Origin of the sequence: Candidatus Skiveiella danica (assembly GCF_022705245.1) — a bacterium.
GTDB lineage: Bacteria > Pseudomonadota > Gammaproteobacteria > Burkholderiales > Burkholderiaceae_C > Skiveiella > Skiveiella danica.
On sequence record NZ_JAKJEW010000001.1, the window covers coordinates 55,459 to 110,572 of the forward strand.

General features: G+C 64.7%; 57 protein-coding genes and 1 pseudogene (1 of these 58 cut by a window edge). 32 read left to right on the top strand and 26 right to left on the bottom strand.

The annotated features are described in order from the left end of the window. Positions 1–95 precede the first annotated feature (95 nt). From ACMUOY_RS00275 to ACMUOY_RS00295, 5 genes are all read right to left on the bottom strand, one after another. Positions 96–755, bottom strand: coding sequence for a uracil-DNA glycosylase (locus ACMUOY_RS00275; protein WP_413889883.1), 660 nt, complete (start codon positions 753–755; stop codon positions 96–98). 96 nt (positions 756–851) lie between these two features. Continuing rightward, on the bottom strand, positions 852–1,364 hold the full coding sequence (locus ACMUOY_RS00280; protein ID WP_413889885.1) for a hypothetical protein: 513 nt from the start codon (positions 1,362–1,364) through the stop codon (positions 852–854). A 162-nt stretch (positions 1,365–1,526) separates the two neighbouring features. Then, positions 1,527–1,961, bottom strand: a complete 435-nt coding sequence (locus ACMUOY_RS00285) for a cupin domain-containing protein (RefSeq protein ID WP_413889887.1) — start codon at positions 1,959–1,961, stop codon at positions 1,527–1,529. A gap of 249 nt (positions 1,962–2,210) precedes the next feature. Then, on the bottom strand, positions 2,211–2,429 hold the full coding sequence (locus ACMUOY_RS00290) for a DUF6500 family protein (RefSeq protein WP_413889889.1): 219 nt from the start codon (positions 2,427–2,429) through the stop codon (positions 2,211–2,213). 237 nt (positions 2,430–2,666) lie between these two features. Next, positions 2,667–3,071, bottom strand: coding sequence for a hypothetical protein (locus tag ACMUOY_RS00295; protein ID WP_413889891.1), 405 nt, complete (start codon positions 3,069–3,071; stop codon positions 2,667–2,669). A 104-nt stretch (positions 3,072–3,175) separates the two neighbouring features. On the opposite strand from ACMUOY_RS00295, the gene ACMUOY_RS00300 reads away from it, so the two are divergent. The 13 genes from ACMUOY_RS00300 to ACMUOY_RS00360 all read left to right on the top strand — a co-directional run bounded on the left by ACMUOY_RS00300 (position 3,176) and on the right by ACMUOY_RS00360 (position 13,118). After that, the gene (locus ACMUOY_RS00300; RefSeq protein WP_413889893.1) at positions 3,176–3,955 is read left to right on the top strand and encodes a DNA-methyltransferase; all 780 of its coding nucleotides are present in this window, start codon (positions 3,176–3,178) and stop codon (positions 3,953–3,955) included. 67 nt (positions 3,956–4,022) lie between these two features. Next, positions 4,023–4,319 (top strand): hypothetical protein, encoded by a 297-nt coding sequence (locus ACMUOY_RS00305; protein ID WP_413889895.1) that lies wholly within the window; start codon positions 4,023–4,025, stop codon positions 4,317–4,319. Continuing rightward, complete coding sequence (locus tag ACMUOY_RS00310; protein WP_413889897.1) at positions 4,316–4,792, top strand: DNA-directed RNA polymerase subunit alpha C-terminal domain-containing protein; 477 nt, start codon at positions 4,316–4,318, stop codon at positions 4,790–4,792. The genes ACMUOY_RS00305 and ACMUOY_RS00310 overlap by 4 nt, the downstream gene beginning before the upstream one ends. Beyond that, on the top strand, positions 4,789–4,995 hold the full coding sequence (locus tag ACMUOY_RS00315; protein ID WP_413889899.1) for a hypothetical protein: 207 nt from the start codon (positions 4,789–4,791) through the stop codon (positions 4,993–4,995). Before ACMUOY_RS00310 ends, ACMUOY_RS00315 begins: the two co-directional genes overlap by 4 nt. A gap of 159 nt (positions 4,996–5,154) precedes the next feature. Then, on the top strand, positions 5,155–6,159 hold the full coding sequence (locus tag ACMUOY_RS00320; RefSeq protein ID WP_413889901.1) for an integron integrase: 1,005 nt from the start codon (positions 5,155–5,157) through the stop codon (positions 6,157–6,159). 209 nt (positions 6,160–6,368) lie between these two features. After that, positions 6,369–7,286, top strand: coding sequence for a crotonase/enoyl-CoA hydratase family protein (locus tag ACMUOY_RS00325; RefSeq protein ID WP_413889903.1), 918 nt, complete (start codon positions 6,369–6,371; stop codon positions 7,284–7,286). A gap of 43 nt (positions 7,287–7,329) precedes the next feature. Next, positions 7,330–7,608 (top strand): type II toxin-antitoxin system Phd/YefM family antitoxin, encoded by a 279-nt coding sequence (locus ACMUOY_RS00330; protein ID WP_413889905.1) that lies wholly within the window; start codon positions 7,330–7,332, stop codon positions 7,606–7,608. Further along, entirely contained in the window at positions 7,595–8,011 is a 417-nt protein-coding gene (locus ACMUOY_RS00335; RefSeq protein WP_413889907.1) for a putative toxin-antitoxin system toxin component, PIN family, read from the top strand. The genes ACMUOY_RS00330 and ACMUOY_RS00335 overlap by 14 nt, the downstream gene beginning before the upstream one ends. Before the next feature lie 134 nt (positions 8,012–8,145). Continuing rightward, positions 8,146–9,510: a serine hydrolase domain-containing protein gene (locus tag ACMUOY_RS00340; RefSeq protein WP_413889909.1), complete on the top strand. Its 1,365-nt coding sequence runs from the start codon at positions 8,146–8,148 to the stop codon at positions 9,508–9,510. 163 nt (positions 9,511–9,673) lie between these two features. Further along, positions 9,674–11,404, top strand: coding sequence for an ExeA family protein (locus tag ACMUOY_RS00345; protein ID WP_413889911.1), 1,731 nt, complete (start codon positions 9,674–9,676; stop codon positions 11,402–11,404). 4 nt (positions 11,405–11,408) lie between these two features. After that, positions 11,409–12,203 (top strand): general secretion pathway protein GspB, encoded by a 795-nt coding sequence (locus ACMUOY_RS00350; protein WP_413889913.1) that lies wholly within the window; start codon positions 11,409–11,411, stop codon positions 12,201–12,203. Positions 12,204–12,216: 13 nt separating this feature from the next. After that, entirely contained in the window at positions 12,217–12,489 is a 273-nt protein-coding gene (locus ACMUOY_RS00355) for a DUF2164 domain-containing protein (RefSeq protein WP_413889915.1), read from the top strand. After that, positions 12,486–13,118 carry an ABC transporter ATP-binding protein gene (locus tag ACMUOY_RS00360; protein ID WP_413889916.1) on the top strand — a complete coding sequence of 211 codons (633 nt, stop codon included), beginning with the start codon at positions 12,486–12,488 and terminating at the stop codon, positions 13,116–13,118. Before ACMUOY_RS00355 ends, ACMUOY_RS00360 begins: the two co-directional genes overlap by 4 nt. A gap of 21 nt (positions 13,119–13,139) precedes the next feature. Here ACMUOY_RS00360 and galE read toward each other — a convergent pair whose 3' ends face one another. Next, positions 13,140–14,168 carry an NAD-dependent epimerase/dehydratase family protein gene (gene galE, locus ACMUOY_RS00365; RefSeq protein ID WP_413889918.1) on the bottom strand — a complete coding sequence of 343 codons (1,029 nt, stop codon included), beginning with the start codon at positions 14,166–14,168 and terminating at the stop codon, positions 13,140–13,142. A 176-nt stretch (positions 14,169–14,344) separates the two neighbouring features. Between galE and ACMUOY_RS00370 the strand changes: the two genes are divergently transcribed. From ACMUOY_RS00370 to ACMUOY_RS00380, 3 genes are all read left to right on the top strand, one after another. After that, on the top strand, positions 14,345–15,835 hold the full coding sequence (locus ACMUOY_RS00370; protein ID WP_413889920.1) for a mannose-1-phosphate guanylyltransferase/mannose-6-phosphate isomerase: 1,491 nt from the start codon (positions 14,345–14,347) through the stop codon (positions 15,833–15,835). 162 nt (positions 15,836–15,997) lie between these two features. Then, entirely contained in the window at positions 15,998–18,388 is a 2,391-nt protein-coding gene (locus ACMUOY_RS00375; protein WP_413889922.1) for an alpha/beta hydrolase fold domain-containing protein, read from the top strand. A 39-nt stretch (positions 18,389–18,427) separates the two neighbouring features. Beyond that, on the top strand, positions 18,428–19,327 hold the full coding sequence (locus ACMUOY_RS00380; RefSeq protein ID WP_413889924.1) for a TlpA family protein disulfide reductase: 900 nt from the start codon (positions 18,428–18,430) through the stop codon (positions 19,325–19,327). A 121-nt stretch (positions 19,328–19,448) separates the two neighbouring features. Here the strand turns inward: ACMUOY_RS00380 and ACMUOY_RS00385 are convergent, their stop codons facing one another. The 3 genes from ACMUOY_RS00385 to ACMUOY_RS00395 are packed head-to-tail and all read right to left on the bottom strand — an operon-like array spanning position 19,449 to position 22,501. Beyond that, positions 19,449–20,612: an acyl-CoA dehydrogenase family protein gene (locus ACMUOY_RS00385; protein ID WP_413889926.1), complete on the bottom strand. Its 1,164-nt coding sequence runs from the start codon at positions 20,610–20,612 to the stop codon at positions 19,449–19,451. A gap of 39 nt (positions 20,613–20,651) precedes the next feature. Beyond that, a complete protein-coding gene (locus tag ACMUOY_RS00390; protein ID WP_413889928.1) occupies positions 20,652–21,404 on the bottom strand; it encodes a metallophosphoesterase family protein in 753 nt (250 codons plus the stop codon). An 8-nt stretch (positions 21,405–21,412) separates the two neighbouring features. Further along, on the bottom strand, positions 21,413–22,501 hold the full coding sequence (locus tag ACMUOY_RS00395) for a dipeptidase (protein WP_413889930.1): 1,089 nt from the start codon (positions 22,499–22,501) through the stop codon (positions 21,413–21,415). 88 nt (positions 22,502–22,589) lie between these two features. Here ACMUOY_RS00395 and ACMUOY_RS00400 point away from each other — a divergent pair, with 88 nt between their 5' ends. The 12 genes and pseudogenes from ACMUOY_RS00400 (at position 22,590) to ACMUOY_RS00455 (ending at position 34,601) form a co-directional block, all read left to right on the top strand. After that, the gene (locus ACMUOY_RS00400) at positions 22,590–23,537 is read left to right on the top strand and encodes an acyl-CoA dehydrogenase family protein (RefSeq protein WP_413889932.1); all 948 of its coding nucleotides are present in this window, start codon (positions 22,590–22,592) and stop codon (positions 23,535–23,537) included. Positions 23,538–23,673: 136 nt separating this feature from the next. After that, positions 23,674–24,879: an acetyl-CoA acetyltransferase gene (locus ACMUOY_RS00405; RefSeq protein ID WP_413889934.1), complete on the top strand. Its 1,206-nt coding sequence runs from the start codon at positions 23,674–23,676 to the stop codon at positions 24,877–24,879. Between the two features lie 20 nt (positions 24,880–24,899). After that, positions 24,900–27,059: a 3-hydroxyacyl-CoA dehydrogenase NAD-binding domain-containing protein gene (locus ACMUOY_RS00410; protein ID WP_413889936.1), complete on the top strand. Its 2,160-nt coding sequence runs from the start codon at positions 24,900–24,902 to the stop codon at positions 27,057–27,059. A 200-nt stretch (positions 27,060–27,259) separates the two neighbouring features. Further along, positions 27,260–27,898 (top strand): TetR/AcrR family transcriptional regulator, encoded by a 639-nt coding sequence (locus ACMUOY_RS00415; protein ID WP_413889938.1) that lies wholly within the window; start codon positions 27,260–27,262, stop codon positions 27,896–27,898. Then, positions 27,895–29,085 carry an efflux RND transporter periplasmic adaptor subunit gene (locus ACMUOY_RS00420; RefSeq protein WP_413889940.1) on the top strand — a complete coding sequence of 397 codons (1,191 nt, stop codon included), beginning with the start codon at positions 27,895–27,897 and terminating at the stop codon, positions 29,083–29,085. Before ACMUOY_RS00415 ends, ACMUOY_RS00420 begins: the two co-directional genes overlap by 4 nt. Continuing rightward, positions 29,082–30,272, top strand: a complete 1,191-nt coding sequence (locus ACMUOY_RS00425; protein ID WP_413889942.1) for an ABC transporter permease — start codon at positions 29,082–29,084, stop codon at positions 30,270–30,272. Before ACMUOY_RS00420 ends, ACMUOY_RS00425 begins: the two co-directional genes overlap by 4 nt. Further along, entirely contained in the window at positions 30,269–30,997 is a 729-nt protein-coding gene (locus tag ACMUOY_RS00430; protein WP_413889944.1) for an ABC transporter ATP-binding protein, read from the top strand. Before ACMUOY_RS00425 ends, ACMUOY_RS00430 begins: the two co-directional genes overlap by 4 nt. Positions 30,998–31,134: 137 nt before the next feature. Next, entirely contained in the window at positions 31,135–31,878 is a 744-nt protein-coding gene (gene fabG / locus ACMUOY_RS00435; protein ID WP_413889946.1) for a 3-oxoacyl-ACP reductase FabG, read from the top strand. A 111-nt stretch (positions 31,879–31,989) separates the two neighbouring features. Continuing rightward, a pseudogene (locus ACMUOY_RS00440) lies at positions 31,990–32,457 on the top strand (GNAT family N-acetyltransferase); the annotation flags it as partial. After that, positions 32,454–33,374 (top strand): DMT family transporter, encoded by a 921-nt coding sequence (locus ACMUOY_RS00445; protein WP_413889948.1) that lies wholly within the window; start codon positions 32,454–32,456, stop codon positions 33,372–33,374. The pseudogene ACMUOY_RS00440 and the gene ACMUOY_RS00445, both read left to right, overlap by 4 nt. A gap of 7 nt (positions 33,375–33,381) precedes the next feature. Then, the gene (locus ACMUOY_RS00450; RefSeq protein ID WP_413889950.1) at positions 33,382–34,008 is read left to right on the top strand and encodes a chromate transporter; all 627 of its coding nucleotides are present in this window, start codon (positions 33,382–33,384) and stop codon (positions 34,006–34,008) included. Further along, on the top strand, positions 34,005–34,601 hold the full coding sequence (locus ACMUOY_RS00455; RefSeq protein WP_413889952.1) for a chromate transporter: 597 nt from the start codon (positions 34,005–34,007) through the stop codon (positions 34,599–34,601). Before ACMUOY_RS00450 ends, ACMUOY_RS00455 begins: the two co-directional genes overlap by 4 nt. A gap of 44 nt (positions 34,602–34,645) precedes the next feature. On the opposite strand, the gene ACMUOY_RS00460 is transcribed toward ACMUOY_RS00455, so the two are convergent. From ACMUOY_RS00460 to ACMUOY_RS00500, 9 genes are all read right to left on the bottom strand, one after another. Further along, positions 34,646–35,638 carry a DHH family phosphoesterase gene (locus ACMUOY_RS00460; RefSeq protein WP_413889954.1) on the bottom strand — a complete coding sequence of 331 codons (993 nt, stop codon included), beginning with the start codon at positions 35,636–35,638 and terminating at the stop codon, positions 34,646–34,648. A 105-nt stretch (positions 35,639–35,743) separates the two neighbouring features. Then, positions 35,744–36,517, bottom strand: coding sequence for an inorganic diphosphatase (locus ACMUOY_RS00465; RefSeq protein ID WP_413889956.1), 774 nt, complete (start codon positions 36,515–36,517; stop codon positions 35,744–35,746). Positions 36,518–36,556: 39 nt separating this feature from the next. After that, complete coding sequence (locus ACMUOY_RS00470; protein ID WP_413889958.1) at positions 36,557–38,383, bottom strand: hypothetical protein; 1,827 nt, start codon at positions 38,381–38,383, stop codon at positions 36,557–36,559. Between the two features lie 204 nt (positions 38,384–38,587). Next, positions 38,588–39,556, bottom strand: coding sequence for a metallophosphoesterase (locus ACMUOY_RS00475; protein ID WP_413889960.1), 969 nt, complete (start codon positions 39,554–39,556; stop codon positions 38,588–38,590). 3 nt (positions 39,557–39,559) lie between these two features. After that, a complete protein-coding gene (locus tag ACMUOY_RS00480) occupies positions 39,560–41,800 on the bottom strand; it encodes a SulP family inorganic anion transporter (protein ID WP_413889962.1) in 2,241 nt (746 codons plus the stop codon). Between the two features lie 25 nt (positions 41,801–41,825). Then, positions 41,826–42,464: a hypothetical protein gene (locus ACMUOY_RS00485; RefSeq protein WP_413889964.1), complete on the bottom strand. Its 639-nt coding sequence runs from the start codon at positions 42,462–42,464 to the stop codon at positions 41,826–41,828. A 39-nt stretch (positions 42,465–42,503) separates the two neighbouring features. After that, a complete protein-coding gene (locus ACMUOY_RS00490) occupies positions 42,504–43,247 on the bottom strand; it encodes a hypothetical protein (RefSeq protein ID WP_413889966.1) in 744 nt (247 codons plus the stop codon). Beyond that, positions 43,244–44,812, bottom strand: coding sequence for an SLC13 family permease (locus tag ACMUOY_RS00495; RefSeq protein ID WP_413889968.1), 1,569 nt, complete (start codon positions 44,810–44,812; stop codon positions 43,244–43,246). The genes ACMUOY_RS00490 and ACMUOY_RS00495 overlap by 4 nt, the downstream gene beginning before the upstream one ends. 18 nt (positions 44,813–44,830) lie before the next feature. Further along, positions 44,831–45,298 carry a CYTH domain-containing protein gene (locus ACMUOY_RS00500; RefSeq protein ID WP_413889970.1) on the bottom strand — a complete coding sequence of 156 codons (468 nt, stop codon included), beginning with the start codon at positions 45,296–45,298 and terminating at the stop codon, positions 44,831–44,833. A gap of 249 nt (positions 45,299–45,547) precedes the next feature. On the opposite strand from ACMUOY_RS00500, the gene ACMUOY_RS00505 reads away from it, so the two are divergent. Next, positions 45,548–46,468 (top strand): LysR substrate-binding domain-containing protein, encoded by a 921-nt coding sequence (locus tag ACMUOY_RS00505; protein ID WP_413889972.1) that lies wholly within the window; start codon positions 45,548–45,550, stop codon positions 46,466–46,468. 85 nt (positions 46,469–46,553) lie between these two features. On the opposite strand, the gene ACMUOY_RS00510 is transcribed toward ACMUOY_RS00505, so the two are convergent. From ACMUOY_RS00510 to rlmB, 4 genes are all read right to left on the bottom strand, one after another. After that, positions 46,554–47,717 carry a porin gene (locus ACMUOY_RS00510; RefSeq protein ID WP_413889974.1) on the bottom strand — a complete coding sequence of 388 codons (1,164 nt, stop codon included), beginning with the start codon at positions 47,715–47,717 and terminating at the stop codon, positions 46,554–46,556. 347 nt (positions 47,718–48,064) lie between these two features. After that, positions 48,065–48,412, bottom strand: coding sequence for a hypothetical protein (locus ACMUOY_RS00515; protein WP_413889976.1), 348 nt, complete (start codon positions 48,410–48,412; stop codon positions 48,065–48,067). A gap of 21 nt (positions 48,413–48,433) precedes the next feature. After that, positions 48,434–49,192: an SIR2 family NAD-dependent protein deacylase gene (locus tag ACMUOY_RS00520; protein ID WP_413889978.1), complete on the bottom strand. Its 759-nt coding sequence runs from the start codon at positions 49,190–49,192 to the stop codon at positions 48,434–48,436. A gap of 19 nt (positions 49,193–49,211) precedes the next feature. Then, entirely contained in the window at positions 49,212–49,955 is a 744-nt protein-coding gene (rlmB, locus tag ACMUOY_RS00525; RefSeq protein ID WP_413889980.1) for a 23S rRNA (guanosine(2251)-2'-O)-methyltransferase RlmB, read from the bottom strand. A 102-nt stretch (positions 49,956–50,057) separates the two neighbouring features. Between rlmB and ACMUOY_RS00530 the strand changes: the two genes are divergently transcribed. Beyond that, a complete protein-coding gene (locus tag ACMUOY_RS00530; protein ID WP_413889982.1) occupies positions 50,058–50,273 on the top strand; it encodes a hypothetical protein in 216 nt (71 codons plus the stop codon). Between the two features lie 65 nt (positions 50,274–50,338). On the opposite strand, the gene ACMUOY_RS00535 is transcribed toward ACMUOY_RS00530, so the two are convergent. Further along, complete coding sequence (locus tag ACMUOY_RS00535) at positions 50,339–51,025, bottom strand: ABC transporter ATP-binding protein (protein WP_413889984.1); 687 nt, start codon at positions 51,023–51,025, stop codon at positions 50,339–50,341. A 60-nt stretch (positions 51,026–51,085) separates the two neighbouring features. Here ACMUOY_RS00535 and ACMUOY_RS00540 point away from each other — a divergent pair, with 60 nt between their 5' ends. Both ACMUOY_RS00540 and mnmH read left to right on the top strand, forming a co-directional pair. Beyond that, entirely contained in the window at positions 51,086–51,721 is a 636-nt protein-coding gene (locus ACMUOY_RS00540; RefSeq protein WP_413889986.1) for an arylesterase, read from the top strand. After that, positions 51,718–52,779 carry a tRNA 2-selenouridine(34) synthase MnmH gene (gene mnmH / locus ACMUOY_RS00545; RefSeq protein ID WP_413889988.1) on the top strand — a complete coding sequence of 354 codons (1,062 nt, stop codon included), beginning with the start codon at positions 51,718–51,720 and terminating at the stop codon, positions 52,777–52,779. The genes ACMUOY_RS00540 and mnmH overlap by 4 nt, the downstream gene beginning before the upstream one ends. 51 nt (positions 52,780–52,830) lie before the next feature. On the opposite strand, the gene ACMUOY_RS00550 is transcribed toward mnmH, so the two are convergent. The 3 genes from ACMUOY_RS00550 to ACMUOY_RS00560 form a co-directional block, all read right to left on the bottom strand. Then, complete coding sequence (locus tag ACMUOY_RS00550) at positions 52,831–53,025, bottom strand: hypothetical protein (protein WP_413889990.1); 195 nt, start codon at positions 53,023–53,025, stop codon at positions 52,831–52,833. Between the two features lie 76 nt (positions 53,026–53,101). Then, the gene (locus ACMUOY_RS00555) at positions 53,102–53,956 is read right to left on the bottom strand and encodes a DUF2189 domain-containing protein (protein WP_413889992.1); all 855 of its coding nucleotides are present in this window, start codon (positions 53,954–53,956) and stop codon (positions 53,102–53,104) included. An 86-nt stretch (positions 53,957–54,042) separates the two neighbouring features. After that, positions 54,043–55,114 carry the 3' portion of a PLP-dependent transferase gene (locus tag ACMUOY_RS00560; RefSeq protein WP_413889994.1) on the bottom strand. The gene runs 155 nt beyond the window's last position, so only the last 1,072 of its 1,227 coding nucleotides appear in the window; its start codon lies beyond the right edge, outside the window; its stop codon occupies positions 54,043–54,045.

The window sequence follows — 55,114 nt, forward strand, 5'->3', positions numbered from 1 at the left end:
TCTGTCAAGTGCAGACACCGGGACTTTGTGACGCCCAACGTTTGAGATGTGAGGCAAACACCGGCTTGCCGGTGTCTATCCTCTCGATCGAAGGGTTAGAGATCACGCAGCCCGAGCTCGGAGATTGACTGTGCCAAGAGGGCCTTTGACTCTCGATCGTGATCTGGATACTGCGAACGTGCTCCGTTTGCACTTCCTGCGGGATGAATCATTGGCAGCACAAACGTAGAGCGCCACCGAAAGCGCTGCCCAACCATGTGAGGCACTTTCACGCTGCTTGGGCGAGCAATGCCGATCACACGCGAGCAAAAGCCCGGTTCGGCGGCTTCCTGCATAGACAGAAATGCCTTCCATGAAAGACCACCTAGGCAAACGAGCAGCTTGGGTTTGACGAGTTCAAGTTGTCGCTCCAGAAACGGCAGGCAGTTCTTGACTTCGCCTGCGCTCGGCATGCGGTCTGTTGACGCGCCCGGACGACGACCTGGGAAGCACTTTGTGACTGATGTTTGATAGACGGTGCGCTCAAAGTTTGAAAGACCTGATGCAGCGAACTGCGCTTTGATGGACTTGCCGGCGTCGCCTTGAAAGGGAGCCCTTTTGTCGTATTCGGTCTTTCCAGGAGCTTGACCCAACAAAAAGATGGGATAGCCAACTCCACCACTAAAGATTGGTCGTGGCTCGACGCCGTACTTGCATAGAGTGCTTTCGCACCTGCGGCAGATCTGAATGCTTTCTTCCAACGTTGAAAGAGTCACTGTGGTTTTCCTGATCTCTAACGTGAAGATGACCGGACCACAACCGTTTGCGGCGAAGCCGCCTCCTGCAGGTTTGGGTCCGTGTCGATTGACATGTTATGCCGCGGCCAAGTATGGCTGGAAGAGTGTCTTGAGTTCACGATTCTCCTTACCGAACCAGTCTATGAGGCCTTCCACATTTTCTTCGGCCGTCGCGTAGTCTCGATCATGCGGGTTGTTTTGCCCGCCCGCAATCCGGTCAATCAGCCGCTGGAGCTTCCACGCACCGTTTACGAAGGCCTTCGCTTTCTCTTCAACATCCGGCATGTCAAGGTGACCCTGTTGCTCGATCTCCCACTTGAATGTGTCAATGCGCTCCGTGAGCTCCCGACTTCGGGTCACTTCACCCATGTGATACAGAGTCCAGTAAGTCGAGCAGTACTTCGAGAAATGATGCATGGACTGGAATACCTGCAAGCGCAACGGGCGACGGCTTTCGCGAACTGCAATGGCGTTGGCACGATCTGCAGCCGCTCTTTGCCCGCGCGCGTAAATCGCAGAGAGCACAGAAATCAGCAATGCGATGGTCGCAATGACGTCGGAGACCTTGATGTCTGGATCAAGCGGCATAACGTTCGAGCTAAGCTGGCACCGACGGCATGGCGCGCTGGACAGCAAGCGCAAAATGGGCCGAAGGCCCAGCGCTTGATGGCCGGCGCGCCATGCCGTTGGGGCTCAGCTTGAGCGAGGGGTTAGGCATCACTTGGCATACGCGCGAATGGAGACATTGAACTACACAACCACATGAATGCCGTACTTCTCTACAAATCGGGCCCGATCCGCTTCTGATGGCAGATGGTCAAGGCTCAGGAGGTCTCGCAGAAATCCTTCCGATGGACCTCCTGGCGCATTGATCACTAGCAAGTGGCTGTCGGAGAGGGCTTGGAACCTGCGATGTACGTTAGGCCCAGCGATGACGAGATCTCCTGGCTTGGCAACGACAACTTCTTTGTCAATGCCGAACTCGACCTCTCCAGTGATGACGTAGAAGATCTCGTCGTCTTCTTCATGGAAATGCCAAGGCGCACCGTTCCCTTGCTTCAAGTAGCTATCAAAAATTGAAACCCGGCCATCTGTGTCTGAACCGGTTGCTAGAAATGTTGTTAAGTCGCCAGTTGACTGAGAATGTTTTTCAGCCTTCTCGCCGCATACAAATTTGTACCGCATTGACTAGATCCTCGGTAAGTGAGTGGAGTTGGTTGTGATGCCTAACGCCGAGTTCAGCGGCAGTTTTTAAGTTGTGGTTTTATGGAATACTTTTGCGCAGCAAAACCATAAAACCGCGACTTAAAAACTGTCCAGCACCGAAGGTGCGATGCTGGAACGACTTGTTAGTGCAGGAATTCACTGCATACTAACCTTAAACAAAGAATAATTAATATTGATAATTTTTAGGTTTAAGAAAATTAAAATATTCTAATAGCTACTTTCTACGATTTGTTTGATTTTTACAGCTTTTTCAAAATGGTCTAACTTATGCGTCTCTATCCACCATTTTGCAGCCTCCATAAGCAACTCTGGATTGTCATTTTTATTTGCGAAAAAAGCATAAAAAGACACCCCAACAGAGTTACCTTTTGATGATATTTTTTTGTTACAAACCTCAATAATTTTGTTTTTTAGCTCGGCTCTCATTTTTCACCATTAAATAGTAAAATTCTTTATATTCTAAAGCTTTACGAATTGCACAAGCCTAAACGGCACTTGTGCACTAACGCCTTGCTAACCGGCGGATGTGACTTTGCAAATGTGTGGTAAGGTTTTGCGAAGCAAAACCACACATTTGCAAAGGCGCAGCCGTCCAGCGAACGCAGTGAGCGAGGTTGAGCAACTTGTTAGGCGAAATGCTCACACTCATTTATATCTTATTTCTCAATGTATCTGGTCAATTGAATCTTTAGTTTCGCGTAAGGTTTTAATCTTTATATCAGACATAGAGGAGTTTCTTGTCTCAAACCAGTTATTTAGTTGAGATACTTCATTCCGTGTCAATTTTTTATAAGAAGTTATCATCAAATTTCTCTTCTCTGGTACTTGCCACCAGGCAACGATAGAATTTTGCCAGTCAGAAATGTTGTCATCAGTAGCATCAGGAAATCGAGAAGGAACTTTCAAAAGTTCGATCATAGAATCTTGAGAGCCTTCGATGATGCGATTATGGACCAGTGACATTTCAGATGGCCGACCTTCAAAAAAATCTTCAGCCCCACCTTTGCACCCGACTAAAAACAGTAATGCACATAATGAATAGGTGATTATGGTTAAGTATTTAGCCATCAAGATCTCTCATCATAATCTTCGCCTAACGCAGAAGTCAGCGGCGCCGGAACGGCGTCCGCTGGACTGCCGGGTTATACGGCTGGCGGTAATACGGAGTGACCATGCTTGAACTAGACAAGATTCACTGTGGCGATAACTGCGACCTACTTGGGCAACTGCCGAGGGAGTGCATTGATTTGGTGGTGACAAGCCCGCCATACGATGACCTGCGCACCTACGGCGGACACTCTTGGGACTTCTACGGAGTGGCGTGGCAACTGAAGCGCGTGCTGAAGCCGGGAGGCGTGATTGTGTGGGTGGTTGCCGATGCTACGAAGGACGGCAGCGAGACCGGCACAAGCATGGAGCAGGCGCTGCACTTCAAGCGGTTGGGACTGAACCTGCACGACACGATGATTTACCAGAAGCTGAATTACCTCCCGCAAAACGCGGCGACACGCTATGACCAGTGCTACGAATTTGTTTTTGTCTTTTCGGCTGGCACGCCGAAGACCGGCAACATGCTGCGCGACCGAAAGAACGCCAAGGCAGGGCAAACACTCCTGACCGGAGGCAGAAAGAATGCGGATGGCGTTCTGCACGATAAGCGCGTGCTGACGTGCGCGGAAGCGGGAATGCGCAGCAATGTGTGGCCCATTGCGGTAGGAGGAGAGGCAAGCGACCACCCGGCACCAATGCCTGAATCTCTGGCGCGTGACGTGGTGGCGACGTGGAGCAATGCGGGTGATTTGATTTGCGATCCATTCAGCGGCAGCGGCACCACAGCAAAGGCAGCGAAGGAGTTGGGGCGTAGGTTCTTGGGCTTTGAGATCAACCCGGAATACTGCGCGATTGCAGAGCGGCGGATAGCACAGCAGGTGCTGGAACTTGAAGCCGTATAACGCCTGAATTAAGCCGCGCCTTGGCGTCGGCTTGAATGAAATGTTGGGCCGCTGGCCCGGAGGAACCATGAAAAATCTACATGTGGCAAAGAGCCCGATCACGAACAGGATTTTCTGCGGAAGCGTGTTGAAGGACGGGATGACGTGGGCAAGCAATAAGACTGACGTTACCGGCGAAGCCTGTGCTGCTGTTGCGCAGCATGTGCTTGAACGAGGGGAGCCAGTCGTAGTTACAGCGAACGGTGAGCCTGAGTACGAAATCACGGTGCGAAGCCTGCGGCCCAACGCAAAAGTCAGCGGCGCCGGCACGGCGTCCGCTGGACTGCCGGGTTATGCCGCTGGTGGAAACGGAGAACGGGAATGACAGACTACAAGAGCATGTTTGAGCAGGCATTACGGACGCTGGCCGCGATTGATGATGCGCTTGGCATAGGCGATGACGGATGCGGAGACCCTGACCAGACGCTTACCGCGATTGAGGAACTGAAGGCTATCCAAAAAATGGAACCCCCACAACTACGCAAGATTCACCCGCTAGATTTTCCGATTGAGGTTTTTCTCGCTGACCTGACAACACGACCGGCAAACATCATCCGTGCGGAACTGGCGGGGTTCGCCTCATACGCCGGAACTGGAACATTCGACATTGAGCCCCCATTTACCGTGCGCCACTTGTGCATGTTCAGCCGCAGCGAAATGCGGAAATGGCCGAACTTCGGGCGCAAGTGCCTAAACGAAGTGGAGGAAACGCTGCGGGCCAGAGGGTTGCAGTTGTGGGAAAACCACGACGAAAGATCGCTCCGCCTGCTGCGTGAGCATAAGGAGTATTTCAAATGACGACAGTAACCCGAGAAATGATTGGCGCTGCCCATGACGTGACACTGGCGAAAGGCGACTTCGTTCTTTCCGCCGCGCTGCTGGAGCGCATCTATCTGGCGATGGAGCAGGCAGCGCCACCGCCACAAACGCCGTTTGACACCTGCCCAACGTGTGAGGCGCTGGCCCGCACGGTGATGATGGATCAGACGGGTGCGGCATAACGTAATGTAGTTCGTCGGATAAACCGGCCAGCCCAGGATATCCGACGGGATAAGCACAACGACCCACCCGGATGCGACTTGCACCACAGGCCGGCAATCCGCTTGACAACAGGCTTTCGCGGCGAAATACTGTATACATTCACAGTTTTCGGTGACATCATGAACCCTGTCATCTATGTTCCCCAATCGAAGCGCCTGCTGGAGCAGTTGTGCGAGGTATTGCGCTACAAGCACTATAGCTTCAAGACCGAGCAGGCCTACTGCTATTGGGTCCGGTTTTTCGTCCGTTGGTGCGGGCGCGTCGGGCCAATGCGGCATCCGCGCGACATGGGAGCGGCGGAGGTGACGCAGTTCCTGACCATGCTCGCCAATGAGCGCCGGGTGTCGGTGTCCACGCACAACCAGGCGCTCAGCGCCTTGCTCTTCTTGTACCGGGATGTGCTCGGCATCGATCTGCCCTGGCTTGCCGAGGTGCAGCGCCCGACCCGGCCCAGGCGCATTCCATCGGTCTTGACGAAGGCCGAGGTGGCGGCCCTCTTGGGCACCATGGAGGGCGAGACGGCTTTGCTGGGCAAGCTCCTGTATGGCACGGGCATGCGCTTGATGGAGGGCTTGCGCCTGCGCGTCAAGGATGTGGATTTTGACCGCCAGGTGCTGGTGGTGCGTCAGGCCAAGGGCGGGAAGGACCGAGTGGTGATGCTGCCGAAGTCCCTGCAAGAAGCCCTCAAGGCGCAGATGGCGCGCGCGCGTGCCGTCTGGTCGCATGATCGCGTGGTGGGAACTGCAGGTGTGGAGGTGCCCGACGCGCTGGCGGTCAAATACCCCGATCTGGGCTGTCGGTGGGGCTGGTTCTGGGTGTTTCCTTCGCCCAGGTTGTCGGTTGATCCCCGCTCTGAGGTCGAGCGCCGGCATCATTTGTACGAGGAGCGTTTGCAGCGTGCCATCAAGTTGGCCAGCGCCGCGGCGCGAATTGCCAAACCGGTCTCGGTGCACACTCTGCGCCATTCCTTCGCCACGCATCTGCTGCAGGCGGGCACCGACATTCGCACGGTGCAGGAACTGCTGGGCCATTCAGACGTGTCCACCACCATGATCTACACCCACGTGCTGAAGGTAGCGGCGGGCGGCACGGCCAGCCCGCTGGATGCATTGATGGCGGCTTGATGGCCTATCTTCAGCCAAGCGAAAGCCCAGACGAGCATCAAAAACAATAGCTGCTCGTGGCCATTTGACGCTGGGAAGGCCCTGTTTTCATCGGAGTTTTCGGTTTGGAAACGCTCCCGGACGCCTTTCAGACGGCTATGTGCCCTCCCGGCGACAGCGCCCAACCTCCTCCCGTCCTAGACTCCGCCCAAACCACCGAGGAGCCCCCCATGCCCACCTTTTCCACCCTCCAAATCGCCCCCGACCCCGCCAACCCCCGCATCGCCCGCCTGCTGCTGAACCGTCCCGAGCGGCTCAACGCGATCAACGACGCCACGCCGCGCGAGATTCGCTCCGCCGTGGAATGGGCCAATGCCGAGCCGGGCATCCATGTCATCGTGGTCGAGGGCGCGGGCAAGGGCTTTTGCGGCGGCTACGACCTCACCCAGTTTGGCGAGGGCGAGATCGACCACCCCTGCCAGCAGGAGCGCGCCCCGTGGGACCCGATGGTCGATTACGCCTTCATGAAGCGCAACACCGAAGACTTCATGACGCTGTGGAAGAGCGCCAAGCCCACCATTGCCAAGGTGCACGGCGCGGCGGTGGCCGGTGGCAGCGACATTGCCCTGTGTTGCGACCTGCTGGTGATGGCCGAGGACGCGCGCATCGGCTACATGCCCACGCGCGTCTGGGGCTGCCCCACCACCGCGATGTGGACCTATCGCCTGGGCCCCACGCGCGCCAAGCAGCTGATGTTCACCGGCGACGTGATCGACGGCCGCACCGCCGCCGCCTGGGGCCTGGCCAACGAGGCGGTGCCGGCCGACCAGCTGGAGGCCACCGTGATGAAGCTGGCCACCCGCATCGCCGCCGTGCCGGCCAGCCACCTGGCCATGCACAAGCTGGTGGTCAACCAGGTGATGCTGACCATGGGGCTGGAGCAGTCGCAGCAGATGGCCACGGTGTTCGACGGCATCACGCGCCACAACCCCGAGGGCGTGTGGTTTCGCCGCTATGCGCAGGAAAACGGCTTCAAGGCGGCGGTGCAGTGGCGCGACGGCGGCCAGCCGATCCCCGAGGGCGACGAGGCCCGCGCGCTGATCCGCGAGATGGAGGCGCGCAAAGGCACGGGGGGACAAACCCCTTGAATCGCCCTAAAATACGTGGAATAGCCATTTCAGAGGTTTTCTAATGTTGTCTGTCACCTCCGTGGAAGCCCAGAGCCGTTTTGGCGAGTTGATCGACCGCTCGCAGCGCGAACCCATCGCCGTCACGCGCCGGGGGCGCACGGTGGCTTACGTCGTGTCCGGGCACGACATGGAGGAGCTGTCCAACGTCAAGCAACGGCGGCAAGAGGCCGCCCTTTGGTACGCGCAATACCGTGCGCAAGCACTGCCGGCGGACATGGCCCAGGCCGCCGCCGTCTTGACCGACGACGACATCACCCAATTGGTCAATGAGCTTCGATAGACGGGTCGTGGTCGATACGGGGGTCTTGATCAGCGCCGCGATCCGCCCGCAGTCGATTCCCGCGCTGGCCCTGGAAAAGGCCTTGCTGCTGTTCGAAGTGTGCGCGTCCCGCTCGACGCTGGCGGAGCTGCAGCGTGTGCTGATGGCCGAGCGCTTCGAGCGCTACCGCCACCTGGCCAGCCGGGAGCAATTCCTGGAAGGTTTTGTGCAGCGGGCCCGCCGCTTCGAGGTGAGCCTCACGGTCACCGACTGCCGCGATCCGGGCGACAACCAGTTTCTGGAACTGGCTGAAACCGCCGAGGCGGAACTGATCGTCTCCAGCGATGCCGATCTGCAGGTTCTGCACCCCTGGCGCGGCATCCCGATCCTGCCGCCATCGGCGTTTCTTCTGGGCGTTCGCTGATCGCGGCCAGGCGGGGCGGCGCGCTCCCACCCGGCCTGTCCCCAAGGCGTCAAACGCATGGTTTGCGAGCATGGCGCCTGCCGGCACGTGCGGCCTACGATGACCGGGCAAACTACAACATCCGGAGACGCCCCATGAAGAAGACCACACACGCCCGCCGGGCCTTGTCCTGCATGACCACGGCCTTGATCACCGGCCTGGCGGCCACCGGCGCACTGGCCCAGACGCCCGCCCCCGCGCCGACCTTTGCCACGCCGCCGGCCCCGCCCACCGCCGAGAGCACCGACCCGGTCAAGCTGGGCTGGATGGTGGGCTCGCCGCCGCCGCCGGACCGCATCATCCGCTGGGCCGACGGCTCGTTCTACACCTTCCCCAAGTTCCGCTGGTCCTTCTCCAACTTCCGCCAGCTCGGCCCGACGACCAATGTCTCGCGCGGCCTGGGCGCGCCGGTGCCGCTGCCGCGCGCCGAGCGCGACGACCTCGACGCGGTGACCTTCACCCCCCTGGGCAAGACCGACCCCATGACCTGGGGCCAGGCCTTCAACGCCAACTTCACCGATGGCGTGGTGGTGCTGCACAAGGGCCGCGTGGTGTACGAGCGCTACGGCGGCGCGCTGCGGGTGGACGGCCAGCACATCGCGCAATCGGTCACCAAATCCTTCTTCGGCCTGATCGGGCAGATCCTGGTGGCCGAGGGCAAGCTCGACGAAAACGCAAAGGTGGCGCAGTACGTGCCCGAGCTGAAAGACAGCGCCTTCGGTGACGCCACCATCCGCCAGGTGCTGGACATGCGCACCGGCCTCAAGTACAGCGAGAACTACGCCGACCCCAAGGCCGAGATCTGGGACCACGTGCGCGCCGGCGGCGTGCTGCCGCGCCCCCCGGGCTACGCGGGGCCGCAGAGCTTCTACGACTTCCTGAAGACCGTGCAGAAGGAAGGCGAACATGGCGGCCCCTTCGCCTACAAGACGGTGAACAGCGACACCATCGGCTGGGTGATCCGCCGCGTGACGGGCAAGTCGGCCGGCGAGAACCTGTCGGACCGGGTCTGGCGCAAGCTGGGCATGGAGCAGGACGCCTACATCGCGGTGGACAGCGTGGGCACCGAGTTCGCGGGCGGCGGCCTGAACACCGGCCTGCGCGACCTGGCGCGCTTCGGCGAGATGATGCGCAACGACGGCCAGTTCGCCGGCCAGCAGATCATCCCCAAGGCGGTGGTGGACGACATCCGCAAAGGCGGCGACAAGGCGGCCTTCCCCGCCAGCTACACCACCCTGCCCGGCTGGAGCTACCGCAACATGTGGTGGGTGTCGCACAACGAGCATGGCGCCTATGCCGCACGGGGCATCCACGGCCAGACGGTCTACGTCGACCCGAAGGCGGAGATGGTGATTGCGCGTTATGCGTCGTTCCCGCAGGCGGCGAATGCCTTCAACGACCCGACGTCGCTGCCCGCCTACCATGCCATCGCCAAACACCTGATGGCGAACCCACGCTGAACGCTCCTGTTTATGTAGCATCTACTGACCATTCGACGCTGGGATCAGGCCATTTTTGTCATATTTTTGCTAAAAAAGGCCCTCCAGGGCTGCCGGACGGCTCCTCGGACGCCGCAGGAGCTGTCCCGGAGGTGGCCCGGGCGATGGCGCTATGCTCGCGCCCATGTACGCGCACCACTTCGGCCTGACGCAGGACCCTTTCTCCATCGCGCCTGACCCGCGGTACCTCTTCATGAGCGAGCGCCACCGCGAGGCGCTGGCGCACCTGTTGTACGGCGTGGCGGCCCCCGGCAGCGCGATGGGCGGCGCGGGCGGCGGCTTCGTCCTGCTGACCGGCGACATCGGCACCGGCAAGACCACGGTGTGCCGCTGCTTCCTGGAGCAGATCCCCGAAGGCTGCCATGTGGCCTACATCTTCAACCCCAAGCTGACGGTGACGGAGCTGCTGCAGTCGGTCTGCGAGGAGTTCCACATCCCCGTGCCGCCGGCCGACGGCGGCGTGGTCACGGTCAAGAACTACATCGACGCGCTGAACGCCTTCCTGCTGCAGTGCCACGCGGCCGGCCAGAGCAGCGTGCTCATCATCGACGAGGCACAGAACCTCAGCGCCGACGTGCTGGAGCAGCTGCGCCTGCTGACCAACCTGGAAACCAGCGAGCGCAAACTGCTGCAGATCGTGCTGATCGGCCAGCCCGAGTTGCGCGGCATGCTGGCGCGCCCGGAGCTGGAGCAGCTGGCGCAGCGCGTGATTGCACGTTTTCATCTGGACGCGCTGAGCGATCCCGAGTCCATCCAGTACATCGAGCACCGGCTGGCCGTGGCCGGGCACACCGGGCCGCTGCCCTTCGATGCGGCCGCGCTCAAGCGCATCCACCGCCTGTCGCGCGGCGTGCCGCGGCGCATCAACCTGCTGGCCGGCCGCGCGCTGCTGGGCGCCTGGGCCACCGGGCAACACCAGGTGAACCTCGCCGTGGTAGACAAGGCCGCGGCCGAGGTGTTCGGGCCGGACGTGGTGGCCGCACCGGCGGCCCGTGCGCGGCCCAAGCCGTGGCTGGCCGTGTCACTGGGGCTGCTGGCCGGCGCCGGGCTGACTGGCCTGCTGGTGTGGGGGGTGCGCGCCCCGGCCACGGGCCCGGCCACACCCCTGCCCGCCTCGGCCGCCAGCGCCGCGCCGCCGATGGCGCGGCCTGCCAGCACCGCGCCCACCGTGGCACCGGTGGCATCGGCGTCCAGTGCCGCGTCGGCCGCCTTGCCGGCGATGGCGGCCTCATCGCCCGTCAGCGCAGGCAGCGAATGGCTGGCTGCCCTGCCCCGCGACATCCAGACCGCCTGGCGCCAGCTGGCCTCGGCCTGGCAGCTGCCCGCCACGGCCGGCGATCCCTGCCAGGCGGCGGCCGCCCAGCAGCTGCTGTGCTACCGCGCGGTGAACCTGAGCCTGCCGCTGATCCGCCAGCTGGGCCGCCCCGGCATCCTGACGCTGCAGCGCGGCGACGAGCCGCCGGTCCATGCGGTGCTGAGCGGCCTGAACGAGCAGACGGCCACTTTCCAGGTGGACGGCCAGGCGCGCACCGTGCCCCTGCTGGCACTGGGCACGCTGTGGCGCGGCGATTTCGCCACCTTCTGGCGCCCGCCACCCGGCTACACCGGCGAGCTGGCCGACCGCGCCGGTGGCCCGACGGTGGACTGGATCGCCCGGCGCCTGTCGCGCATCGACGGCGCGCCGCTGCCCCCGGCTTCGGGCGTGGTTCTGGACCTGGCGCTGAAGGCGCGGCTCCAGGCCTTCCAGCGCGCCCACGGCCTGCGCGCCGACGGGCGCCCCGGCCCGCTGACCCTGATGCAGCTCAGCCACGCCACCGGCGGGGACGAACCCCGCCTGGCCACCGAATCCCGATAAGCCCATGTCCTACATCCTCGATGCCCTCAAGCGCGCCGATGCCGAGCGCGGCCGCGGCCAGGTGCCCGGCCTGAATGCGCAACCGCTGGGCGCCAGCCCGGAGCCGTCCGGGTCACGCCGGCCCCGTTCAGCCGGCCCTTGGCTGGCCTTGTTGGCGGTGGGCGTGCTGGCCGCGGCGGCTGCCGGGTTCTGGTTCTGGCGGGCACCCGCCCCGGTGGCGGCTCCGCCTGCGCCCGTGATCGCGGTCGCCCCAACCGCGCCGGTCACGGCCCCCCCTGTGATCAGCGTGCCGCCGGAAGCGGCCCCCGTGGCCTCGCCGGAGGTGCCCCCCGCGCCCGCGCCGCGGCCCGCTGTTGCACCACCCCCTGCGGCATCGGCGGTCGCGCGCCCGCCCGTGGCCCGCGCGGCCTCCGCACCCGCCGTGGCCGTGTCTGCCGCCCAAGCGGCGTCCGCTGCCCCCTCGGCCGAGGCCGCCGCGCCTGCGCAGCCGGCCCCCGCTGCCGCACCCCAAGCCCGTGCGGCGGCGAGCAAGGCGCGTGGGGCTGCCAGCGCCGCTGCAGAAGCCCTGCCCACGGCGCCGATGCTGGCGGAGGTGCCCGAATCCGCCCGGCGCGGCCTGCCAACGCTGAACGTGACCGGCGCGGTGTACTCGGAAAACCCCGCCCAGCGGCTGCTGCTGGTCAACGGCCTGGTGTTGCCGCAGGGCGCGACGGCCGCGCCCGAGGTGGTGATCGAAGAAATCCGTGCCCGCAGCGCCACCTTCAACTTCCGCGGCACCCGCTTCCGCGTCGGCTTCTGAGGAGCGCCCACCCATGGCGATTGAACTCAGCAAACAAGCCCGCGCTGACGCCATCGTGTCCATCGAGCGCTGGTTCCGCGAAGAGCGCGACGAGAAGATCGGCAACATCGCCGCGGGCGCGCTGCTCGGCTTCTTTCTGGAGGAGCTGGGCCCGGTGGTCTTCAACCAGGCCGTGGCGCAGGTGCAGGAACGGCTGCAGATGCGCATCATGGAGCTCGACATCGAGATCCATGAGGACGAGTTCCAATACTGGCGCCGGCGCGAGCGCGCCGCCCGTGGCCGGTGAGCACCCCGGTCGAGCCCGTTCTGCGGGCCGAGGGCCTGTCCGCCGCGTTTGGCCCGCGTGAGCTGTTCAGCGGCCTCTCGCTGCAACTGCCGCCGGGCGTGACGTTGGTGCGCGGCGGCGATGGCCGCGGCAAGACCACCTTGCTGGAGCTGCTGGCCGGGCTCACACCGGCCCGCACCGGCACCCTGCACATCGGAAGCCTGGATCTGGCCACGCACGCCGACGCCTACCGCGCCCAGGTCTTCCTCACGCGGCCGGCCACCGCGGCGCTCGACCAGACCACACCGGCCGACTGGTTCGATGCCATGGGACAGCGCTATGAAGGGTTCAACGTCGCGGCGATCGACGAACTGGCCGAGGGCCTGGGCCTGGGCCCGCATCTGGCCAAGCCCGGCACCATGCTGTCGGCCGGCACGAAGCGCAAGGTCTGGCTGGCTGGCGCCTTTGCCAGTGGTGCGGCCGTGACCCTGCTGGACGAGCCCTTTGCCGCGCTGGACAAGGCGTCGATCGGCTTCGTGCTGGAGCTGCTGGACGACGCGGCCGCCGGTTCGGCGCGCGCCTGGGTGGTGGCCGACTACGAAGCGCCACGCGGCGTGCCGCTGGCGGCCGAGGTGGACCTGGGCGACTGAGCCAAGTCCCGACGCCAGGGCTCAGCCGGCTTCGGCTGACTGCGTCTGGAAACGCCAGGTGTCCTCGCACATCTGCAGCAGGCTGCAACGTGCCTCCCAGCCCAGGATGCGCCGCGCCTCGTCGGCATTGGCCCAGAACGCGGGCAGATCCCCCGCGCGCCGGGGCGCAAAGCGGTGGGCAATCGTGCGACCGCTGGCCTGCTCGAAGGCCCGGACCATCTCCAGCACACTGTGGCCCTGGCCCGAGCCCAGGTTCAGCGTCAGGCAGCCGGGGGTCTTCTCCAGGTGCTGCAAGGCGCTGACGTGGCCAGCCGCCAGATCGGTGACGTGGATGTAGTCGCGCACGCCGGTGCCGTCAGGGGTGTCGTAGTCGTTGCCCCAGACATTCAGAAACTCCCGCCGTCCGGTGGCGACCTGCGCGATGAAGGGCATCAGATTGTTCGGAATGCCGCGAGGGTCTTCCCCGATCAGGCCGCTGGCGTCCGCCCCCACCGGGTTGAAGTAGCGCAGGATGCCCACGCGCCAGTCGGCATCGGACTGGTGCAGGTCGCGCAGCATGTCTTCGACCATCAGCTTGGTGCGGCCATAGGGGTTGACCGGCGCCAGCGGATGCGCCTCGGTGTAGGGCAGAAACTGCGGTGTGCCGTAGACGGTGGCCGAGGAGCTGAAGACGAGGGTCTTCACCCCGGCTGCCTGCATGGCCTGCATCAGGACCAGGCTGCCGGCAACGTTGTTGCTGTAGTACTCCAGCGGTTTCTCCGACGACTCGCCGACGGCCTTCAGCCCGGCAAAGTGCAGCACGCCCTGGATGGCCTGCGACTGGAACAGGCGATCGAGCAGCGCACGGTCGCGCACGTCGCCCTGCACGCCCTCCAGCGGCTGCCCGGTGATGCGCTCGATGCGCGCCAGCGCCTGCGGGCTGCTGTTGCAGAAGTTGTCGAGCACCACGAGGCGGTAGCCCGCGCGCTGGAGCGCCACACAGGTGTGGGCACCGATGTAGCCGGCGCCGCCGGTGATGAGCAGGGTGGCGGGTTCAGGGCGTGCAGACATGGAACAGTGTGGTTTGGCGCTTGGGTTGCTGATTGTCGCCCGGTGGCAGGCCCGACGGTTCGCGGCGGCGGCGCATTTCACGATGTCCTGACAATCTGCACAGGTGCCCGCGTAAACTTGCCCCAATCCCGGGACCGACCGGCCCCTGTTTGATCCCCGCCTCAGGCGACCTTTCCATGACCGACCGAAACGCCGTGAACGACCTCATCCCTGTCATCCTGTCCGGTGGCGCCGGCACCCGCCTGTGGCCGATCAGCCGCGAGTCCAGCCCGAAGCCCTTCATAAAGCTGCCCGACGGCCAGAGCCTGATCGAGAAGACCTACGAACGGGCGCTGTCGCCCTTGGGCGTCGCCGAGGTGCTGACGGTGACCAACCGTGATTACTACTTCCGCTGCAAGGACGAATACCAGCTGGCCGGAGAAGCCGCTTCGTCCGGCGTGCCGGCCGGTTTTCTGCTGGAGCCGTTGGGCCGCAACACGGCGCCCGCCATCGCGCTGGCCGCGCTGTATGTGCGCTGGCAGCACGGGCCGGACGCGGTGATGCTGGTGCTGCCCTCCGACCACCTCATCGCCGACCTGGCTGGCTTCAGCGAGAACGTGGCCCAGGCCGCGGCCCTGGCGAACGCAGGGTGGCTGGTGACCTTCGGCATCCGCCCGACCGCCCCGGAGACCGGCTTCGGCTACCTCCAGGCCGGCGAGGCCATCACAGCCGGCGACAGCACTGCCGGCCTGAAAGCCCTGCGCTTTGTGGAGAAGCCCGATCTGGCCACGGCCCGCGCCTACGTGGCGGACGGCAGCTACTACTGGAACGGTGGCATGTTCTGCTTCACCGCCGGTGCCTTCCTGGACGCGCTGGCCAAGGTGGCGCCCGAACTGTCGCAGGCTGTGAATGCGTGCTGGGACGCCTCGCGGGGGGGCTGGGACGCCGAGCGCCGCCTGATGGAACTGCCGCTGGCGGCCTTCTCGACTTTGCCCGACATCTCGGTGGACTACGCGGTGATGGAAAAAGCCGAGCGCGTGGCCATCGTGCCCGCGCGCTTCGACTGGAACGACATCGGCTCCTGGAATTCGATCGCCGAGCTGATTCCGGCCGATGCCCAGGGCAACCGCATCGAGGGCGATGCGGTGACGCACAACGTCACCAACACCTACCTTCACAGCGAAACCCGCGTGATCGGTGCCATCGGCCTGAACGACCTCATGGTGATCGATACACCCGATGCGCTGCTGGTGGCGCATCGCGACCAGGTGCAGGACATCAAGTCGCTGGTCACCCAACTCAAGGCGCGCGGTTTCGAGGCGGCCACACAACACCGCACCGCGTCGCGCCCATGGGGCACCTACACCGTGATCGAGGAAGGACAGCGCTTCAAGATCAAGCGCATCGAAGTCAAACCCGGCGCGGCACTCTCGCTGCAGATGCACCATCACCGGGCCGAGCATTGGATCGTGGTGGGAGGCACCGCCCGGGTCATCAACGGCGATCAGGAGATGCTGCTGCAGACCAACCAGTCGACCTTCATCCCCGCCGGCCACAAGCACCGGCTGGAAAACCCTGGCGTGCTGCCGCTGGTCATGATCGAGGTCCAGAGCGGCGACTACCTGGGCGAAGACGACATCGTGCGTTTCGAGGACATTTACCGGCGGGCGGTGGTCGCATCCGCCTGATTGATTGCCTGAAACCAGGCCATCCCATCGTCAGATGGTCACTGGTTGCTCCTGAAAAGGGAGCTGTTGGTGACCCTGCCCGCGCCACCCCGTGCCGGGTGGGCCGGCGATTCCGCCCGCCCGGCGCCGCTACACTGGCCCGAACCACAGGAGACAGAGGCGATGGTCCATGAATTTCGGCCCAGTGGGTTCGGCGAGGCGGTGCTGGCCTTCGTGCTGCGCGCCACGCTCAAGCTGCTGCTCAAGCCCGTGTTTTCGACGCGCTGCTCGATCGGGTTCCAGCGGCGCTGGCTGGCCGGCCTGTCGAAAATCGCCATCGGGACGCGCGGCGTCGGCGTCACGGCGGGCACGGTGGGTGGTGTCCCGGGTGAATGGTCGCGCCGCTCCGGGGCGCCCGCCCGGCCCGGCAGCATCCTGTACCTGCACGGCGGCGCCTACTGCGTGGGCAGCCCGGCCACGCACCGCGCCCTCACCTCGCGGCTGGCTCGGGTCACCGGGCTGCCGGTGTTCTCCGCCGACTACCGGCTGGCGCCGGAACATCCCTTTCCCGCCGCACTGGACGATGCCGTGGCCGCCTACCGGGCCCTGCGCGCGGACGGCCCGGTCATCCTGATAGGCGATTCCGCTGGGGGCGGTCTGGCGCTGGCCACGGCGCTGGCCCTACGCGACGCGGGCGATCCGGCCCCGGCGGCCCTGGCGCTGTTCTCGCCCTGGGTGGACCTGGCTCAACCCAGCCCGCCACCACCGGCGCCGCCAGGCGAGGCCATGCTGAGTTGGGACTGGACCGGGGCTTGCGCACGCCACTATGTTGGCCCCGATGTGCCCGAGGCGCCCTTCGCCCAGCCGCTGCTCTCGCCCCTGCGTGCCGACCTGCACGGCCTGCCACCCGTGCTGATCCAGGCCGGCACCGACGAGCTGCTGCATCCCCAGGCGCTGGCGCTACACGAGGCGTTGCAGGCCGCCGGCGTCGACGTGCGCTGCGAGATCACGGCGCGGCGCTGGCATGTGTTTCAGCTGCACGCCAACGCCTTGCCCAGCGCCAACGCCGCCATCGACCGCGTGGCCCGGTTCGTCCTTGGGCCGCTGGCCGCCGCCACGCCGCCCAGGGCCTCCGAGCACCAGGTCGTGATCCTGGGCGCGGGCATGTCGGGCCTGTGCATGGCGATCGGGCTACAGCGCGCGGGCATCCACGACTTCGTGATCGTGGAAAAGCAACCCGGCCTGGGCGGCACCTGGTGGGACAACACCTACCCCGGCGCGCATGTGGACGTGCCCTCCCCGGTGTATTCGTTCAGCTTCGCGCCCAACCCCGACTGGTCGCGCCGCTTTGCCTCGGCGCCGGAAATCCAGGTCTACATGCAGCGCCTGGCCGAGAAGCACGGCCTGCTGGCGCACATGCGCCTGGACACGCGGCTCACCGAGGCCACTTTCAATGAGGCCAGTGGCCACTGGACGCTGCGCACCGACCGCGGCGACACGCTGCGCGCGCGCTTCTTCGTCTGCAGCACCGGGCCGCTGAACCAGCCGCGCTGGCCCGACATTCCCGGCCTGGAGACCTTCAAAGGCCCTCGCCTGCACTCCGCACGCTGGGATGCCACCGTGCCGCTAGCCGGGCACCGCGTCGCCGTGATCGGCACCGGCTCCACCGCCTCGCAGCTGATCCCGCCGATCGCCGCGCAGGCGGGGCGGTTGCATGTGTTCCAGCGCACCGCCAACTGGGTGCTGCCACGACTGGACCGCCCTTACAACCGGCTCGACCACCTGCTGGCGCACTTCCCGCCCTACGCCCGCACCGTGCGCTGGTGCTGGACGCAGGTGCTCGAATGGGGCCGGCGCGCCTTTGACGAAGGCACGGTGGCGCGCAAGGGCATGCTCAAGACCGCCGCCGCGCACCGCCACCGCCAGCTGCCCGATCCGGCGCTGCGCGAAAAACTCACCCCACCCTACCCGCTGGGCTGCAAGCGGCTCATCTATTCGAGCGACTTCTACCCTGCGATGAGCCAGCCCAATGTGGAACTGGTCACCGACCCGATCGAGCGCATCACCGAGCGCGGCATCGTGACCGCCGACGGCCAGGAACGCGCCATCGACGTGCTGGTCTGCGCCACCGGCTTCGAGACGGTGCAACTGCTGTCCTCGATCACCGTCACCGGCCTGGGCGGACGCACGCTGCGCGAGACCTGGGCCAACGGCCCCGAGGCCTTCCCCGGCATCAGCGTGGCTGGCTTCCCCAATATGTTCCTGAGCCTGGGGCCCAACACCGCCACCGGGCACACCTCGACCCTGCTCTACATCGAGCCCGAGACACAGCATTCGATCGCCTGCATACAGGCTGTGCTGAAAAGTGGGAAACGCTGGATCGAAGTGCGCCCCGAAGTCATGCGCGCGCATAACGACGCGCTGCAGCGGCGCCTGGCGGGCTCGGTCTGGAGCCTGTGCCGCAGCTGGTACCGCACGCAGGAGGGGCGCATCGTGGCGCTGTTTCCCGGCTTCACCGCCGAATACGTCAAGGCCGTGCGGCATCCGAACCTGAACGACTACCGCATGGGGTGAGAAGCCGGCCTCGCGCATCAACCAACACCCTTCCCCGCCATGCTGTCCCTCTCTCTCGGCCCCTTCGCCCTGCCGGTTGGCCCCGTCCTGTTGCTGGTTGCCAGCGTGCTGGCGTCGCTGGTGGCCGAATGGGTGGCCCGAAACCGTGCGAAGCACGCAGCCGTCGACGGCCCGGACGGGGTTCGCAACGACGCCGAACCCGCGCCGGCCGATGCGCCCGCGCCGCGCCGTGTCGCCGCGGGCGACGCCATCACCGCGTCCGTGTTGCTGGGCCTGCTGGCCGCGCGACTGGGGCACCTGGCCTTGAACTGGCAGGCCTACGCCGACAGCCCATCCTCGGTGATCGACATCCGCGATGGCGGCTGGAACCTGCCGATCGGCGTCGTGGCCGGCCTGGCCTGGTTGCTGCGCCTGGGCTGGCGCATGCCCACCCAGCGGCCGGCGCTGGCCACCGGTGCGGCGGTCGGGCTCGTGATCTGGGGCATGGGCCTGCTGATGCAGCAGCGTGCCGCGCCCGCGGGCTACCCGCAGGTCGCGCTGGTGGCGCTCAAAGACGGGCAGTCCGCCACGCTGGCGCAGGCCGCGCGGGGCCGGCCGGTCGTCGTCAACCTGTGGGCCAGCTGGTGCGGACCCTGCCGCGTGGAGATGCCCGACCTGGCCGACGCACAGCGGCGCCATCCGGACATCGGCTTCCTGTTCGTCAACCAAGGCGAATCCGCCGAAAAGGTGCAGGCGTTCCTGGCGCGTTCCGGCCTGGCACTGGACGAGGTCTGGCTCGATCAGGGCTCCCGCCTCGGGCAGGCGATTCGCTCACCCGGCCTGCCGACGAGCGTGTTTCTCGATGCCCAGGGCCGCCAGGTGGACGCGCATTTCGGCGTGCTCAGCGCGGCCAGCCTGCAGGCCCGCGTGGAGGCCTTGCGGCGGGTGTCAAAGCGCTGAGAAGCGGAAATTTCAGGCTTTTTCAGGCACATCCCAGCGTGGAATGGTCATGGTTTGCTATTGAATTTGGAGTTTCCACGCGGCCGGAACGCTGTGCCCTTTCGCCGCCGTGCATCCGGACTCACCGTCCGCCCAGCCCCATCCCCCTTGAAATTACCTCTTTCATGATCTCGTTCGTGCCGCCGTAGATGCGTTGCACGCGCGCATCGGCATAGGCGCGGGTGATGGGGTATTCCCACATGTAGCCGTAGCCGCCGAAGAGTTGCACGCACTCGTCCATGACCTTGCACTGGAGGTCGCTGCACCAGTACTTGGCCATGCTGGCCGTCTCGGTGTCGAGTTTGTCCTGGCAGACCAGTTCGCAGCACTTGTCCACGAACACGCGCGCCACCTGCACCTCGGTCTGCAGCTCGGCCAAGGTGTAGCGGGTGTTCTGGAACGCGCCGACGGCCTGGCCGAAGACCTTGCGTTCCTTCACATAGGCCACGGTCTGGTCGATGGCCGACTGTGCCGCGGCCACGGCCGTGATGGCGATCTGCAGCCGCTCCCAGGGCAGCTGCTCCATCAGGCAGATGAAGCCGCGGTTCTCCATGGCCGCGCCACCGAGGAGGTTCTCCGCCGGCACGCGCACGTTGTCGAAGAACAGCTCGGAGGTGTCCTGCGCCCGCAGGCCCAGCTTCTTCAGCCGCTTGCCGACCGAGAAGCCCGGCATGCCGCGCTCCACCAGCAGCAGACTGGTGCCCTTGCCGCCGGCGGCCGGATTGGTCTTGGCCACCACGATGACCAGATCGGCGTGCCAGCCGTTGGTGATGAAGGTCTTGCTGCCATTGAGCAGGTAGCTGCCGTCTGCCTGTTGGAGGGCTGTTGACTTGATGCCCTGAAGGTCCGAGCCCGCGGCCGGCTCGCTCATGGCGATGGCGCCGATCATCTCGCCGGTGGCCAGTTTGGGCAGGTACTTCTGCTTCTGCTCCTCGGTGCCGTAGTGCAGGATGTAGGGCGCGACGATCTCGCTGTGCAGGCTGTAGCCGATGCCGGTGACGCCGGCGCGCGACAGCTCCTCGAACTGCACCACCGAATACAGCTTGTCGGCGTCGGCGCCGCCGTAGGCCTCGGGCATGGTGGCGCAGAGAAAGCCGTTCTCGCCGGCCTTGTTCCAGACCGCGCGGTCCACGTAGCCCTGCTCCTCCCAGGCCTCGTGGAAGGGGGCGATTTCCTTGTCGATGAAGCGGCGGAAGCTGTCGCGGAAGGCTTCGTGGTCGGGGCTGAACAGGGTGCGTTCGATCATGGGTTTCCTCGATGGGTTGGCTGTTGATTTGAAAAATGTTCAGGCGCGCCCGGTCGCCAGCCAGCGCGCCCAGTCATGCGCGCCGTTGCGCGCGGCCTGGGCGCTGGCGGCGTGCCAGTCGTAGGCCACGGCAATCTGCGCCACGGTCCAGCCAGCGCCCGCGCCGGTGTCCACGCGTTCGCACAGCGCGTAGCGCGCGTGCGGGCTGCCGGTCTGGTGCACGTGAAAGGCGATGTGGTCGTCGTCGTAGGCCGGCAGGCCCACGCTGCCAGGGTTGATGCAGAGCGTGCCGCCCACCTGCGCCACGCGCGGCAGATGGCTGTGGCCGCACAGCAGCAGGCTGGCATCCGTCCCCGGCGTGCCGTCCAGACGCTGCAGCACTTCCACACCGGTGGCGGGGCGCGAGCCGGCGGGGTCGACGGTTTCCAGCAGGTATTCCCGGTCGTCGCCCGGCAGCCCGTGGCACACGAACACGCCAGGCGTCGGCTCCAGGGTGGCGGGCAAGGCGGCCAGCCAGTCGCGCTGTGCGAGCGTGGTGTGGCCGAACGCGTACTGGTCCGACGGGCCGCCGGGGCGGCGCGCGCAGGCCAGCAACTGGCGCTCATGGTTGCCGGCAATCGTCGGCCAGGCCAGCGCCATCAGTTCGTCGCCGGTCTCCCGCGGCCACAGTGGTCCCGACAGAATGTCGCCGCAGTTGATGACATGGTCCACGCCGCGGCGCGCCATGTCGGCCATCACCGCCTGCAGCGCCGGCAGGTTGCCATGGATGTCGGACAGCACGGCGATGCGCATCGGTGGCCTCAGGTTGTGGTGGCGCCGTTCATGGCGGCCTTGACGATACGCGCGTAGTTGCCGATGAAGACGTTGTGCAGCATGGCCTCACTCAATCCGCGCTGCGCCAGCTTGTTGGCCACCTCGCGCAAATCCACATAGTTCGAAAGGATGGCGCCCGGGCCCGCCCCTTCCATGTCGGTGCCGAAGGCCACATGGTCCGGGCCGATCAGCTCGCACATGCGCACGATCTCGTCGGCGTAAGTCGTGGCGTTATGCACCGGGTAGGCCGGGTCGCGATTCACACGAACGGTCCACAGGCCCACGGCGCCGCCGCGCGACGCGATCTTTCGCGCGGTGGCGGGCGATAGCGAGCGCGCGATATAGCTGGGGTCGGTCCAGCCGCCACCCTGCGCCGAGATCCAGGAATGTGACCACACGGGTATCGCATCCGACGCTTCCAGCACACCGTCCACCAGGGCACTGGTACCGTGCGCCATGTCCACCACGATGCCCAGGCGGCGGCATTCGGCCACCACCTTGGCACCCAGTGGCGTCAGCCCGCCATGAACGGGCTCCGCGGTCTGGCGGTCGCCCAGCGGACTCTGGATGAAATGAATCAGCTGCAGGTGGCGCACGCCCCAGGCATGGGCCTGTGCGACGCGTTCGGGCCGGCCTTCAAGGAAATTGGCGCCCTCGGTCGCCAGCAGCACGCGCGGCGACCCGGCCAACGCGGCGTCCACGTCGGCGGCCGTCAGCGCCTTGACCAGGTTCCAGCCTTTGAGCTTGTCTTCGTAGCCCGCCAGGCGCTGCTGGAACGCGGCCCACAGTTCGCCCGGCGCAGGCTGGCGCGACTGCTGCCACCCGGTGGGCGTCATGGCGATCCAGCGGTGGTCGTCGGTCGCCGACCAGGCCAGCAGCATGGTTCCGGTGTCCGCCATGTGGCGCGCCAGATCGAGACCGAACAGGCGCGGCAGGAACATGCCGTAGTGCGAGTGCATGTCGGCCAGATAGGGCTTTGCCACCGGCTGTGCCCAGACCGACGGCGCCTGCAGACCCGCCACGGCAGCGGCCGCTCCGAGGGCAAAGCGACGGCGAGTGATGTCAAACGGATTCAAGAGCGGTCTTCCGGGTTGTCGCCATTTTTACAGAGCAATTGCTTTGTGAAATTAATATACCCGACTTCCTTCACCCGATCGACCTGCCATGCACCCACACGACCCGATCGCCGCGGCACTGGACCATTGCCTGAGCGCCCCCACCACCGTCCCTCCGCTGGACAGCGTGGACCAATGGTGGCCGGGCTGGGCGGCCCTGGCCGCGCAGCCATCGTCGCCGATGGCGCTGGCCCTGCTCGGCGGCTTTGCGGCCGATCGCGTGGGCTGGGCGTTTGCCGCCGGCTACCAGAGCGCGCTGCGTACCCTGGTGCCGTCGCTGCCCGTGCAGGCCCTGGCGGCATTCTGTGTCACCGAGGAAGGCGGCAACCGCCCGCGTGACATCCGCACGCTGATCACCCCGGGCGCCGGGGGCGGGTTCACGGTGAGCGGGGCCAAACGGTGGACGACCCTCGGGCCCCAGGGCACCCTGCTGCTGGTCACCGGCCGGCTCGCGGGCGCGGCCACGGACGAGCGGCCGGCCCTCAAGGTGGCTCTGGTGCGGGCCGATCAGCCGGGCGTCACGGTCGTGCCGATGCCCGAGACCGCGTTCGTGCCCGAGGTGCCCCATGCGCGCATCCAGTTGCAGGACGTGGCGATCGAGCCCTCCAGCCTGCTGCCAGGCGACGGCTACGACACCTATGTCAAGCCGTTCCGGACCCTGGAAGACATCCATGTCACGGCTGCCGTGCTGGCCTACCTGCTGCGCGAGGCGCGGGCGCGCGGCTGGTCGGCCGACCTGCGCGAGCGCCTGGCGGCGACCGTGGCCACGCTGGCGAGCGTCGCTTCGTCCGACCACAGCGATCCGGCGACGCACGTCGTCCTGGCCGGTGCGCTGCATTGGGCGGCGGCGCTGTACCGCGAGGCCGGTGCGCTCTGGGCCACAACGCCCGAGGACCCGGCATCCCGCCGCTGGCTCAGAGACGCCCCCCTGTTCGCCGTGGCCGCCGGCGCTCGCCAGCAGCGCGCGGCGCGCGCCTGGGAGCGGCTTCAGGCCTGATCTGTTATTTTTACAAAGCGCACGCTTGGTAAAAACATATACTACCGGCTGAAATTTCCGGCGATGCGTGTCCCGCAACCCCTCTCGGTCCGCCAGACCCCTGCACCGTCACCCTCATTCCCACTGGAGATGCACCATGAGTGAAGCCTATGTTTTTGATGCCATCCGCACCCCGCGCGGCAAGGGCAAGAAGGACGGCAGCCTGTACGAGGTCAAGCCGATCAACCTGCTGGCCGGTCTGCTGACCGAGCTGCAGCGCCGCAACGACTTCGACACCGCGAAAGTGGACGATATCGTCATGGGCATCGTCGCGCCCGTGGGCGAGCAGGGCTCGGTGCTGCCCAAGGTGGCGGCGCTGAAGGCCGGCTGGGACTTTCAGTGCGCCGGCGTGCAGCTGAACCGTTTCTGCGCCTCGGGTCTGGAGGCCGTGAACATGGCGGCGCAGAAGGTGCGCTCGGGCTGGGAAGACCTGGTCGTGGCCGGCGGCGTGGAGAGCATGAGCCGCGTGCCGATCGGCTCCGACGGCGGCGCCTGGGCGATGGACCCCGAGACCAACAGCAAGACCCTGTTCGTGCCGCAGGGGATCGGTGCCGACCTGATCGCGACGATGGAAGGGTTCAGCCGCGATGACGTCGATGCCTACGCGCTGGAGTCGCAAAAGCGCGCCACCGCCGCACGCGCCGAGGGCCGCTTCGCCGGCTCGGTGGTGCCGGTGAAGGACTGGCTGGGCCAGACGATTCTGGACGAGGACGAGTTCATCAAGCCGCGCACGACGATGGAGGGCCTGGCCTCGCTCAAGCCGGCGTTCGACCAGATGGGCGCCATGGGCTTCGACGCCGTGGCGCTGCAGCGTTACCCGCAGGTGGAGCGCATCCAGCACGTGCACCACGCCGGCAACTCGTCGGGCATCGTCGACGGCGCCGCCGCGATCCTGATCGGCAACGAGGCGGCCGCCAAGGCCCACAACCTGAAGCCGCGGGCCCGCATCGTCGCCGTGGCACTGTCGGGAGCCGACCCCACCATCATGCTGACCGGCCCCATGCCCGCCGCACGCAAGGCCCTGGCCAAGGCCGGCCTGACGATCGACCAGATCGACCTGTTCGAGGTCAACGAGGCCTTCGCCGCCGTGCCCATGAAGTTCATGAAGGAGATGGGCGTGCCGCACGAGAAGGTCAACGTCAATGGCGGCGCCCTCGCCATGGGCCACCCGCTGGGCGCCACAGGCGCCATGATCCTGAACACCCTCATCGACGAACTGCACCGCCGCAACCTGCGCTACGGCCTGGCCACGCTGTGCGTGGGCGGCGGCATGGGCATCGCCACCATCGTCGAGCGCATCTGAATTTCCGGGAATCCATTGCAATGAAACTCAAGACCATCCAGTACGGCATCGAAGACGGCATCGCCGTCATCACCTTCGACGAGGAAAACTCCCCCGTCAACACCATGTGCCTGCAATGGCAGGACGACCTGGACGCCGTGGCGGCCCAGGTGGCGAAGGACAAGGATGCCATCCGCGGCATCATCCTGGCCTCTGCCAAGAGCACCTTTTTCGCGGGCGCCGACCTCAAGGGCGTGATGCGCATGAAGCCCGAGGACGCCACGCGCGTCTACGTCGAAATCGAGCGCATCAAGAAGAACTTCCGCATCATCGAGACCCTCGGCAAGCCGGTGGTGAGCTGCCTGAACGGCACGGCGCTGGGTGGTGGCTGGGAGGTGGCGCTGGTGGGCCATCACCGCATCGCGGTGAACAACCCCAAGACGCAGTTCGGCCTGCCCGAGGTCACGCTGGGCCTGATCCCGGGCGGCGGCGGCATCACCAAGATGACGCGCCAGCTCGGCCTGATGGCCGCGCAGCCCTACCTGCTGGAAAGCAAGCTCTTCGGCCCGGCCGAGGCGCAGAAGCTGGGCTTCGTACATGCGCTGGTCGACAGCGACGCCGAGCTGATGCCCTCCGCACGCGCCTGGATCGAGTCGGTGCAGGGCAATGCCGAGGCCTGCCAGCATCTCTGGGACCGGAAAGGCTACAAGATGCCCGGCGGCACGCCCAGCAGCCCGGCCATCGCGCAAGGCCTGGTGGTGGCGCCCGCCATGCTGAAAAAAACCACCCGCGGCCTGTACCCGGCCCCGGAAGCCGCGCTGTGCGCGATGGTCGAAGGCGCGCAGGTGGACTTCGACACCGCGATGCGCATCGAAAGCCGTTACCTGGCCGGCCTGATGGTCAACCCGGTGGCGAAGAACATGATCAACACGTTCTTCTTCAACCTGAACGCGATCAAGTCCGGCCAGAGCCGCCCCAAGGACGTGCCGCGCTACAAGCCGAAGAAGGTCGGCATCCTGGGCGCCGGCATGATGGGTGCGGGCATCGCCTACTCGCAGGCCAGCCGGGGCATCGCCTCGGTGCTGAAGGACGTGAGCCTGGAAAAGGCCGAGCACGGCAAGGCCTACAGCGCCAAACTCACCCAGGCGCGCGTGGACAAGGGCCGCATGGGCCCGCACGACCAGGCCGAGCTGCTGGGCCGCATCACCCCCACCGCCAGCGCCGCCGATCTGCAGGGCAGCGACCTGATCATCGAGGCCGTGTTCGAAAACCGCGAGCTCAAGGCCAAGGTCACGCAGGAGGCCGAGCCGATGCTGGCGCCGGGCGGCTTTTTTGCCAGCAACACCTCCACCCTGCCGATCAGCGGCCTGGCCACCGCCAGCGCCAACCCGGCCAAGTTCATCGGCATCCACTTCTTCAGCCCGGTCGACAAGATGAAGCTGGTGGAGATCATCCGCGGCAAGCAGACCGACGACGAGACCGTGGCGCGCGCCTTCGACTACGTGCAGTCGCTGGGCAAGATCCCGATCGTGGTCAATGACTCGCGCGGCTTCTACACCAGCCGCACCTTTGGCACCTTCGTGATGGAAGGCGCGGCCATGCTGGACGAAGGCATCCCCGCCCCGGTGATCGAAAACGCCGCGATGCAGGTCGGCATGCCGGTGGGCCCGCTGGCGGTGATCGACGAGACCTCGCTCTCCTTGAGCGTGCACGTGATGGAGCAGACCCGCGCCGACTTCGCCGCCGAGGGCCGGGCCTACACCGCCACCGCGGGTGAACTGCTGGTGGAGCGCATGGTGAAGGAATTCAAGCGCGCCGGCCGCGCCGCCGGCGGCGGCTTCTACGACTACCCCGAAGGCCAGAAAAAGCGCCTGTGGCCCGAGCTCAAAACCCGCTTCGAGAAGCCCGGCGTCGCCTGGAACCTGCAGGACGTGAAAGACCGCATCCTTTACCGCCAGGCGGTGGAAACCGCCCGCTGCCTGAGCGAAGGCGTGCTGACCACGGTGCACGACGGCAACATCGGCTCCATCTTCGGCATCGGCTTCCCGGCCTGGACCGGCGGTGCGCTGCAGTTCATCTACAGCCAGGGCGTGGACGCCTTTGCCCAACGCGCCGCCGAGCTGACGGCGAAATACGGCCCCGGCTTTGCCCTGACGCCCGAGGTGATCGACGCGCTGAAGAAGCACCAGCCGGTGTACTGAGCCTGCCGCTTCCCCGGTGAAAGCCCGCAAGGCGACTTGCGGGCTTTTTTTCGTTCAAAAGTGCCCTATCCCGGCGTGGAATGGTCATAGTTTGCTATGCCTTGATGAGTCGGCGCAGCGCACCGACGGAGCCAGCATCAGCCATTTCACCCGTTCAAGCTTGTAAGTGCTACATTATTTGGTAATCAATGAATTACCAAATGCCTGTAAAGCCCCCACCAGCCTCCGCGCGGCTACCGACCGAAGAACGTCAGGCCCTGATCGTGGCAGCGGCCATCACGCTGGCGGGCCGCCACAGCCCGGCGGCCATCACCACCGGCGACATCGCCCGGGAAGTCGGGGTGACACAGGGTGCGCTGTTCAAGCATTTCCCCAGCCGCGAGGCGATCTGGCTGGCGGTCATGGAATGGGTGACGCAGCACCTGCTGGCGCGACTTGAAAATGCGGCGAAGACGCCGACCGGCCAGGCCGCTGCCAACCCGGCACTCGACGCCCTCGCCCGGGTCTTCGCCGCCCATATCGAGTTCGTGCGCGAATGCCCGGGCGTGCCGCGCCTGATCTTCCACGACCTGCAGCAACCCGCCGATTCGCCGCTGAAGCGCCAGCTCGGCCTGCTGCTGCAGCGCTACCGCCAGCTGCTGACGCAGCTGCTGCAAGACGCCGTGAAGCACGGCGAAGTGCCGGCGAATCTGGACATCGCCGCCTCCACCACGATGTTCATCGGCATCGTCCAGGGCCTGGCCATGCAATCCATCCTGAACGGCCCGCGGGCCGACCTCTCCGCAGAAGCTGCCCGGGTCTTCCCCCTTTACCTGCGAAGCATCCGCAAGACACCATGACCCTCAAACGCCCCTCCTCGCGCCAGCTTTCCATGGCCCTGGCCGCGCTGGCCCTTCTGGCGGCCATCGTCTTCATCGCGGTGCGCTCCGGACCGCTGGCGGCTACCCGCATTACGGTCGTCAAGGTCGCGGAGGGCTCGTTGTCGCCAGCCCTGTTCGGCACCGGCACGGTCGAGGCCCGCCGCGCCTGGCTGATCGGCCCGACCGCCGCCGGGCGCGTGCTGCGCGTGCTGGTGGACGTGGGCGACCCCGTCAAGGCCGGCCAGCTGCTGGCCGAGATGGACCCGGTGGACCTGCAGGAGCGACTGGCCGCCCTCAGCGCCACCCAGGCGCGCGCCACCAGTGCGATCACCGCCGCCGAAGCGCAGGTCAAGGACGCCTCGGCCCGGCGCGAACTGGCCGTGATCAACGAGCGCCGCTACCAGGACTTGCGCCAGAAGGATTTCATCAGCCCCAGCGCGGCGGAGGCCAAGGTTCAGGAACTGACCTCGGCCGACGCCGCCCTGAGTGCCGCGCAGGCCAGCTTGGCCGGCGCTCGGCAGGACCTGACACGCACCCGGGCCGACAGTGCCGCGCTGGCCCAGCAACGGCAAAACGTGCGCCTGCTGGCGCCAGCCGATGGCATCGTGACCTCGCGCGATGCCGAAGCGGGCTCCACCGTGGTCGCCGGCCAGGCCGTGCTGAAACTCGCCGACCCGGCCAGCCTGTGGGTCAAGCTGCGGCTGGACCAGGGGCGCTCCGGTGGCCTGGCGCCCGGCTTGCCCGCCAGCATCGCGCTGCGCTCGCGCCCCACCCAGCCGCTGGCCGGCAAGGTGGCGCGCATCGAATTGCAAAGCGACAGCGTGACCGAGGAGCGCCTGGTGCAGATCAGCTTCGACGCGCTGCCTTTGGGCCTGTCGCTGGGCGAACTCGCCGAAGTCACCGTCATGCTGCCTGCGACGGCGCGCGCGCCGGTGCTGCCCAATGCCGCGATCCGGCGTGTGGGTGACAAGGCTGGCGTCTGGCGCCTGGACGGCGGCAAGCTGCATTTCGTCCCAGTGCGCCTGGGCGCCAGCAGCCTGGACGGCCAGGTGCAAGTGCTCGAAGGCCTGAAAGCCGGCGAGGAGGTGGTGGTCTACAGTGAAAAAGAGCTGAGCGCCGGCACGCGCATCAAGGTGGTCGAGTCGCTGGCGGGGCGCCAGCCATGATCAGTCTGGCCGGCCGCGACATCCTGCACTCGTGGTCGAAGTTCGTGCTCACGGGCTTCGGCCTGGGCCTGCTGATCGGCGTGACGCTGTCGATGGCGGGCATCTATCGGGGCATGGTCGATGACGCGCACGTGCTGCTCAACAACAGCGGCGCCGACCTGTGGGTGGTTCAGAAAGACACGCAAGGCCCCTACGCCGAGTCGTCGAGCCTGCGCGACGACACCTACCGCACCGTGCGCGGCATGGAGGGCGTGGCGCGCGCCGCCAACGTCACCTACTTCACGATGCAGGTGCGCCAGGGCGACACCGATGTGCGCGCCATGGTGGTGGGCTTTGAGCCCGGCCAGCCCGGTGAGCCGGGTTTCTTGGTCGCGGGCCGCCACATCACGCGCAACCACTACGAGGCGGTGGCCGACGTGAAGACCGGCTTCCAGATCGGCGACACGCTGCGCATCCGCCGCCACGACTACACCGTGGTCGGCCTGACGCGGCGCATGGTGTCCTCGGGCGGCGACCCGATGGTGTTCATCCCGCTGAAGGACGCGCAGGAGGCGCAGTTTTTGAAGGACAACGACGCCATCGTCAACGACCGCGCCCGCACCGCGGCCAACCCGGCGCTGAACCGCCCGGGCGTTCCGGGGCTGCTGGAGGCCGTGCAGGCGTCCCAGGCAAGCAACCACAACGTCAATGCCGTGCTCGTGCAATTGCGCGAAGGCGCCGACCCCGAGGCGGTGGCCGAACCCATCCGCCGCTGGAAGCATCTGCAGGTGTTCACCCGCGCGCAGATGGAAGACATCCTGGTCGCCAAGCTGATCGCCACCTCGGCGAAGCAGATCGGCATGTTCCTGGTGATCCTGTCCATCGTCAGCGCCGCCATCGTGGCCTTCATCATCTACACCATGACGCTGGGCAAGTTGCGCGAGATCGCGGTGCTCAAGCTCATCGGCACCCGCAACCGCACCATCGCCGGGATGATCCTGCAGCAGGCGCTGGGCCTGGGGGCGATCGGCTTCATCGTCGGCAAGACCGCCGCCACGCTGTGGGCGCCGGTGTTCCCGAAGTACGTGCTGCTCCAGACGCAGGACGCCGTGACCGGTTTCATCATCGTGATGGTGATCTGCGCGCTGGCCAGCACGCTGGCCATCCGCGTGGCGCTGAAGGTGGACCCGGCGGAGGCGATCGGATGAAGACCGCTAACCTGTCCGTGAACCGCAACGGCATCCGCATCGAAGGCCTGCGCAAGCGTTACGGCGCGGGCGACACCGCCGTCGATGCGCTCAAGAACGTCAACATGACCGTGGCGCCCGGCGAGGTGGTCGGGCTGATCGGCCCCTCGGGCTCGGGCAAGAGCACGCTGCTCAAATGCCTGGGCGCCATCATCGAGCCCAGCGCCGGCCGCATGACGCTGGGGCAGGACGTGATCTACGACGAGGGCTGGAAGACGACCGACCTTCGCGCCTTGCGGCGTGACCGCATCGGCTTCGTGTTCCAGGCGCCCTACCTCATCCCGTTTCTGGACGTGACCGACAACGTCGCCCTGCTGCCCATGCTGGCGGGTGTCCCGAACGCCGAGTCGCGCCAGCGCGCCCGCGACCTGTTGGCCGCGCTGGACGTGGGCCACCGCGCCAAGGCAGAGCCCTCGCAGCTCTCGGGGGGTGAGCAGCAGCGCGTGGCGATTGCGCGTGCGCTGGTCAACCATCCGCCGGTGATCCTGGCCGACGAGCCCACTGCGCCGCTGGACAGCGAACGCGCCCTGGCCGTGATCCGCATCCTGAACCAGATGGCGCAGCAGTACCAGACCGCCATCATCGTGGTGACGCACGATGAAAAGATCATTCCGACCTTCAAGCGGATCTATCACATCCGTGACGGCCAGACTTTCGAGGAAGCTGGCGAGGGCCGCGAACTGTAGGCGTGAGGCGATTCGGGTGCTGGCAAGTTCCCCGCTCTTGATCCTCGTCATGCTGCAGTGCACCATACTTTGCTAGACTGCCTTCAGCCGTTGGGCCCAGCCCCAGTCGGCTCTTTGCACACACCTCAAAGCCCACCATGAAAAGACTTGAAAACAAGGTTTCCATCATCACCGGCGCCGCCCAGGGCATCGGTCTGGCCACCGCGCTGAAATTCGCCCAGGAAGGCGCCATCGTCATCGTCTGCGACATCAAGCAGGCGGCGGTGGACGAGGTCGTCACGCAGTGCCAGGCGCTCGGCGCGACCGCCGCCGGCTTTGAGATGGACGTGACGAAGCGCGAAACGGTCGATGCCGTGGTCGCCAGCGTCAAGGAAAAGTTCGGCCGCATCGACGTGCTGGTCAACAACGCCGGCATCACCCAGGACGCGCGGCTTCAGAAAATGACGCTGGAGCAGTTCGACCGCGTGATCGACGTCAACCTGCGCGGCGTGTTCCATTGCTCGCAGGCGGTGGCCGACACCATGGTGGCGCAGGGCTCGGGTGTGATCCTGAATGCCTCGTCGGTCGTGGGCCTGTACGGCAACTTCGGCCAGACCAACTACGCGGCCACCAAGTTCGGCGTGATCGGCTTCACCAAGACCTGGAGCCGCGAGCTGGGCCCCAAGGGCATCCGCGTGAATGCCGTTGCGCCGGGCTTCATCGCCACGCCGATGGTTGCAGCCATGCCCGAGAAGGTGCTGAAGGCGCTGGAAGCCAAGGTGCCGCTGAACCGCCTGGGCAAGCCCGAGGAAATCGCCAGCATTTATGCCTTCCTGGCCAGCGACGAGGCCGGCTACATCAACGGCACGGTGATCGAAGCCTCCGGCGGCATGTCGCTATAGGCCGGCAAACCTCATGCCGGTCGCTTGGCGCCAAGGCTGGCGGGCTTCCAGCGCTGGTCCGCGTGTATGCTTGCGCGGGATATGACGACCCGTTTACCCGCTCAAGTCACCCTGCGCGGCCTGGTGCCGGGCGACATGGGCTGGGTGGTGCAGCAGCATGGCGAAATCTATGCGCGGGAATACGGCTGGAACAGCGAGTTCGAAGCGCTGGTTGCCGACATTTCAGCCAAGGTCCTGCGCCGCTTCGACCCCGCATGGGACAAGGCCTGGATCGCCGAATTGAACGGTGAGCGAGTCGGCTCGGTGTTCGTGGTGCGCAAGTCGAAGACCGTGGCCCAGTTGCGCATGTTGATCCTCACCCCCCCAGCGCGCGGCCTGGGCCTGGGCGCGCGGCTGACGGACGAATGCCTGGCCTTTGCGCGGGGCAAGGGCTACCGCAAGATGGTGCTCTGGACCAACGCCAACCTCAGCGCCGCGCGTGACATCTACGCCCGCCGCGGCTTCCGTCTGGTGACCAGCGAACCCTATCGCGGCTACGGACACGACCTGGTCAGCGAGACCTGGGAACTGCGACTGTGAACCGGGCCCTGCTGGCGGCCGCGGCCACCGGCGTGCAGGTGGGCGCGGCCATCGTGGCCTCGCGCTTCGTCGTGGGCGAGGTACCGCCGCTCACGCTGGCGCTGATGCGCTACGCCGTCGGTTTTTTGTGCCTGGCGCCCTTCGCCTGGCCTGTTTTCATGCTTTTTCGGGCCTCCCCCAGCGTCGGTCGGTCATTGTCCGCTAGCGTTTCAGGAGTGAAAGACCTTGCCGTCATGGCTGCCCTGGGCATCGGGCAGTTCGCGGTGCTGATCGCGCTGCTGAACTTCGGCCTGCAGCACGTCGGCGCCGGGCGCGCGGCGCTGATCTTCAGCCTGTTTCCGCTGCTCACGCTCCTGCTGTCGGCGGCGCTCGGCCACGAACGCATCACGCCGGCACTGGCCACGGGCGTGCTGTTGTCGATCGCCGGCGTGGCCCTGTCGCTGGCGCCCAAGCTCGGCGCGCCGCACCCCGGCCACTGGTGGGGTGAAGGGGCCGTGCTGGCCAGCGCGGGCGTGGGCGCGCTGTGCAGCGTGCTGTACCGGCCTTACCTGCAGCGCTACCCGACGCTGCCGGTTTCGGCCCTGGCAATGGGCGCATCCGTGCTGTTTCTGGCGCCGATGGCGCTGGTCGAAGGCTGGCCGGCGCGAGTGGCCGGGCTCAGTGCGCAGGCCTGGGCCGTGGTCGCCTTCATCGGCGTCTCCAGCGGCGCGGGCTACTTTGCGTGGCTGTATGCGCTCAAGCACGAGTCACCGACCCGCGTGACGGTATTCCTGGCGCTCAATCCGGTGACGGCGGCGGTGCTGGGCGCGCTGCTGCTGTCCGAGCCCATCGATGGCTGGATGTTCGCCGCGATCGCCTGTATCGGCGCCGGATTGTGGCTGGCGACGCGCGGCGTGCCGGTGCCACGACGCCGATAATTCTCTGATGCCCACCGAGACCTCCACAGCCCCGCAAGCTTCCCGACCCTCACTGAACCAGCCGAGGTCGCGCACCGACCTGTTTGTCTCGTTCACCTTGCTGGCCCTGCAGGGTTTTGGCGGCGTCGTGGCCGTGGTGCAGCGTGAACTGGTGGAGCGCAAGCGCTGGATGACGCGTGAGCAGTTCGTCGAAGACTGGGCGGTGGCGCACGTCATGCCGGGCCCCAGCGTGGTGAACCTGTCGATGATGATCGGCGGGCGCTACTTTGGCCTGGGCGGTGCGCTGGCGGCGATGGCGGGCATGCTGGCCATTCCGCTGGTCATTGTGCTGCTGCTGGCCGCGCTCTACAGCGGCGTGGCCGACACGGCCGTGGCCCAGGGTGCGCTGCGGGGCATGGGGGCAGTGGCGGCCGGGCTCGTTGCCGCGACCGGCCTGAAGCTGACGGGAGCGCTGGCAAAGAACGCCATGGGGCTGGGTATCTGCATCGCGTTGGCTGTGCTGACTTTCGTCGCGATTGCGGTGCTGCGCTGGCCGCTGGCCTGGGTGCTGCCCGGCATCGGCGTGCCGGCCTGCCTGTGGGCATGGACTCGGCTTGCAGCGACCGATGGCAACCACGCGGAAAAGCAGACATGAGCACCAGCCTGACCCCGGCCGACTGGATCGGCCTGTTCACCCACTTCACCGCCCTGTCGTTGCTGGCGGTGGGGGGCGTGATCACCACCGTGCCCGACATGCAGCGTTACCTTGTGGCCGATCAGCACTGGCTGACCGATTCGCAGTTCACCTCCAGCGTGGCGCTGGCGCAGGCGGCGCCGGGGCCGAACGTGCTGTTCGTCGCCCTGATGGGTTGGAACGTGGGCCTGAACGCCGGCGGCGGCCTCGGCGGCGGGCCCACGGCGTGGGCACTGGCGCTGCTTGGGGTGGCGGCCACCATGACTGGCATCCTGTTGCCCTCCTCGATCCTGACCTACAGCGCCACCCAGTGGGCGCATCGAAACCGCGAGCTGCGCGCAGTGCGCGCTTTCAAGGTGGGCATGGCGCCGATGGTGATCGCCCTGATGTTGGCCACCGGCTGGCTGCTGATCGCCAACCACGACCAGCCACAACGGGACTGGCCCTTGTGGCTTCTGGCCACCGTCGCGACGCTGCTGGTCTGGCGCACGAAGATCCACCTGCTGTGGATGATTGGTGCGGGCGCTCTGCTGGGTGCAATCGGCTGGGTCTGACTGCGCGAGGCCATCAAACCCGGCCGTTGTCGTGATGCCCCTTGCTACCGGAACGCCTTTTCCAAGCCAGGGATGACCTGCTTCTTGCGGCTTACCAGTCCGGGAATCCAAACGGAACTGCCCTGTGCCTTCACACCCAAGGCGGACTCAACAATGGCAGCATCATCGGGAAGAAACAAAAAGTCCGACCCCCCCTGCATGATGTCGGTCAGCATCAGGAACACGCTCTGATAGCCCTGCCCCTTCAGATCGGCCATGGCCTTCAGCAACTCGTCTTTTCGTGGCGTCAGCATCGCCAGGCTGACCGCTTCAAGCTGCGCCACGCCAACCTTCTTGCCATTCATGACGAACGCTTTGAAGTCTCTCTGAAGCAGATCTTTGGCTGGGGCCGACTTGAGTTCCGCGTTGCCTGCCTCGAACATCTTCATGCCGTAGGCTTGAACGTCCTCAATGCCGGCGAGCTTGGCTAATCGGGTCACGGTGACGCGGTCTTCAGGCGTTGTCGTCGGGGACTTGAGGATCTGCGTGTCCGAGAGGATGGCCGAAGCCATGCCCCCGGCGATTGCCTTCGGAATGGGAACACCCGCTGCGTCGTACATGCGGGTGATGATCGTGCCCGAACTGCCAACCGGGAACACCCAGACTTCGATCGGCTTGTCGGTCGTGATCCCGCCCAGTTTGTGGTGATCGACCAGCCCCACGACCTCGGCCTTCTTCAAGTCGTCCGGTGCAAGGGGGTAGTCTGAGTGATCAATCAGAAACACCTCGCGTCCTGCGACGCTGGTTTGCACCGCAGGTGCTTTCAGCTGAAAGGTTTCCAGAACAAACCGGGTTTCAGGATTGGGCAGACCCTGCGCAATCGGCACCGCAGCAACGCCCATCTTTGCTTTCAGATCGGCAACCGCTATAGCGGAAATGATGGCATCCGTATCAGGATTCTTGTGCCCCACCACCAGCATGGGTTCGCCCGCTGCAAGCGCGACGCACGATGCCAGAAGGAGCGCGAGCGATGACAGCCACTTGTTGATTGTTTTCATGATTTTTGCTCCTTGCGACAGGCACCCCACAGGCCACACGTTGGGGCTGTGCGTGCTCAGATGAATCAAAGAAAGACGCCCGGCAAGCGGGCGCTTGGACGGGGACTATTCGCCAATGTTCTTGGCGAGCGGCGAACGATAAAGGTACGGATTGCCCTTCGGGTCCAGCGGCCGCTTGTCGGCCTCGGTGACGACGCTCATCTCATAGTCAAGAATGGCATCGCCGATCAGTTTGATGGCCGATGCCCGGTCCTTGAAGCCCGTCGAGGAAAGCATCAACTTGCCATCTTTCCCGTAGCCTTTGTAGGACGTGAACCACGTCTGGAGGATGGACGTCACGCCCGGAAACTTCGCATCGAGTTCTGCGATGCTCTTGATCTTGGCAAAAGGCGAGTTTTCCATCACCACCACCGCCTTGTCGTCCACCTCGCCCGTGTCGATCAGGCTCAGCACACCGATGGCGCGCCCGCGCACCACGGAGCCGCGTGGCACAGCCGGTCCCAGCACCAGCACATCAACGCTGTCACCGTCGCCACCTTTGGACTTGAGCATCACGGAGCGCGGGATGGCGCCGTAGTTGACCGGATAGCCCAGGTACTGGACATAGCGAGGCGCGCCGCCTTTCTGTTCAAGCTCCAGCATGCCGGTCTTGTTGTTGGTCTCGTATTTGGCGGTGGTACCGGCCGGAATTTCGATGACAACGTTGTAGGTGCCATCGAGGTTGATCGAGTCGTAGCCCGTCAGGTAGTTCTTCTCGCCGCGCAGCACCGAAACATGCTCCGTGGCATAGCCCTGCATCTGGGCCGTTGCGTTCATCAGGCCCGCGCCCAGCAGTGCGGCGATACAGACCCGGAGTGCCAGACGTCTTGTGATGTTCATGATCAGGTTCCTCGTGTGTTCGTTGGCGTCGCCAGTGCTTCAGGACGGATCGTCGTTCTGAGCGGCCTTGGCTTTTCTGACCTTGGCGGGCTTGGCCGCTGCGGCCTCGGACGGTGCAGCGACCCCAGCAGGCGCCGCAACGGCTGCAGGCGACGGAGCGGCCACCTTCGGCATCTCCTCAGGTTTGAACGTGGTGGCTCCGCCGCCCATCACGATCAGATGCGGACGGGCCTTCTTGGCCGGGTCGTCGTACTGGATCTTCGGGCTCTTCAGGAGCGCAGCTCTCATCTCGTCGGAGCTGTATTCGAGGAGGAAGAACGCCTGACCCCACGGGGTCTTACCAGGATCCACCACCTCGCGGATCAGAGTGGCCGCATTCACGAGCTGTTCGGGCGAACGGTCGGAATTGTGCTTGGTGTAACGGCCGGACTTGTTGTTGATGATCCAGCTGTTGGTGTCCTTGTCATAGAGAATTTCGCCGCTGATGCGCCCCGGCGTGCCGGCGAGTGCCGAGACGTGCCCGTAGTTCTCTCGCGTTCCCGGCTTGCGGGTGGACTGATCCTCGGGGCGGAAGAACCCGTTCGGATAGGTGCGCCCGTAAGGATGGGCGGCTTCAGGGATGATGGCGACGTTGCCGCCGGCATCGATGACCCAGTTGTAGGGTGCCTCCTTGACCACGAGCACGGCGGGGAAGTCTTTCGAGGCAACCTGCAGGTACGGATTGATCAGCACTCTGCCCGATTTGTCGGCTTCATAGTGCTTGATGTAAGCGGGTGGCGCCGCATAGCCGTACTTCTCGTCCAGCGGATTGACTGGCGCCGTCGCCGACGTATTGAAGCCCGCCGGCGCCTTGGCTTGCACCGGACTTGAAGTCGCCGCCGGCGCGGCGCTGGCGACCGGGATCGGCCGGTTCATCATCTGGCGAACCTTGGAGCCGCCCCACTTGCCGCTGTCCGGCGACGCGAGCGCGCCCAGTTCTTGCTGCAGAACCTTGGTCATGAACTGCTCGCCAGCCGCATGGGTGGCCGCAACGGCGTAGAAGTCCAGATCGCTGTACCCGAAGGAGAAATCGTAGAGGAACGGCGCGCCGCCCTCGCTGCGGCTCCAGGCCTCCATCGAGACACCCGAGGGTGCCGTGCCGGGCAGGACGACGGCCCCCGGACGCACCCGATACGAATAGGCCTTGGTCGACTTGAGGGGGGTATCGGCCGGCAGACCGAGCTTGAGCAGTTCAGGCATGTACTTGCCAAAATCACCCAGGGTGAACTTGCCAAGTGCCGCCTGGGGGACGCTGAAGGAGGAGCCCTTCTCGATGTACCCGCGCAAGCTGCCGTCCGGACCGAATCCTACGTTCTCCTCGGCCTCGGTCTTGAATTTGTCCACGCCCACCACGGCAAGCGGAACCGCCAACGCCTTCATGGCATCTTCGAACACGGCCTTGACCGTGACCGCGACCGGGTCGTTGGGCTTGCCATCCTTGTAGCGCGTGGTGATCCGGATCAGGTATCCCTTGCTCCAGAGCGCCTGATCCGGCGTGTCAAAGTATTCCTTGGTCGAGAACTCGATGGCCAGCGGATTCTTTTCTTTCTCGGTGACCTGCAAACCCTGTTTGGCGGCTGCGGCCTTGATCTTTCCCCAAAGATCCTTGAAGGCCGTGGCCATGTCCGGGCTGGTCTTGGCCGGGTCAAACAGGATCTTGTATTCGCGCCCGTCGACATCCGAGAGCGCTGGCGCCGGGTACTTGGCCGTGGTGCTCACATAAAGCGGCGGTGGCGCGTCTTTTGCGACCACAGGGCTCCACAGTGGCACCAGCATCGTCGCGGCGACGACAAAGCTCAGGATCCGGGGAATCACTCTTTTCTTCATGGTTCTACCTCCAGGTTTTCGATGTCCTTGATCGGGCACGGCGGACGGCCTCACGACGCTGTCAACACGGTTGGCCGAGCTGTAGCCTTATTCTGTGAGCCGGGTTGCCCGGCGTCCAATCAAACCTCGGCGACTCAACGATCACGATTTATCTATAAGGAATTACGGCATGTGCAGCCCGTACGGGCGTCATCCGCTCTTTGCCTATGGGGTGCCACCCGATCGGCTCCAAGGTCGCGGCACAAAACGAAAAACCCCCGGGTCGTCGGTGTCGACAGTCACTCGAATCCAGCCGAAGTGCGGAAATCCGAAGGTTTCCACGCGCGTGAAATTCGCGACGACCGCGCCCGAGCCCGCGTCACGCATCGGCTGATCAATGTGCTGCTTGTGGGTATCACCATGCACCAGAACGACCTGACCCGGGAACTTTTGCGTCTCGTCCCGAAGCTGGGTCAGGAAGTCGAGGTATCCGGTCTCGGCCCGGCCCGCGCTCCAGGCTTCAAATCCCGGGTTGCCATGCGCCACGATCAGGATGCCAGGCAGGTTTCTGTCGCGCGCGATGGCAAAGGCTTCCCCCAGCCAGGCCCGGTTTGCTGTGCTGCGCTCCAGGTATTCCGCCACCGGACCCTTGCGGTCGCGGCTGGCAATGTCGACACCATAGAAGTTGTTCTCGCTGCCGGGCAGGTTCAATCCCGCAAACAGCACCCCGCCCATTTCCCAGCGGACGTTTTCGCGGTAGGCGGGAAAAGCAGGCATGTCGCTTTGGCGTTCCAGCTTCAGGGCACGCCGGCCCAATGATGAGTCGCCCATCCAGAACAGGGAGCGCAACTTCGCCAGCCGCTCCATGGGCTCGAACTGCGCATTCAGCCGGTGATGGCAATCGGCCCATTCGTTGTCGCCGGGCACATAGATCAGAGGATGCGCGGACAACTGGAACGCGTCCAGCACGCCCTGGAAGGCCTCATCCGAGCAGACGCTCGATCCATTTTTGATGTCGCCGGCATGGACGACGAAAGACAGCGGCTCAGCATCCATTTCAGCGATCAAATTCGGGAGCTGCTGGCGCTCCCAGGCGCTGTAAGGCAAGTCGCTGAACAATCCGAAGTGCATGGGTGCCGCCTGCAGGGACAGGCTGGCCGACATCAGGAAAGAAAGGAGCAGGGATGACTTCATGAATCAGTACTCCTGCAGCATCGTCAGCTTGCTCTCGGTTCGCCGCAGGCGCAGGGCCAGCGTCCGGGCCATGGCATACGCCAGGTCAGCCGCCAGTTGCTTGTGCATGGCTGTCACCTCATTGAACTTGGCACGGGTCAGGACGTAGAGTTCCGTCGTGGTGACGGCCACCGCGTCGTTCGGGCGCGGCTGCCCATCCATGAAAGCCAGACTGCCGAAGAAATCACCCCGGCCAAAGCTCGCAACGGATTTGCGTTTTCCCAGCGGCAACTGGGCCATGAGGCGAACCGAACCTCGACGGACCCAGTACAACTCGTCCCCCGGCTGACCGTGGGCATAGATGATGTCGCCGGCCTGGTAGGTGCGGATGTCCATGCAGGCCTCCAGATCCTGCAGGGTCTCGACCTTGCGACGGGCAAAGATCTCCATGTCCTGCAGCAGCATCGGGGCTTCGCCGTCCACGCTGTACTCCGCCTCTCCCAAAAGTCGGTCTTCCACCCACGCGATCGCGGCATCCAGATCGGGAAACTGGCGCACCGTCGTGCTCCGGGCGTGCCACAGTCCGTTCAGTCCGAGGAACTCGTGCAGGTTGCGACCCCGCGGATGGTTCTCCTGGATGCCGCTCAGCACCAGCTTGGCGCCTCGCTCGCGGATGGCGTCGCGGATCAGGTTGAACAGATGCGCCGCCGTCACGTCGATCGACTGCACGCGCCGCAAGTCGATGATCACATAGCTGCGGGTGCTGATCTCCTTTTCGAGGTCGGTATAGAGCTGGTAGGTGTTGCCGAAGAACAGGCTGCCCTGCAGTTCAAAAATGACCGCCTCGTCGCCCCGTGCCTCAAGAATGGCGAGTTCGGCCTCTGGCCGGTGCCAGCTTGACGGCGACTGCCTCAGCAACATCTTGTGGCGTACGGCAGTACTACCGATTTGCGCACGAACGAACAGGACCATGGCGAGCGCGACGCCGGCGGCCGATGCGGCGATCAGGCTGCTGGTCAATGCCACCGCGACCACCGTGGCGACGACACCGAAATCGAGCACGGTGGCGCGCGCACGCAGGAACTGAAGTGGCGCGCGGTCGATCATGCGAAAACCGATCACTACCAGGATGCCGGCCAGCGTAGAGACAGGAATCCACGCGAAAAACGCACTGAACAACAGGGCAGCAGCCAATGCAAACACTCCCGCCATCACGCCGGCCATCCGGCTTTCGGACCCGCTGTTCAAGCCCACCAGCGTGGCTCCCATCTGCCCGGCGCCTGACAGTCCGCCGAGGGCGTTCGAGACCATGTTCGCGATGCCCTGCCCCACCAGCTCGCGGTTCGGCTCGTGTCGGCAGCGGGTCAGCTGGTCGAGCACCACACAGGTCTTGAGGGTGTCGATGGACAGCAGGGCTGCCAGCGTCAAGGCCACGCCCAGCATGCCCGCAATCAGATCGACACCCAGATGGCTGATGCCCGACCAGCGTGTGACCAGCAGACTCAGGAAGCCGTCACCGGCAATCGCCAGCGACCCGATCACCAGGCTATTGCCCGGCAGCACACGCAGGGAAGGGTCAAACAGTGCGAACAGGCCGTAGGCCAGCAGACCGGCCAGGATGCCCAGAATGATGCCGGGCACCTTCTTTGTCACGCGTTGCGCCCCCGTCGCGACCAGTGCCGTTGTCATTCCGATGACCAACGCCCGCCAGTCCCATGTCGCCGGACCGCGCAGCACCTCCCACCAGCCCAGGGTGTCCGGCGCGCCCAGCAAGCGCGGGATCTGGCTGCCGATGATGATCAGCCCGACGCCGGTGAGGTAGCCGCTGACCACCGGGTACGGAATGTATTTGATCAGCCCGCCAAGGCCGATGAGGCCCAATCCGGCCTGCATCAGGCCAGCCAGCATGCCGATCACCACCAGCATGAGCACGATCAGATCAGGCGAATCGCCACGCTGCACCATCTGGATCGCAAACGCCGAGAGAACGGCTGCCGCCGGCGCGCAGGGTGCGCTGATGAGTCGCTCCGTGCCGCCCAGCCAGGACGCCACCAGACCCATGACGACAACGCCCACGATGCCCGCCAAGGCGCCATAGGCGGCATAGCTCGGCGCAATGGCCCCGTAGACGGTTACCCCAAAGGCGATCGCGGCCGGAAATGCCACCAGCATCGCAGCCAGACCGCCCCAGACATCGCCCGGTGTCAGCCGCGGCCGCTCCGTCGGCCAGAGGCGCTGCAATGAGAACGCCTTGCGGTGCGCCATGCGGTTTTCTCAGGGTCGAGCCGGCTCAGATCATTCCGACCACGCGCTTTGCGGCCTTCAGATAATTGGTATTGGGCATCGCGGAGATGCCGAGTCCTTCGACCACCTGCTTCATGCCGGCGTAGTTCTCGCTCTCCGCGCAGGCGCTTTCGACCAGCGCGCCGTTGAACCAGACCTGGGCATATTCACAGATGATTCCGTCGATGGTGAACCCAAAACGCATCTTTTCAACCGCCACGGGGCACAGCTCAGGGTGTTTGCGCGCCATCGCGACGAAACTGTCGATGGTGTAGCTGTCCTGATCGAGCGGAAGGCTGACCTTGAGGTGCGACAAGATGGTGGAGAGGTCCTCTCGCTTGACCGGAAACTGGAACTTGCCGCGCGGCTGGAAGATCTCGTAGCCTTCGGGCGTTTCACCGACCTTGACCTTGATGTCAAGCAGGCCATCGCGCACCTTGACGTTGGCCTCGTCCGTGTTGGCCGAAAGGAAATAGGTTTCCGCGGGCATGCGGCGCGCCTGGAACAGCACGGTCTTGCCGTTCCACATGCGCTCCTTGACGATATCGATCACCCCCTGTCCAAAGACACGGAACTCGGCGCGGGGCACGATCTTGGCGGCATCTGCCGCACTGGTGGCCTCATTCTTTGCAAATACATCTGCCATGGAAGACTCCTGGTGTTGCGGTTCAAGTCATTGGATCGATCAAGACGGCTGGGCCGACTGGCTTTCGGGGGAAGGATCGGCTTTCACCAGGCTGCGGAAGCCCACCAGATAGGCCAGTGACAGAGCAAGGCCTGCCAGCAGCCACCCATAGGAGTGGCGGGCTGAAACCACATTGAGCACCATCGAGGTCCGGTCGCCCTGCTTCATGTTGGCGAGCTGAAGGTCGGCGCCCTGGCGGCCATCCGTGCGGTCCAGACGAACACGCGGCAAGACGTCGTTGCGTTTCGGCTTGGGCAATTGCTCGGCAATCTTCTGCACCCGCAAATCGCCCGGCAACTGCACCGAAAGTTCGTAGACCCCGATTTCCAGCGCGCCGGTATTGACGAAACTGTGGCGCAACAACTGGGTATCGGCAGCAGACTTGGCCTTTTCGCCGGCGGCCATCTTTGGGCGACCCAGGACATCCGGTGCGGCAAACGCAAAGCGCAGGCTCGTCGACGCCGCGATCCCGGGTGGCAGTTCGATCTCAAGTGTCGAGCTTTCCTTGCCCGGCACGGGCTTGAGCACCACCCCGCCGGGAGCCGCCTTCACTTCAAGACGGTCCATACCACCGAAGCCGAGAGGCAGGACAAAGCGGCCCGCCTGGCAGTTCTTCAAGTCGAGGGTGACCGTCGCCCGTGATCCACCATCGGCATGGACATCCAGTTCGGTGGCATACCGGTCGATCACGGTCGCTCCGGCCACGCTATACATGAGCATCCAGGCAGTGAACAGGCGCTTCATGGTGCAACCGCCCAGAATGAAGGCGTCAGCCCAAGCCAGTGAAACCAGGTCGCGCCGGACACCACCAGCAGGATCACGCCGAGGGTACAGGTCAGGACGCCGTACTTGAAATTGTCGGCAACGGAGTACTGATTCGTGGAAAACAGGATCACGTTCGGCTTGCCGCTGATGGGCAAACCGACGACCCAGTCGATGCACAGCGCAGCCGGCAACGCAAACGCGATCGGTGGCCAACCCAGCGCCTTGGCCATGGTGATGATGATGGGCAGCAGGATCAGCGTGCGAACCGTCTTGGAGGTGGTCAGCAGATGGCTGTACATCATCACCGCGATGATCACGGTGTAGGACACGCCGAAGGGAACGCCCTTCAGGTCCATCCCGCCAAACAGCATGCGCACCCCCCATTCGGCCGCACCGGTGTCATCGAGGGCCAACCCGCCCGCGTAGGCCCCGGCGCTGAAGATCAGCAGGTGCCAGGGGATCTCCGCCTCCGCCCATTGCATGACCCCGTAGCGCGGGAACAGCACCAGCACGGCGCCCAGCAACGCAGCAAACGGCGCGCTGATTTCAACGCCAAACCATCCCATGTGCAGTGCATCGGTCATCCACAGGAAGAGCACCAGCCCGAAGATGGCAAGGGCCTTCTTTTCCTCGCGCCGCAGGGGCCCAAGCTCGGCGTATTGTTGCTCGACCAGACCCAGGCCGCCCTCGAGTTGAGGCAAGCGGTCTTGTGCCGCGATCGGGAAGACCAGCTTTTGCCCTAGCCACCACATCATCATTGTCGCCATGATGGCAATCGGCGCACCCACGCGGACCCAGTCCATGTAGTAAACCCGCTCGCCGCCCATGGTCTGAATCAGTCCCACGGCGATCAGATTGGCCGACGAACCGGTCATGGTCATCGACGACAGCACCGAGATGCCGACCAGGTTGAGCAGGAACAGGTTGCGTCCGAAATTGTTGTTGTTCTCCTCGCTCGCCCCGTAGATGGCGGCAACGACGATCATGAGCGGTAGCGTCATCACGGCGCGCGCGGCGGTCGCGGGAATCAGCGGCGCCAGCACCATCTGGATGATGACAAAGGCCATCAGTGCCCAGGAGGCCTTGCGCCCGAACTTGAGGATCAGCCATAGCGCCATGCGCTTGGCCAGCCGGACCTTGACCAGCATGGAACTCAGGATGAAGGCCAGCAAGTTCAGCCAGATCACCTCCATCCCCAGCACGTCCATGATGGCCTTGGGTTCGGACGTGCGTGTGATGAGCAGCAGGAACATCAGCACCAGCGAGGTCAGGTAGGTCGGGAACGGCTCGGTCACCCACCACACCAGTGCCAGGGCAAAGCAGGCCGCACCGGCCTGCGCCGAGGCGCTCAGGCCGGCACCAGCCGGTAGATACAGGATCAGCAGGAACAGCAGGATGCCGCCGGGAAACCCGAGGTAGCGCATCCAGCGTTCGGAAGTGCTTTGCGCCGCTCGCGTCTTCGAGGACAACGACATTCTGTCCATCCCCAGCAACTCCATGAGCTTCTGGTTCTGGGTCTGTCGCGGTGAAGCGGATGCGGTCATGAGCGGAAGCCCGTTGGACTATTTCCAGGTGCTGAAGGGCTGCTTCAGAAGGCTGGAGTTGAAGTAGCGAGGATCGCTGGAGACCTCCATGACGGCCCAATCGGGGAGCTGGACCTTCTCGTCTTCGGTCTGCAGTTCTACTTCGGCCACCACCAGCCCCTGGTTCAGTCCATGAAAAACGTCGATTTCCCAGGTCTTGCCGCCATGCATCTCCTTGTGCCGATGCTTGTCGATCAGCGGTTGCTCGCAAAGGTTGTCCAGCAACTCGCTTGCATCGCAAACCGGGATGTCGTACTCGAATTCAGCGCGTGTCACGCCGGTGGTCATGCCTTTGATCGTGAGCTTGGCGCGGTCGCCTTCGATGCGAACGCGCACCACCCGCTCCTTCTGGGAATTCAGGTAGCCCTGCTTGAAATGAATGCCGGCATCTTTCGGCTTCCAGGCCGCCAGATTGACCAGGTATTTGCGCTCGATTTCCTTGCCCATATTCTTCTTTCCGTGAATCAGACCGTAAACCCGCCATGGCGGACCAAGGATGCCGTCAGGTCGCGGGTCCGGCCGCAGCCTTGGAAGGCATGGACCACCCCTTCTCCGGAGTTTCCCGAAAAGGCCTGTATGACAAGGAAATTCTAGAAAGCGGTGCAGGTGCCGTCCAATCAAACCATCACCTCGTTTCTATAATGATTCATTAATACCAAATGCGGCGGTCGCCCGTTTGAAACGCACCCACAGAGTATGACAACGCTGGCCCAATTGCGAACCTTTCAAGCCGTTGCCCGAAACAACAGTTTCTCGCGTGCCGCGGACGAGTTGCACCTGACCCAGCCCGCCATCAGTGCCCAGATTAGCGCCCTGGAAAGCGCACTCAAGATCAGACTGTTCGAGCGCATCGGAAAAACGATTGCCCTGACAGAGCCGGGGCGTGTTGCCTTGGCCTGCGCTGACGACATCGCCCTGCGGCTGGCGCAGATGCGGCGAGAACTCGACGACCTTGGGGAACTCCATGCCGGTCGCCTGCAGATCGGCGCCAGCATGGTGGTTGGCGTCTACCTTCTGCCCGAAGCGCTGGCGCATTTCAAGCAGACATATCCGCAGGTCGAACTGACGGTCAAGGTCGAACCGGGGAGGCAGATCGTCGAGCGGATCCTGCGTAACGAACTGGACATCGCCATCGTCGGTGAAGTGGCTCGCTTCAATGACGCGCGCATTGCGTTCAAGCCGTTCATTCAGGACGAGCTGATCGTCATCGCCCCGCCCGATCACCCCTTGACCGAAGCCGGCTGCGTGACCCCAATTGAAATGGCCGCTTTGCCTTTTGTCTTGCCGGCGAGCGACTCTGCCAGCGGAGAAAGCATTCAGGAGCAACTGAAAGCAGCCGACATCAGCCTGAAATCAGTGATCGAACTCGGCAACACCGGCGCGGTCAAACACGCCGTCGAGGCCGGCCTGGGCCTGTCCATCGTGTCGCGAATGGCGGTGCTGCGGGAGCTTCAGGAAGGCCGCCTGTGTTCTTTGCGCATCGCCAATCTGGTGCTGCAGCGCCAGTTCTGCCTGTGTTGGCACCATGAAAAGCCTTTTTCGCGGCTCACGACCGCCTTCATTGGCTTTATTCAGGCCTACGCCAGGACCTGGTCGGAAACACACGCCCGAATGTGAGGGCCATTGCGTCGGCGGCGCCGATCCAGACAGCAACGCCCGTCACAGAGGTCTGCGACAGGCGTTGGGGTTCAGTTTTCGGTGATCAGAACGAGTGACGAATGCCCAGGTCAACCCCGGTCGAGTTGCCGCTGGTGAAGCCAGAGTTGAATTTTGAGCCACCCAGTGGCGTGTCCAAACCATCCTTCACGTTCACATATCCGAGCGCCCCATACAACCAGGTCCGCTTCGACATCGAGTAGAAGTATCCAACCGAGTATTTGTCGCCATTCGGCGTTCCGGTGTAGAAGGCTTTCCCGGCCTGCGTATAGCCGGCATCCCACTTGTAGGTCGAGTAGGATGCCGCCAGATTGCCAGATCCCATGGGCGCGGTGAGGCCCAGGCTCCACCCGTTGCCATTCAACTCTTTGTGCGCGACGCTTTGCCCCACGGTGTCGTTTGAATACAGGCCCCAGAGCTTGACGACGCCGAAGTCATAGGTGGCACCGAGTTGCCAGTTGGTCAGGTTGCCACCCTTGGTTTTTGCGATGTTGTAGCCATACTGGGTCTTCCCGTACGAGACACCAGCGGTGAACGGCCCCTTGCCGTTGTTGTCGTAACCCGCATAGAAACCTGCGTAATCGCCATCACCCTTGTAAGCGACGTTGTCCTTCGCATACAGGTTTGCCGGATCCGAATTCTCGCCGGTGGCCACCATGGCGCGGCCGTAAAACCCCCCCAGATCCTTCGGAAGGATGTATCCGATGCTGTTGGAAACGCGCTTGACGGCGGTCGTGTTGTCGTACATCTCGCGGCCCGCCTGCCACATGAAGGCCGCGCCCACGGTGTCGCCGCCAAACGGGTCGAAATCGTTGAAGCCGTCATACAGCGGGTTCTTGTCGCGCCCCAGGCGCAGCTCGCCCCAGGAACCCATCAGGCTGATCGTGGCGCGACGGTTGAAGCCAATGCCATCACCGCCAGCTTTTGTGACGTTGTTTTCGCTGGTCGATTTCCCCACACCACTGTCTGAATCGAACCCGGCTTCAAGATGAAACCCGGCGAAGAGGCCACCGCCCAGATCCTCGCGGCCACGGAAGCCGATGCGGCTGCCGCTCCACTCGCCACTGCTCAGTTGCCAAAGGCTGCTGCCCGGGCTGGCGGAACCGTAGGTCACACCGGTATCGATGACGCCGAACAAGGTGACTGAACTCTGCGCGTAGGACACAGAAAAGGCTGCCAGGGCAGCGATCGCAATGAGGGTCCTTTTCATGATGGGACTGACAGAGTTGGTTGGTAGGTGAAATCAGCCGAAATTGATCGACCGGATCGGTGCCACGTTTTGCAATTCGTCAAACCCGAAAAAGGCATTTAGTGGACTGCTGATTGCCTGCATGACAGACAAATTCTAGAGAGCGGGCTTCTGCCGAGTCCAATCAATAAACTCCGTTCGCAGCATAACTAATGGCTTATACCGAGCACATTCAGAGCCCCGTCCGAGGGGCGCGATGCGCGCGGGATCACTGTTCCTCAGGGCATGGTGTTGCCATGCGGCGACATAGCCTGAGAATCAGCCCCGCTGGCTATTGACACATTGGACAAACCACCGAGTACCGGGATTCAGCGTGGATTCTCGAAAAAGACCGCGTTGGTGTAATCGCTGATCTCGAAATACACCTTCTTCTCGCCCGGATCCACCTGCATGTTGAGGTTCTCGTCAAGGACGCCGTAGCCGTAACGGTAGGCGCGCGGCTTGCCGTCGTCGGTGCCCAGGGCGGTGCTGATCTTGTCGATCTTCAGGAAGCGACGCACCACCTTGTCGCCAGCGTAGACCTCCAGTACGCCATTGGTGCCCGTCCAGTTCTGGATGTCTCGGCTGATCTTGTTCTGCTGCTCCTGGGTGCACGATGTGAGCAGAAATGCCATCATTCCCAGCGTCAGAAGGCGCGTCATTGCTATCGTTTTCATACTTTTCTCCAGTGAGCGTTTTCAGCCCGCCAATAGCGCCGGCATGGCCACGGCGGCCGTGGCGCGCACCAGCGCATGTGCCACGCTGTCGAGTTCGGTGGGTTCAGGGTTGATGACGACCACGCGCGCCCCGCCTTGGCGTGCGGTGTGGGCCAGGCCGGCCGCCGGATAGACCGCGCCTGACGTACCCACCACCAGCATCAGGTCACAGGCCTGCGCGGCCTCCTCCGCAGCGGCCAGCGCCACCGCCGGCAGCATCTCGCCGAACCAGACCACCCCAGGGCGCAGCGCGTTACCGCAATCCGCGCAGGTGGGTGGCCGGCCCGGCCGGGCCCGCGACACGTCACAGACCCCGCCATGCCCGGGCGCGCCCAGGCACGGGTCCAGCCAGATGTCCTCAAAGAGGTTGCCATGCAGCGCCAGCGTGTCCACACTGCCGGCCGCCTGGTGCAGGCCGTCCACGTTCTGGGTGATCAGCGTGAGTCGCCCCGGGTGGCGCTGCTGGAACGCGGCGATGGCATGGTGCCCGGCATTGGGATGCACGTCCTTCATCATCTCGCGGCGGCTCGCGTACCAGTCCCAGACGCGGGTGGGGTCGGCCCGGAAAGCCGCCTCGGTCGCGAGTTCCTCCGGCCGGAACTTCGCCCACAGCCCGGTCTGGGCATCGCGAAACGTCGGCACGCCCGATTCGGCGCTCATGCCAGCGCCGCTCAGCACTGCAATGGAGCCGGCATCACGAACCCAGGCGCCAACGGCGGCGATATCGGTGATGGCGGTCATGTGCCTGCGCCTTTGCCCATCAGGTCCGCTGGCGCAAGGCCTCGTACAGGCACACGCCGCTGGCCACCGACACGTTCAGGCTCTCGACGGCGCCACGCATCGGAATCGAGACCAGTTCATCGCAGGTCTTGCGGGTGAGCTGGCGCATGCCGTCGCCTTCGGCGCCCAGGACCAGGGCGACCGGGCCTTTCAGATCCACCTGGTACAGCGTCTTCGGCGCATCGTCGCTGGTGCCGATGATCCAGATGTTGCGTTCCTTCAGTTCGTTGAGCGTGCGCGCGAGGTTGGTCACCATAAAGTACGGCATGGACTCCGAGGCGCCGCTGGCCACCTTGGCCACGGTGGCGTTGATGCCGGCGGCATGATCCTTCGGGGCAATCACGGCATGGGCGCCGGCGCCATCGGCCACGCGCAGGCAGGCGCCGAGGTTGTGAGGGTCGGTGATGCCGTCGAGCACCAGCAGCAGCGGCGACTCGCCACGGGCCTCCACCTGCTCGAGCAGTTCGTCGAGCGACGTCACCTGCGCCACCGCCTCCACCCGCGCCGCCACGCCCTGGTGCCCGTGGCTGCCACAGAGCTTGGACAGGCGCATGCCGTCGGCCTCAATCAGGCGCACACCCGATTCCTTGACCCGCTCGATGAACTGGCGCATGCGGGCGTCGCGCCGGGTGGGTTCGAAATAGATCTCGACGATGGATTTCGGCGCGGTTTTCAGCCGCACGCCGACGGCGTGGAAGCCGAAAAGGACTTTGGGGGAAGACATGGCCCGATTATCGACTGCTGGCTCTAGACGCAAGGTCCGGGCACAAAGCGGGACGGCCGGGGCGCATACTGGGCCGTTCCCAACTTGCCCGAAAAGGTTCCCATGAAAATTTGCCCCGTTGCCATCGCCGTCGGTTGCGCCAAGTGCCCGGTGTTCAAGGTCTGCCCGCTCAAGAGCACACTGGGCGACCAGCCCGCGAAGAGCGACAAACCCGTGGCCAAAGCCGCTGCGCCAGTGAAATCCGCTCGAAACACCCGCGCCGCGGCGCCTTCTAGGGGCGGCAAGGCCGCCAAGCCTTCCGCGTCGCGCAGGAAGTGACGGCAGAAAACTCCTGAATTTGTAGCTGTCTGCGACCACTGGCCGCTGGGAATCAGGTGTTTTCTCTAGGAATCGACGACCCGACCCGCCTCGATCGTGATTCGGTGCACGCAACGGGCCGCAATGCCGCGGTCATGCGTCACCAGCACCAGTGTCGTGCCCAGTTCGCGGTTCAGGTCGAACATCAGTTCCATGATGGTCTCTCCGGTGGCGAAGTCCAGACTGCCGGTCGGCTCGTCCGCCAGCAGGACGGCTGGTTGCACCACGAAGGCGCGGGCCAGCGCGACCCGCTGCTGCTCTCCCCCGGAGAGCACCCGGGGATAGTGGTTCAGTCGTGTGGTCAGACCCACCCGGGCAAGCATGTCGGTCGCGGCCTTGCGTGAATCCTTGCGCCCGGCCAGTTCCAGCGGCAGCATGACGTTCTCCAGCGCGGTCAGGTTGCCCAGCAACTGGAAACTCTGGAACACGAAACCCACCTTGTGCGCCCGCAAGGCCGCCCGATCGTCCTCGTTCAATGCGAAGATGTCCTGCCCCGCCAGATGCACAGTGCCGCTCGTGGGCGTGTCCAGCCCGGCAATGATCGACAGCAGCGTGCTCTTGCCCGAGCCGGAGGCCCCGACGATCGCGGCGGTCTCCCGCTCGGCCAGGGTGAAATCAATATCGCGCAAAATGTCCAGCGTGCCGGTCGAGTCGGACACGGATTTGCAGACGTGCTCGACGGAAATGATGGCTGGACGGGCGGCTTGGGACATGAAAGGTTTCTGGATTTGAATCGACGACACTTTATCGCGACTGCGGCATGGGCCCTGCCCGTGGGGGCATCTTTCGCTCAGGGCACCAAGGCCACCGCTGCAGCGCCTTCAACCTCGCCCGCCGCCAAATCCAGCGAGGGCAAGGTGGTGCTCGTCCTGGGGGACTCGCTGAGCGCGGAATACGGCCTGTCGCGCGGCACTGGCTGGGTGGCGCTGCTGGACAAGAAGCTTGCCGAGGAAAAGATCGCCGCTCGAGTGGTCAATGCCAGCATCAGCGGCGACACCACATCGGGCGGCCGTTCACGGCTGGCGGCGCTGGTGGCCCAGCACCAGCCGGCCGTGGTGGTCATCGAGCTCGGCGGCAACGACGCGTTGCGGGGCCTGCCGCTCGAACTCACGGCGGACAACCTGACCGCGATGACACAGGCCGCACAGAAGGCCGGCGCGAAGGTGCTGCTGGTCGGCATGCAGGTGCCGCCCAACTACGGGGCCGACTACGGACGCCGTTTCTCCGGAGTTTTTGTGGACGTGGCGAAGGCGAACAAGGCCGCCGTCGTGCCGTTCATGCTCAAGGGCGTGGCCGACGGGCCGGACGCGACCCGGATGTTCCAGGCCGACCGAATTCATCCGACGCAGGAAGCACACCCCATCATTCTGGCCAACGTCTGGCCCGAACTGCGAAAGTTGCTCAAGTGAGTGTGCATCCGATCTCGGCCGCCGAGGCCATGGCCCGGCTTGAAGGCTTCAGCGCGATCATCGATGCGCGCAGCGAGGGCGAACACGCCGAGGACCACCTGCCCGGCGCGCTCAACTGGCCTTCGCTGAACAACGCCGAGCGCGTGCGCGTTGGCACCCTGTACAAACAGGTCAGCCCGTTCGAAGCGCAGAAGATCGGTGCCGCCCTGGTCGCCCGCAATATTGCCGCCCATATCGAGCGCGAGGTCCTGGACAAACCCAAGAACTGGCAGCCATTGATTTACTGTTGGCGCGGCGGCAAGCGCAGCAACTCGCTGGCGCAGTTCCTGGGTCAGATCGGCTTTCGGGTGCATCTGCTCGAAGGTGGCTACAAGGCGTTTCGCTCGGCCCTGCTGGCCGACCTGCCGGCGCAGGTCGCGCGGTTGAACTTCAGGGTGGTCTGCGGCCCGACCGGATCGGGCAAGACGCGCCTGCTGCAGGCCCTGCGTGAAGAAGGTGCGCAGGTGCTGGATCTGGAAGAACTGGCCAGCCACCGCAGTTCGGTGCTTGGCATGATTCCCGGCCGGCCGCAGCCCACACAGAAGCGTTTCGACACCCTGGTCTGGGATGCCCTGCGCCAGTTCGACGCGACGCGGCCGGTCTATGTGGAAGCCGAAAGCAAGAAGGTCGGCAATCTGGCCGTGCCGGACAGTCTGATCCTTGCGATGCGGGACAGTCCCTGTCTGCTGCTGCAGCTGGCCGACGACGAGCGTGTGGCACTACTGCTCGAGGACTATGCGTTTTTCGCGCGCGATACCGATTTCTTCTGCCGGCGCCTGGACGCGCTGACCGTGCTGCGCGGAAAGGCGGTCATCGACGAATGGAAAGCGTTGGTGAAAGACGGTCAGATCGAGACTGTGGTGCGCGCGCTGCTGTTGCAGCACTATGACCCAGGCTATGCGAGTTCGACGCGACGCAATTTCAGCCGGTTTGGCGACGCACCGATCCTGGCAGCTTGCGACCGTTCGATGGCGACCATGCGAACCCTGGCTCGCGACCTGATGGCCAGCGAAAACTGATTGGATGTCTTGACCGGTATTTGCCTTGCGACCAGCGTCTGGTGCATCCGCTCAGGCTTGGGCGGGCGATCCGGGGCCGCCTGACGGGGTGGTTGAATCGTCAGAGGGCGCCACACCGTCCTGGTCGTCCTGCCCCGGTGAACCATCGGACTTGCGCTCGGACTTGGCCCGGAGCTTGTCCTCTTTCTTGCGCTTTTTCGCCAGTTCTTTCTGACGCTTCTCGTATCCGTAGTTGGGTGTAGCCAAAATGTGCCTTCAGGTTCCTTGATGTGGAGCCCACTGTAACAGTTCGCCGCCGGTGGCCTCGACCCGTGGCGCGGCTTCAATTGCCCGTGTGGCCCGCAGGTGCGGCAACCGGCTCTTCGCGCCAGGCCACCGCGCCGCGGTAGGCATGCCAGCTGGCATGACCGAGCAATGGGCCGACCAGCACCAGGCCCGCACCCCAGGGCATCAGCGCCAGCAGGACGAGCGAAGTCAGCAGCACGCCCCATAACATCATCACCCCGGTGTTCTCGAAAACCACCCTAATACTCGTGATCGCGGCTGAAATGGCGTCGGTGTCTCGATCCAGAATCATGGGAATCGACACCACGGCCGTTGAATACACCAGCGCCGCGAAAACGCTGCCCACCCCGAAATAGACCGCGACGAACTCCCAGTTCTCCGGATTGAAAACCGCATTCAGAACACCGGTGGTCGATGGCATGCCGGTATTGAAAAACACCGCGAACACCACCAGCGAGGCGCGGCCCCAGAGCAGTTCCAGCACGATCAGCACAAGGACCAGCATGCCCATGCTGCGGATGTGCGAATCCCAGCAGGTGATGGAGCTGCCCAGATCGGGCACCATGCCCAGTTCGCGGCGCCGGCTGACTTCGTACAGGCCCATCGCCAGAAAGGGACCGACCAGAAGGCAGCCGGAGGCAATGGACATCACGTATTCGGGCTTGGTCCGAAACACCAGGCCCAGCGTCAGGGCCATCAGCCAGAAGCAGATGCCGTAAAAGAGTCCGATGCCAGGGTGGGCCCGAAAATCCTGAAATCCCTGCGCCAGCCACTGAAACGGTGCACCCATCGCCAGTGGCCGCATCAGCGCCTGCGGACCGGTGGGCGGCGGTGGGTGATAGGGTGCCGCCTCTTCAGGCTGGACATCAAGCGGCGGGGTCGGATCGGTCATGGCGGGAGACGAGGCTGGTCAGCATGGCCAGAGACTACCGGCACACCGGTTTGATGACCAGTGCGGAAAACACTGATCCGGATCAATCATTCACGCAGGGCTGCCTGCCAGGCCCGCTCAAGGTCCTGGCGCAGATCGGCCAGCGCCTCCAGTCCGATCGAGAACCGCACCAGCGTGCCGCGCGCCAGGTGCGCCGGCCAGTGGGGCCGCATGCTGGCCACCTCATAGGGAACCACCAGACTGATCGGCCCCCCCCAGCTGTAGCCCAGCTTGAACAGTTCCAGCGCGTCACAGAAGGCATCCACCTGCGCTGACGAGTACGCTGGATCCACGATCACGCTGAACAAGCCAGCAGCCAGACCCGTGGCAGGGTCTGAGGCTTGGGCGCCGCACAGGCGTTGCCAGTGCGCGTGGCCCGGCGATCGGGGCAATGCCGGATGCAGCACCTGGACAAACTGGGGCTGGCTTTCGCACCAGCGTGCCAGTTCCCGCGCTGCCTGATCCTGAGCGCGGTAGCGCAGGGCAATGCTGGGCAGCGAGCGCAGCACGGTCTCAGCGTCGTTCGCCCCGACGCCGGTGCCCAGGCGCATGTGGCTGAGCTTCAGCTTCAGGTGCAGGGCCTCGTCGCGCGTGATCACGCTGCCCATCAGGACGTCGCCGCCCCCACTGGGGTATTTGGTCAGGGCCTGTACCGAGATATCCACGCCCAGACCGGCGTCCAGGTCGAACGGGCTGAAAGCCAGGCCGGCTCCCCAGGTGTTGTCCAGGGCCGTGGTGACGCCGCGCTCCCGGCACAGGCGCACCTGCGCGCACAGGTCGGGGAACTCCATCGTCACGGAGCCAGGCGCCTCCAGCCACACCAATCGGGTCCGCGCGCTGATCTTGTCGGCCAGATCCTGCGGGTGCATCGGGTCATAGAGGCGGTGGGTGATGCCCCAGGCGGCCAGTTCGCCCTCAGCCAGCGCCTTGTTCGGGCCGTAGGCGTTGTCAGGCAACAGCACCTCGTCCCCGGCTTTCAGCAAGCCGAGTGACACGGTCGCAATGGCAGCCAGTCCGCTGGGCGCCAGCAGGCAATGCGCTCCGCCTTCCAGGGCGCAGAGCCGCTCCTCCAGCAGGAAGGTGGTCGGCGTGCCATGCAATCCGTAGGTATAGCCCGTC

Excerpts from the sequence above, each read along its gene's own strand:
- ACMUOY_RS00280 (WP_413889885.1), bottom strand. The coding sequence starts at position 1,364 with ATGCCGCTTGATCCAGACATCAAGGTCTCCGACGTCATTGCGACCATC.
- ACMUOY_RS00285 (WP_413889887.1), bottom strand. The coding sequence starts at position 1,961 with ATGCGGTACAAATTTGTATGCGGCGAGAAGGCTGAAAAACATTCTCAG.
- ACMUOY_RS00290 (WP_413889889.1), bottom strand. The coding sequence starts at position 2,429 with ATGAGAGCCGAGCTAAAAAACAAAATTATTGAGGTTTGTAACAAAAAA.
- ACMUOY_RS00295 (WP_413889891.1), bottom strand. The coding sequence starts at position 3,071 with ATGGCTAAATACTTAACCATAATCACCTATTCATTATGTGCATTACTG.
- ACMUOY_RS00300 (WP_413889893.1), top strand. The coding sequence starts at position 3,176 with ATGCTTGAACTAGACAAGATTCACTGTGGCGATAACTGCGACCTACTT.
- ACMUOY_RS00305 (WP_413889895.1), top strand. The coding sequence starts at position 4,023 with ATGAAAAATCTACATGTGGCAAAGAGCCCGATCACGAACAGGATTTTC.
- ACMUOY_RS00310 (WP_413889897.1), top strand. The coding sequence starts at position 4,316 with ATGACAGACTACAAGAGCATGTTTGAGCAGGCATTACGGACGCTGGCC.
- ACMUOY_RS00315 (WP_413889899.1), top strand. The coding sequence starts at position 4,789 with ATGACGACAGTAACCCGAGAAATGATTGGCGCTGCCCATGACGTGACA.
- ACMUOY_RS00320 (WP_413889901.1), top strand. The coding sequence starts at position 5,155 with ATGAACCCTGTCATCTATGTTCCCCAATCGAAGCGCCTGCTGGAGCAG.
- ACMUOY_RS00325 (WP_413889903.1), top strand. The coding sequence starts at position 6,369 with ATGCCCACCTTTTCCACCCTCCAAATCGCCCCCGACCCCGCCAACCCC.
- ACMUOY_RS00330 (WP_413889905.1), top strand. The coding sequence starts at position 7,330 with ATGTTGTCTGTCACCTCCGTGGAAGCCCAGAGCCGTTTTGGCGAGTTG.
- ACMUOY_RS00335 (WP_413889907.1), top strand. The coding sequence starts at position 7,595 with ATGAGCTTCGATAGACGGGTCGTGGTCGATACGGGGGTCTTGATCAGC.
- ACMUOY_RS00340 (WP_413889909.1), top strand. The coding sequence starts at position 8,146 with ATGAAGAAGACCACACACGCCCGCCGGGCCTTGTCCTGCATGACCACG.
- ACMUOY_RS00345 (WP_413889911.1), top strand. The coding sequence starts at position 9,674 with ATGTACGCGCACCACTTCGGCCTGACGCAGGACCCTTTCTCCATCGCG.
- ACMUOY_RS00350 (WP_413889913.1), top strand. The coding sequence starts at position 11,409 with ATGTCCTACATCCTCGATGCCCTCAAGCGCGCCGATGCCGAGCGCGGC.
- ACMUOY_RS00355 (WP_413889915.1), top strand. The coding sequence starts at position 12,217 with ATGGCGATTGAACTCAGCAAACAAGCCCGCGCTGACGCCATCGTGTCC.
- galE (WP_413889918.1), bottom strand. The coding sequence starts at position 14,168 with ATGTCTGCACGCCCTGAACCCGCCACCCTGCTCATCACCGGCGGCGCC.
- ACMUOY_RS00370 (WP_413889920.1), top strand. The coding sequence starts at position 14,345 with ATGACCGACCGAAACGCCGTGAACGACCTCATCCCTGTCATCCTGTCC.
- ACMUOY_RS00375 (WP_413889922.1), top strand. The coding sequence starts at position 15,998 with ATGGTCCATGAATTTCGGCCCAGTGGGTTCGGCGAGGCGGTGCTGGCC.
- ACMUOY_RS00380 (WP_413889924.1), top strand. The coding sequence starts at position 18,428 with ATGCTGTCCCTCTCTCTCGGCCCCTTCGCCCTGCCGGTTGGCCCCGTC.
- ACMUOY_RS00385 (WP_413889926.1), bottom strand. The coding sequence starts at position 20,612 with ATGATCGAACGCACCCTGTTCAGCCCCGACCACGAAGCCTTCCGCGAC.
- ACMUOY_RS00390 (WP_413889928.1), bottom strand. The coding sequence starts at position 21,404 with ATGCGCATCGCCGTGCTGTCCGACATCCATGGCAACCTGCCGGCGCTG.
- ACMUOY_RS00400 (WP_413889932.1), top strand. The coding sequence starts at position 22,590 with ATGCACCCACACGACCCGATCGCCGCGGCACTGGACCATTGCCTGAGC.
- ACMUOY_RS00405 (WP_413889934.1), top strand. The coding sequence starts at position 23,674 with ATGAGTGAAGCCTATGTTTTTGATGCCATCCGCACCCCGCGCGGCAAG.
- ACMUOY_RS00410 (WP_413889936.1), top strand. The coding sequence starts at position 24,900 with ATGAAACTCAAGACCATCCAGTACGGCATCGAAGACGGCATCGCCGTC.
- ACMUOY_RS00415 (WP_413889938.1), top strand. The coding sequence starts at position 27,260 with ATGCCTGTAAAGCCCCCACCAGCCTCCGCGCGGCTACCGACCGAAGAA.
- ACMUOY_RS00420 (WP_413889940.1), top strand. The coding sequence starts at position 27,895 with ATGACCCTCAAACGCCCCTCCTCGCGCCAGCTTTCCATGGCCCTGGCC.
- ACMUOY_RS00425 (WP_413889942.1), top strand. The coding sequence starts at position 29,082 with ATGATCAGTCTGGCCGGCCGCGACATCCTGCACTCGTGGTCGAAGTTC.
- ACMUOY_RS00430 (WP_413889944.1), top strand. The coding sequence starts at position 30,269 with ATGAAGACCGCTAACCTGTCCGTGAACCGCAACGGCATCCGCATCGAA.
- fabG (WP_413889946.1), top strand. The coding sequence starts at position 31,135 with ATGAAAAGACTTGAAAACAAGGTTTCCATCATCACCGGCGCCGCCCAG.
- ACMUOY_RS00450 (WP_413889950.1), top strand. The coding sequence starts at position 33,382 with ATGCCCACCGAGACCTCCACAGCCCCGCAAGCTTCCCGACCCTCACTG.
- ACMUOY_RS00455 (WP_413889952.1), top strand. The coding sequence starts at position 34,005 with ATGAGCACCAGCCTGACCCCGGCCGACTGGATCGGCCTGTTCACCCAC.
- ACMUOY_RS00460 (WP_413889954.1), bottom strand. The coding sequence starts at position 35,638 with ATGAAAACAATCAACAAGTGGCTGTCATCGCTCGCGCTCCTTCTGGCA.
- ACMUOY_RS00465 (WP_413889956.1), bottom strand. The coding sequence starts at position 36,517 with ATGAACATCACAAGACGTCTGGCACTCCGGGTCTGTATCGCCGCACTG.
- ACMUOY_RS00470 (WP_413889958.1), bottom strand. The coding sequence starts at position 38,383 with ATGAAGAAAAGAGTGATTCCCCGGATCCTGAGCTTTGTCGTCGCCGCG.
- ACMUOY_RS00475 (WP_413889960.1), bottom strand. The coding sequence starts at position 39,556 with ATGAAGTCATCCCTGCTCCTTTCTTTCCTGATGTCGGCCAGCCTGTCC.
- ACMUOY_RS00480 (WP_413889962.1), bottom strand. The coding sequence starts at position 41,800 with ATGGCGCACCGCAAGGCGTTCTCATTGCAGCGCCTCTGGCCGACGGAG.
- ACMUOY_RS00485 (WP_413889964.1), bottom strand. The coding sequence starts at position 42,464 with ATGGCAGATGTATTTGCAAAGAATGAGGCCACCAGTGCGGCAGATGCC.
- ACMUOY_RS00490 (WP_413889966.1), bottom strand. The coding sequence starts at position 43,247 with ATGAAGCGCCTGTTCACTGCCTGGATGCTCATGTATAGCGTGGCCGGA.
- ACMUOY_RS00495 (WP_413889968.1), bottom strand. The coding sequence starts at position 44,812 with ATGACCGCATCCGCTTCACCGCGACAGACCCAGAACCAGAAGCTCATG.
- ACMUOY_RS00500 (WP_413889970.1), bottom strand. The coding sequence starts at position 45,298 with ATGGGCAAGGAAATCGAGCGCAAATACCTGGTCAATCTGGCGGCCTGG.
- ACMUOY_RS00505 (WP_413889972.1), top strand. The coding sequence starts at position 45,548 with ATGACAACGCTGGCCCAATTGCGAACCTTTCAAGCCGTTGCCCGAAAC.
- ACMUOY_RS00510 (WP_413889974.1), bottom strand. The coding sequence starts at position 47,717 with ATGAAAAGGACCCTCATTGCGATCGCTGCCCTGGCAGCCTTTTCTGTG.
- ACMUOY_RS00515 (WP_413889976.1), bottom strand. The coding sequence starts at position 48,412 with ATGAAAACGATAGCAATGACGCGCCTTCTGACGCTGGGAATGATGGCA.
- ACMUOY_RS00520 (WP_413889978.1), bottom strand. The coding sequence starts at position 49,192 with ATGACCGCCATCACCGATATCGCCGCCGTTGGCGCCTGGGTTCGTGAT.
- rlmB (WP_413889980.1), bottom strand. The coding sequence starts at position 49,955 with ATGTCTTCCCCCAAAGTCCTTTTCGGCTTCCACGCCGTCGGCGTGCGG.
- ACMUOY_RS00530 (WP_413889982.1), top strand. The coding sequence starts at position 50,058 with ATGAAAATTTGCCCCGTTGCCATCGCCGTCGGTTGCGCCAAGTGCCCG.
- ACMUOY_RS00535 (WP_413889984.1), bottom strand. The coding sequence starts at position 51,025 with ATGTCCCAAGCCGCCCGTCCAGCCATCATTTCCGTCGAGCACGTCTGC.
- ACMUOY_RS00555 (WP_413889992.1), bottom strand. The coding sequence starts at position 53,956 with ATGACCGATCCGACCCCGCCGCTTGATGTCCAGCCTGAAGAGGCGGCA.